This is a genomic window from Salibacterium lacus (assembly GCF_042684865.1).
Taxonomy (GTDB): Bacteria; Bacillota; Bacilli; order Bacillales; family Marinococcaceae; genus Salibacterium; species Salibacterium lacus.
On the sequence record NZ_JBHUML010000003.1, the window covers coordinates 411,181 to 468,851 of the forward strand.

The 57,671-nt window shown below is 47.9% G+C and carries 53 protein-coding genes, 6 tRNA genes and 1 pseudogene (2 of these 60 only partly in view); 20 read left to right on the forward strand and 40 right to left on the reverse strand.

From position 1 onward, the window contains the following. The 4 genes from ACFSUB_RS12455 to ACFSUB_RS12470 form a co-directional block, all read left to right on the forward strand. A protein-coding gene (locus tag ACFSUB_RS12455; protein WP_380713578.1) for a PepSY-associated TM helix domain-containing protein crosses the window boundary here: on the forward strand, positions 1-697 show its 3' portion. It extends 665 nt beyond the left edge of the window; only the last 697 of its 1,362 coding nucleotides appear in the window; the start codon falls outside the window, past its left edge; it ends in the stop codon at positions 695-697. 18 nt (positions 698-715) lie between these two features. After that, positions 716-1,168 carry a hypothetical protein gene (locus ACFSUB_RS12460; RefSeq protein ID WP_380713579.1) on the forward strand — a complete coding sequence of 151 codons (453 nt, stop codon included), beginning with the start codon at positions 716-718 and terminating at the stop codon, positions 1,166-1,168. A gap of 131 nt (positions 1,169-1,299) precedes the next feature. Then, the gene (locus ACFSUB_RS12465; protein ID WP_380713580.1) at positions 1,300-2,838 is read left to right on the forward strand and encodes an AbgT family transporter; all 1,539 of its coding nucleotides are present in this window, start codon (positions 1,300-1,302) and stop codon (positions 2,836-2,838) included. 16 nt (positions 2,839-2,854) lie between these two features. Next, positions 2,855-3,280 carry an OsmC family protein gene (locus ACFSUB_RS12470; RefSeq protein WP_380713660.1) on the forward strand — a complete coding sequence of 142 codons (426 nt, stop codon included), beginning with the start codon at positions 2,855-2,857 and terminating at the stop codon, positions 3,278-3,280. Between the two features lie 56 nt (positions 3,281-3,336). On the opposite strand, the gene ACFSUB_RS12475 is transcribed toward ACFSUB_RS12470, so the two are convergent. From ACFSUB_RS12475 to ACFSUB_RS12510, 8 genes are all read right to left on the reverse strand, one after another. After that, positions 3,337-5,055, reverse strand: a complete 1,719-nt coding sequence (locus tag ACFSUB_RS12475) for an ABC transporter ATP-binding protein (protein WP_380713581.1) — start codon at positions 5,053-5,055, stop codon at positions 3,337-3,339. A gap of 109 nt (positions 5,056-5,164) precedes the next feature. After that, on the reverse strand, positions 5,165-5,998 hold the full coding sequence (locus ACFSUB_RS12480; protein WP_380713582.1) for a YitT family protein: 834 nt from the start codon (positions 5,996-5,998) through the stop codon (positions 5,165-5,167). Positions 5,999-6,206: 208 nt separating this feature from the next. Further along, entirely contained in the window at positions 6,207-7,016 is an 810-nt protein-coding gene (locus ACFSUB_RS12485) for an ABC transporter ATP-binding protein (protein ID WP_380713583.1), read from the reverse strand. Next, positions 7,016-8,047, reverse strand: coding sequence for a FecCD family ABC transporter permease (locus tag ACFSUB_RS12490; RefSeq protein WP_380713584.1), 1,032 nt, complete (start codon positions 8,045-8,047; stop codon positions 7,016-7,018). Before ACFSUB_RS12490 ends, ACFSUB_RS12485 begins: the two co-directional genes overlap by 1 nt. Then, positions 8,044-9,099, reverse strand: a complete 1,056-nt coding sequence (locus tag ACFSUB_RS12495; RefSeq protein ID WP_380713585.1) for a FecCD family ABC transporter permease — start codon at positions 9,097-9,099, stop codon at positions 8,044-8,046. Before ACFSUB_RS12495 ends, ACFSUB_RS12490 begins: the two co-directional genes overlap by 4 nt. Then, the gene (locus ACFSUB_RS12500) at positions 9,074-10,144 is read right to left on the reverse strand and encodes an iron-siderophore ABC transporter substrate-binding protein (protein ID WP_380713586.1); all 1,071 of its coding nucleotides are present in this window, start codon (positions 10,142-10,144) and stop codon (positions 9,074-9,076) included. Before ACFSUB_RS12500 ends, ACFSUB_RS12495 begins: the two co-directional genes overlap by 26 nt. A gap of 561 nt (positions 10,145-10,705) precedes the next feature. Then, positions 10,706-11,755 carry a 2,3-butanediol dehydrogenase gene (locus ACFSUB_RS12505; protein ID WP_380713587.1) on the reverse strand — a complete coding sequence of 350 codons (1,050 nt, stop codon included), beginning with the start codon at positions 11,753-11,755 and terminating at the stop codon, positions 10,706-10,708. Between the two features lie 80 nt (positions 11,756-11,835). Further along, positions 11,836-12,201 (reverse strand): winged helix-turn-helix transcriptional regulator, encoded by a 366-nt coding sequence (locus ACFSUB_RS12510; protein WP_380713588.1) that lies wholly within the window; start codon positions 12,199-12,201, stop codon positions 11,836-11,838. Between the two features lie 137 nt (positions 12,202-12,338). On the opposite strand from ACFSUB_RS12510, the gene ACFSUB_RS12515 reads away from it, so the two are divergent. Further along, a complete protein-coding gene (locus ACFSUB_RS12515; protein WP_380713589.1) occupies positions 12,339-13,511 on the forward strand; it encodes an iron-containing alcohol dehydrogenase in 1,173 nt (390 codons plus the stop codon). 79 nt (positions 13,512-13,590) lie between these two features. On the opposite strand, the gene ACFSUB_RS12520 is transcribed toward ACFSUB_RS12515, so the two are convergent. The 5 genes from ACFSUB_RS12520 to ACFSUB_RS12540 all read right to left on the reverse strand — a co-directional run bounded on the left by ACFSUB_RS12520 (position 13,591) and on the right by ACFSUB_RS12540 (position 17,459). Further along, entirely contained in the window at positions 13,591-14,442 is an 852-nt protein-coding gene (locus tag ACFSUB_RS12520; RefSeq protein WP_380713590.1) for a permease prefix domain 1-containing protein, read from the reverse strand. Beyond that, on the reverse strand, positions 14,432-14,761 hold the full coding sequence (locus ACFSUB_RS12525) for a PadR family transcriptional regulator (RefSeq protein WP_380713591.1): 330 nt from the start codon (positions 14,759-14,761) through the stop codon (positions 14,432-14,434). Before ACFSUB_RS12525 ends, ACFSUB_RS12520 begins: the two co-directional genes overlap by 11 nt. A 148-nt stretch (positions 14,762-14,909) precedes the next feature. Then, entirely contained in the window at positions 14,910-15,392 is a 483-nt protein-coding gene (locus tag ACFSUB_RS12530) for a hypothetical protein (protein WP_380713592.1), read from the reverse strand. Next, a complete protein-coding gene (locus tag ACFSUB_RS12535; RefSeq protein WP_380713593.1) occupies positions 15,389-16,183 on the reverse strand; it encodes a DUF3100 domain-containing protein in 795 nt (264 codons plus the stop codon). Before ACFSUB_RS12535 ends, ACFSUB_RS12530 begins: the two co-directional genes overlap by 4 nt. A gap of 16 nt (positions 16,184-16,199) precedes the next feature. Further along, the gene (locus ACFSUB_RS12540) at positions 16,200-17,459 is read right to left on the reverse strand and encodes a M20/M25/M40 family metallo-hydrolase (protein WP_380713594.1); all 1,260 of its coding nucleotides are present in this window, start codon (positions 17,457-17,459) and stop codon (positions 16,200-16,202) included. Positions 17,460-17,712: 253 nt separating this feature from the next. On the opposite strand from ACFSUB_RS12540, the gene ACFSUB_RS12545 reads away from it, so the two are divergent. Together ACFSUB_RS12545 and ACFSUB_RS12550 are read left to right on the forward strand one after the other, a co-directional pair. Next, on the forward strand, positions 17,713-18,648 hold the full coding sequence (locus tag ACFSUB_RS12545; protein WP_380713595.1) for an S-layer homology domain-containing protein: 936 nt from the start codon (positions 17,713-17,715) through the stop codon (positions 18,646-18,648). Between the two features lie 71 nt (positions 18,649-18,719). Continuing rightward, positions 18,720-19,010 (forward strand): annotated as a pseudogene (locus tag ACFSUB_RS12550) (bacitracin ABC transporter permease); the annotation flags it as partial. 230 nt (positions 19,011-19,240) lie between these two features. Here the strand turns inward: ACFSUB_RS12550 and ACFSUB_RS12555 are convergent. The 4 genes from ACFSUB_RS12555 to ACFSUB_RS12570 form a co-directional block, all read right to left on the reverse strand. Continuing rightward, positions 19,241-19,687, reverse strand: coding sequence for a hypothetical protein (locus tag ACFSUB_RS12555; protein ID WP_380713596.1), 447 nt, complete (start codon positions 19,685-19,687; stop codon positions 19,241-19,243). A gap of 407 nt (positions 19,688-20,094) precedes the next feature. Further along, the gene (locus ACFSUB_RS12560) at positions 20,095-21,156 is read right to left on the reverse strand and encodes a dipeptide epimerase (protein ID WP_380713597.1); all 1,062 of its coding nucleotides are present in this window, start codon (positions 21,154-21,156) and stop codon (positions 20,095-20,097) included. Positions 21,157-21,205: 49 nt separating this feature from the next. Further along, positions 21,206-22,372: a DUF819 family protein gene (locus tag ACFSUB_RS12565; RefSeq protein ID WP_380713598.1), complete on the reverse strand. Its 1,167-nt coding sequence runs from the start codon at positions 22,370-22,372 to the stop codon at positions 21,206-21,208. A gap of 127 nt (positions 22,373-22,499) precedes the next feature. Then, entirely contained in the window at positions 22,500-22,814 is a 315-nt protein-coding gene (locus ACFSUB_RS12570) for a DUF3870 domain-containing protein (RefSeq protein ID WP_380713599.1), read from the reverse strand. Between the two features lie 334 nt (positions 22,815-23,148). Between ACFSUB_RS12570 and ACFSUB_RS12575 the strand changes: the two genes are divergently transcribed. From ACFSUB_RS12575 to ACFSUB_RS12590, 4 genes are all read left to right on the forward strand, one after another. Further along, the gene (locus ACFSUB_RS12575; protein WP_380713600.1) at positions 23,149-23,838 is read left to right on the forward strand and encodes a response regulator transcription factor; all 690 of its coding nucleotides are present in this window, start codon (positions 23,149-23,151) and stop codon (positions 23,836-23,838) included. Beyond that, positions 23,835-24,839 carry a sensor histidine kinase gene (locus ACFSUB_RS12580; protein WP_380713601.1) on the forward strand — a complete coding sequence of 335 codons (1,005 nt, stop codon included), beginning with the start codon at positions 23,835-23,837 and terminating at the stop codon, positions 24,837-24,839. Before ACFSUB_RS12575 ends, ACFSUB_RS12580 begins: the two co-directional genes overlap by 4 nt. A gap of 103 nt (positions 24,840-24,942) precedes the next feature. After that, a complete protein-coding gene (locus ACFSUB_RS12585) occupies positions 24,943-25,707 on the forward strand; it encodes an ABC transporter ATP-binding protein (RefSeq protein WP_380713602.1) in 765 nt (254 codons plus the stop codon). Continuing rightward, positions 25,697-27,646 (forward strand): ABC transporter permease, encoded by a 1,950-nt coding sequence (locus ACFSUB_RS12590; protein ID WP_380713603.1) that lies wholly within the window; start codon positions 25,697-25,699, stop codon positions 27,644-27,646. Before ACFSUB_RS12585 ends, ACFSUB_RS12590 begins: the two co-directional genes overlap by 11 nt. A gap of 138 nt (positions 27,647-27,784) precedes the next feature. On the opposite strand, the gene glmS is transcribed toward ACFSUB_RS12590, so the two are convergent. The 6 genes from glmS to sigW form a co-directional block, all read right to left on the reverse strand. Then, the gene (gene glmS, locus ACFSUB_RS12595) at positions 27,785-29,587 is read right to left on the reverse strand and encodes a glutamine--fructose-6-phosphate transaminase (isomerizing) (protein WP_380713604.1); all 1,803 of its coding nucleotides are present in this window, start codon (positions 29,585-29,587) and stop codon (positions 27,785-27,787) included. A 626-nt stretch (positions 29,588-30,213) separates the two neighbouring features. After that, positions 30,214-31,566 carry a phosphoglucosamine mutase gene (gene glmM / locus ACFSUB_RS12600; RefSeq protein ID WP_380713605.1) on the reverse strand — a complete coding sequence of 451 codons (1,353 nt, stop codon included), beginning with the start codon at positions 31,564-31,566 and terminating at the stop codon, positions 30,214-30,216. A gap of 33 nt (positions 31,567-31,599) precedes the next feature. Further along, complete coding sequence (locus ACFSUB_RS12605; RefSeq protein WP_380713606.1) at positions 31,600-32,871, reverse strand: CdaR family protein; 1,272 nt, start codon at positions 32,869-32,871, stop codon at positions 31,600-31,602. Next, positions 32,864-33,685 (reverse strand): diadenylate cyclase CdaA, encoded by an 822-nt coding sequence (gene cdaA / locus ACFSUB_RS12610; protein ID WP_380713607.1) that lies wholly within the window; start codon positions 33,683-33,685, stop codon positions 32,864-32,866. Before cdaA ends, ACFSUB_RS12605 begins: the two co-directional genes overlap by 8 nt. 222 nt (positions 33,686-33,907) lie before the next feature. Next, positions 33,908-34,543: a zf-HC2 domain-containing protein gene (locus ACFSUB_RS12615; protein ID WP_380713608.1), complete on the reverse strand. Its 636-nt coding sequence runs from the start codon at positions 34,541-34,543 to the stop codon at positions 33,908-33,910. 16 nt (positions 34,544-34,559) lie between these two features. Next, positions 34,560-35,126, reverse strand: a complete 567-nt coding sequence (sigW, locus tag ACFSUB_RS12620; protein ID WP_380713609.1) for an RNA polymerase sigma factor SigW — start codon at positions 35,124-35,126, stop codon at positions 34,560-34,562. Positions 35,127-35,327: 201 nt separating this feature from the next. On the opposite strand from sigW, the gene ACFSUB_RS12625 reads away from it, so the two are divergent. Then, entirely contained in the window at positions 35,328-35,507 is a 180-nt protein-coding gene (locus tag ACFSUB_RS12625; RefSeq protein ID WP_380713610.1) for a Spo0E family sporulation regulatory protein-aspartic acid phosphatase, read from the forward strand. Positions 35,508-35,629: 122 nt separating this feature from the next. Here the strand turns inward: ACFSUB_RS12625 and ACFSUB_RS12630 are convergent. From ACFSUB_RS12630 to ACFSUB_RS12670, 9 genes are all read right to left on the reverse strand, one after another. Next, positions 35,630-35,705, reverse strand: a tRNA-Ala gene (locus ACFSUB_RS12630). Between the two features lie 13 nt (positions 35,706-35,718). Next, positions 35,719-35,792: transfer RNA gene (locus ACFSUB_RS12635), tRNA-Gly, on the reverse strand. Between the two features lie 4 nt (positions 35,793-35,796). Further along, positions 35,797-35,871 (reverse strand) — tRNA-Gly (locus ACFSUB_RS12640). 15 nt (positions 35,872-35,886) lie between these two features. Continuing rightward, positions 35,887-35,962 (reverse strand) — tRNA-Lys (locus ACFSUB_RS12645). Positions 35,963-36,070: 108 nt separating this feature from the next. Further along, positions 36,071-36,155: transfer RNA gene (locus ACFSUB_RS12650), tRNA-Tyr, on the reverse strand. 64 nt (positions 36,156-36,219) lie between these two features. Beyond that, positions 36,220-36,294 (reverse strand) — tRNA-Glu (locus ACFSUB_RS12655). 87 nt (positions 36,295-36,381) lie between these two features. Continuing rightward, positions 36,382-37,593 carry a D-alanine--D-alanine ligase family protein gene (locus ACFSUB_RS12660; RefSeq protein ID WP_380713611.1) on the reverse strand — a complete coding sequence of 404 codons (1,212 nt, stop codon included), beginning with the start codon at positions 37,591-37,593 and terminating at the stop codon, positions 36,382-36,384. A 21-nt stretch (positions 37,594-37,614) separates the two neighbouring features. Next, a complete protein-coding gene (locus ACFSUB_RS12665; RefSeq protein WP_380713613.1) occupies positions 37,615-39,201 on the reverse strand; it encodes a Mur ligase family protein in 1,587 nt (528 codons plus the stop codon). After that, positions 39,201-39,974, reverse strand: coding sequence for an alpha/beta fold hydrolase (locus ACFSUB_RS12670; protein ID WP_090926216.1), 774 nt, complete (start codon positions 39,972-39,974; stop codon positions 39,201-39,203). Before ACFSUB_RS12670 ends, ACFSUB_RS12665 begins: the two co-directional genes overlap by 1 nt. A 269-nt stretch (positions 39,975-40,243) precedes the next feature. On the opposite strand from ACFSUB_RS12670, the gene ACFSUB_RS12675 reads away from it, so the two are divergent. Genes ACFSUB_RS12675 through cydS form a run of 3 tightly spaced genes read left to right on the forward strand, consistent with a single transcriptional unit; the run spans position 40,244 to position 42,731 of the window. Next, a complete protein-coding gene (locus tag ACFSUB_RS12675; RefSeq protein WP_380713614.1) occupies positions 40,244-41,596 on the forward strand; it encodes a cytochrome ubiquinol oxidase subunit I in 1,353 nt (450 codons plus the stop codon). Further along, positions 41,593-42,606, forward strand: coding sequence for a cytochrome d ubiquinol oxidase subunit II (locus ACFSUB_RS12680; protein ID WP_380713615.1), 1,014 nt, complete (start codon positions 41,593-41,595; stop codon positions 42,604-42,606). Before ACFSUB_RS12675 ends, ACFSUB_RS12680 begins: the two co-directional genes overlap by 4 nt. 17 nt (positions 42,607-42,623) lie before the next feature. Next, positions 42,624-42,731 carry a cytochrome bd oxidase small subunit CydS gene (cydS, locus tag ACFSUB_RS12685; protein WP_380713616.1) on the forward strand — a complete coding sequence of 36 codons (108 nt, stop codon included), beginning with the start codon at positions 42,624-42,626 and terminating at the stop codon, positions 42,729-42,731. Positions 42,732-43,040: 309 nt separating this feature from the next. On the opposite strand, the gene ACFSUB_RS12690 is transcribed toward cydS, so the two are convergent. From ACFSUB_RS12690 to ACFSUB_RS12700, 3 genes are read right to left on the reverse strand one after another with little or no spacing between them, the layout of a single operon-like run. Next, entirely contained in the window at positions 43,041-43,880 is an 840-nt protein-coding gene (locus ACFSUB_RS12690; RefSeq protein ID WP_380713617.1) for a M15 family metallopeptidase, read from the reverse strand. Positions 43,881-43,888: 8 nt separating this feature from the next. Then, entirely contained in the window at positions 43,889-45,022 is a 1,134-nt protein-coding gene (locus tag ACFSUB_RS12695; protein ID WP_380713618.1) for an ethanolamine utilization protein EutH, read from the reverse strand. 15 nt (positions 45,023-45,037) lie between these two features. Next, positions 45,038-45,862 (reverse strand): MBL fold metallo-hydrolase, encoded by an 825-nt coding sequence (locus ACFSUB_RS12700; protein ID WP_380713619.1) that lies wholly within the window; start codon positions 45,860-45,862, stop codon positions 45,038-45,040. A 109-nt stretch (positions 45,863-45,971) separates the two neighbouring features. Here ACFSUB_RS12700 and ACFSUB_RS12705 point away from each other — a divergent pair, with 109 nt between their 5' ends. Beyond that, the gene (locus ACFSUB_RS12705) at positions 45,972-46,658 is read left to right on the forward strand and encodes a thermonuclease family protein (RefSeq protein WP_380713620.1); all 687 of its coding nucleotides are present in this window, start codon (positions 45,972-45,974) and stop codon (positions 46,656-46,658) included. Between the two features lie 47 nt (positions 46,659-46,705). On the opposite strand, the gene ACFSUB_RS12710 is transcribed toward ACFSUB_RS12705, so the two are convergent. Further along, entirely contained in the window at positions 46,706-47,131 is a 426-nt protein-coding gene (locus tag ACFSUB_RS12710) for a pyridoxamine 5'-phosphate oxidase family protein (RefSeq protein WP_380713621.1), read from the reverse strand. A 174-nt stretch (positions 47,132-47,305) separates the two neighbouring features. Between ACFSUB_RS12710 and ACFSUB_RS12715 the strand changes: the two genes are divergently transcribed. The 3 genes from ACFSUB_RS12715 (at position 47,306) to ACFSUB_RS12725 (ending at position 50,983) form a co-directional block, all read left to right on the forward strand. Then, on the forward strand, positions 47,306-48,172 hold the full coding sequence (locus ACFSUB_RS12715; protein WP_380713622.1) for a methyl-accepting chemotaxis protein: 867 nt from the start codon (positions 47,306-47,308) through the stop codon (positions 48,170-48,172). 3 nt (positions 48,173-48,175) lie between these two features. Next, positions 48,176-49,639, forward strand: coding sequence for an aldehyde dehydrogenase family protein (locus ACFSUB_RS12720; protein ID WP_380713623.1), 1,464 nt, complete (start codon positions 48,176-48,178; stop codon positions 49,637-49,639). A 315-nt stretch (positions 49,640-49,954) separates the two neighbouring features. Beyond that, positions 49,955-50,983, forward strand: coding sequence for a glycerophosphodiester phosphodiesterase family protein (locus ACFSUB_RS12725; RefSeq protein ID WP_380713624.1), 1,029 nt, complete (start codon positions 49,955-49,957; stop codon positions 50,981-50,983). Positions 50,984-51,052: 69 nt separating this feature from the next. Here ACFSUB_RS12725 and ACFSUB_RS12730 read toward each other — a convergent pair whose 3' ends face one another. From ACFSUB_RS12730 to ACFSUB_RS12740, 3 genes are all read right to left on the reverse strand, one after another. Next, the gene (locus ACFSUB_RS12730) at positions 51,053-51,982 is read right to left on the reverse strand and encodes a nucleoside hydrolase (protein WP_380713625.1); all 930 of its coding nucleotides are present in this window, start codon (positions 51,980-51,982) and stop codon (positions 51,053-51,055) included. Between the two features lie 368 nt (positions 51,983-52,350). Next, positions 52,351-53,379, reverse strand: coding sequence for a zinc-dependent alcohol dehydrogenase family protein (locus tag ACFSUB_RS12735; protein WP_380713626.1), 1,029 nt, complete (start codon positions 53,377-53,379; stop codon positions 52,351-52,353). Between the two features lie 107 nt (positions 53,380-53,486). Further along, positions 53,487-54,347 (reverse strand): DUF6612 family protein, encoded by an 861-nt coding sequence (locus ACFSUB_RS12740; protein WP_380713627.1) that lies wholly within the window; start codon positions 54,345-54,347, stop codon positions 53,487-53,489. 536 nt (positions 54,348-54,883) lie between these two features. Between ACFSUB_RS12740 and ACFSUB_RS12745 the strand changes: the two genes are divergently transcribed. Beyond that, positions 54,884-55,795, forward strand: coding sequence for a hypothetical protein (locus ACFSUB_RS12745; RefSeq protein ID WP_380713628.1), 912 nt, complete (start codon positions 54,884-54,886; stop codon positions 55,793-55,795). 364 nt (positions 55,796-56,159) lie between these two features. Here ACFSUB_RS12745 and ACFSUB_RS12750 read toward each other — a convergent pair whose 3' ends face one another. Beyond that, positions 56,160-57,671: the 3' portion of a 5'-nucleotidase C-terminal domain-containing protein gene (locus tag ACFSUB_RS12750; RefSeq protein WP_380713629.1), read on the reverse strand. It continues 726 nt past the right edge of the window; 1,512 of the gene's 2,238 nt are visible here — the last part of the coding sequence; its start codon lies beyond the right edge, outside the window; its stop codon occupies positions 56,160-56,162.

Here is a 57,671-nt window from a genome sequence, read left to right on the forward strand (position 1 = left end):
GGGAGACGGAGTGCAGCGTATCGCAACAAGCACGGGGATTGGGTATCCTCCTTCCATCTGGGTAGGGGAGGCGCCGGTATCCGATGCTGTCACCACTGACACGGGGGACGTCTCCTGGGCCGCGGAACAGATGCCGGTGCCGGAGTCGTATGCCGGGAATGCGTATGAAAGGATTTCGATTGACCATGTTGTAAATACCGCGGAGCAGACCGGCGTGGTATCCGGATTTAACGTCTATTACCCTTCGTCGGAGACAGGGGTCTTCACGGTTTCGGCCTTCCCCGACCAGGCCCAGAACGAAGTGACGATGCACATCAATCAGTATAACGGCAGTATCCTGGCGGATTACCGGTGGGAGCAGTATCCACTGCCCGCCAAAGTGATGGCAATGGGAATAACGATCCATAAAGGCCTTCAGTTCGGAATCTGGAACCAGTTGTTCGGACTGCTCATCTGCGTCGGCTTAATCGGTATTATCCTGAGCGGAATCCGTCTCTGGTGGACGCGGCGTCCAGCCGGAAAGCTCGGCGCACCTAAAAGTATGAGTGCCTGGAAGTTCCGGGGGTTTGTCTTTTTGGTGATTGGATTTGGTATCGTCTTTCCGCTGTTCGGATTGTCAGTGCTCATTCTATATGCTCTGGATTATCTCATCATCCGCCGAATAAGCCGTCTTCGAACATTCTTTCACATGACCTGAATAAAAGGGGGTAAAATAATGAAGAAAATGTGGATACCTGCTCTACTCCTGCTGCTTGGAGCCTGTTCGTCTCTTGATGTAAACAACCATAATGAATATAACGACCGCAAGCCGGTGAGTGCATTCATTCATACGGACGGCGCACTCGCCGCCGGTGCACTGGAACCGGTTCAGATTCATGTGCTCCAAAACGGTGAGCCGTATAAAATACAGGAGGATATAAAGCTTACGTTGTCCTCGTTTGAAAAAGTGACGATTGAAACAACATCCATGGATCCGCAGGAGGACAGCACGCCGGAAACATTCATCGAATTTCCGGAGGACGGGCTGTACCGCCTTCGTGCCGACATTCCTGTAAAAGAACACAATCTCCAGGTTACAAAGCGCATCGGTGTGGGAAATTTAACTCAAAGAGAACAACAGAAGCTCAACGCGAAGCAACATTCCACCCCTGCCGGCGGTCATCATTAAAATGATCCATTCATTGGTTTGTCTTCTTTTTTTGTAATGTTAAACCTTTTCATGAACTCAGATATTGGACGTTACAATTCATATGTGTATACTAGGGTATATGTTTAAACATAGAAAAAGGGGAGGAACCAATGAGCAGTCCACGCACACCAAGATCCATTAAAATGCTGAACGCTGTTGAAAAAGCAGGGAACAAGCTTCCGCATCCGGTCACCATATTCATCTTGTTTACGTTTGCTGTCATTATTTTATCTCATATTCTTTACATGATGGGGGTTTCTGTATCATTTCAGGGCGTCAATGACGAAACACTGGAAACGGAAATGCTGAACGTTGAGGCGGTCAGCCTGCTTACATCCGACGGCATTGCCCATATGTTCTCCAGTGTCGTCTCGAATTTTACATCCTTTGTCGCACTAGGACCGGTCCTTGTCGCCATGCTTGGTGTCGGTGTCGCTGAAAAAAGCGGCTATATCAGCGCCATTATGACCAATACTGTGACAAAGGCACCGAAGAAATTCGTTACGCCTCTTGTTGTTTTAATGGGTGTTCTTTCCAATGTAGCCGCTTCGGTCGGCTACGTGGTGCTTGTGCCACTTGGAGCCATCATCTTTCTCGGCTTCCGGCGCCACCCGCTTGCCGGGCTTTCCGCCGCTTTCGCCGGTGTATCCGGCGGCTATTCCGCCAACCTGGTGATTGGCACAAACGATCCGCTTTTAGCCGGTATTTCGACAGAGGCCGCCCGGATCATCAACGCCGGTTATGTCGTCAATCCGACCGACAACTGGTTTTTCATGTTCGCTTCCACCTTCCTGATTGTCATTCTCGGTACGCTCATCACGGACAAGCTGGTTGAACCGAAATTAGGAAAGTACGTGCCGGAGCAGGAGACACAGGAAAACATTCAGATCACGCAGATAGAGAAAAAAGGGCTTTTCTGGGCGAATCTGTCTATACTCGCTGTTATGATTGTCATTGCCCTGCTCGTCATCCCGGAAAATGCTCCATTGCGTGGAGAAGGCGGCAGTATTATTACTTCTCCATTCATGAGCAGTATTATTTTTCTTATGATGCTCATCTTTTTGGTACCGGGAACGGTCTATGGTATCGTCACGAAATCGGTGAAAAATGATAAAGATGTTGCCGAGCTCATGACATCGTCTCTTGAAACAATGGCTGGTTTCATCGTGTTGATTTTCTTTGCGGCCCAGTTCGTTGCCTTGTTTAATTACACGAACCTCGGAACTATTCTGGCCGTTAAAGGAGCCGGAATCCTGGAAGCTTTCCAGCTGGACGGCTTGTTTTTACTGGTGCCGTTAATTCTGATTACAACACTGATCAATCTGTTTATCGCTGCTGATTCCGCAAAATGGGCAATCATGGCGCCTGTTTTTGTACCGATGTTTATGAATCTGGGCATTCCGCCGGAAGTAACACAAGTTGCTTACCGTATTGGTGATGCCTCGACCAATATCATTTCACCACTGATGCCGTTCTTCCCGCTCGTTGTCGCATTTGCGCAGCGGTACGGAAAACAAAACGGGGTAGGTACCGTCATCTCACTGATGCTGCCGCATTCCATCGGTATTCTGGTCGTCTGGACGATTTTCTTCATCGTTTGGTATCTTCTCGGCGTTCCAGTGGGCCCCGGCGCTGACTTAACCTATTAAGAAAGGCTGATGAATGATGAAAGTAACAACGACATGGACCGGCGGCAGGGCTTTCGAATCCGCCGGTGATTCCGGTTATCCCGTGTACATGGATGCTACAGAAAATTACGGTGGACTCGGCGAAGGTGCGACACCGACAGAAATGCTGCTGAGTTCCCTGGCAGGATGTATCGGCATAGATATTACGATGATTTTAAGACCGCATCTCGAACATGTTGACCGCATCGAAATGGAAACAGACGGCGTGCGGAAAGAAGAGGCCCCTAAAGGTTTCACAGACATTACCATCACTGTCCATATCGACGGGGATATCGACAAGAAAAAAGTTTGGCGCGCGATCCATCTCGGGGAGGAAAAATACTGCTCCGTCTCTGACTCCCTGCAGGCTTCCGTTTCTTTCAAACTGATTTTGAACGGATCCGAAGCACCGGCAGATGAATAAATAAAAAAGGACTGGATGAAAGAGTTCTCCTCTTTCATCCAGTCCTTTTTTGTTCATTATACGTACACATGCTGGGCACCGTGGAGTTTGGCGTAGTGACCGCCGCGTTCAAGCAGTGCATCATGGGTCCCCTGCTCTTCAATTCCATCCTGTGTCACGACAATGATGTTGTCCGCATGGCGGATGGTAGCGAGCCGGTGGGCGATAATCAGGGTCGTCCGACCTTGAGCCAGCTCATTCAGGGACCGTTGAATGGATTGTTCGGTTTCTGTATCCAGAGCGGACGTCGCTTCGTCCAGAATAAGGATAGGCGGATTCTTCAGAAACATGCGCGCAATCGACAGGCGCTGCTTCTGCCCGCCGGATAATTTCACTCCGCGTTCACCGACAACCGTGTCCAGTCCGTCCGGCAGCTCCTCAACAAACGATTCAAGTTCCGCGCGCCGGGCCGCCTCCCATACTTCCTCATCAGGAGCATCCAGTTTGCCGTAACGGATATTGTCACGCAGGGTTCCGGAAAACATGAACACGTCCTGCTGCACAATGCCGATCTGCTGCCGGAGAGAGGCAAGCTGTACATCCCGGATATCTTCCCCGTCTACCGTGATGGCTCCTTCCTGAATATCATAAAAGCGCGGAAGCAGACTGAGAAGCGTCGTCTTGCCGGCACCGGACGGTCCGACAAACGCTGCCGTCTCCCCTGCCTCAATTGATAAATCAATCCCGTCGACAATCGGGCGGTTATCGTCATAACCAAAACGCACCCCCCTATAGGTAATGTTTCCTTCTACTTCAGGCAATGGTTTGGCACCGGGAGCGTCCACTATATCAGGTTCTGTATCCAGGAGGGCAATGTAGCGTTTAAATCCGGCATATCCTTTCGGATAACTCTCAATGATAGCATTGATTTTTTCAATCGGCTGAAAAAAGATATTGGTGAGCAGAATGAACGCCATAAAATCGCCGATGGACATCTCATTCTGTACGATAAAATAAGCGCCGCACAGGAGAACAAATAATGTCATGATGCGCATCATCATATAACTGAGCGAATTGTTCAACCCCATTATGCGGTACGACCAGAGTTTCGCCTGCTTGAAATTCTGATTATCATGATGAAATAATTTCTGTTCGTGACGCTCATTCGCAAACGCCTGCACGAGACGAATACCGCCCACTGTATCTTCCACCCGGGTATTAAAGTCAGCCATCCGCTTCAGCATGTATTTCATGGCCGCCGCCATGTGACGGTGGCAGTAGACAATCACCGCAATGAGCAATGGTACGATCAAAAAAGTAAGCACCGCCAGTTTGACGTTGATAAATAACATCACTCCGAACGAACCGAATAACGTCATCAGTGCAATAAACACGTCTTCGGGGCCGTGGTGTGCCACTTCTCCTATCTCAAACAGATCATTCGTTAAATGAGAAAGCAGATTGCCGGTTTTATTGTTGTCATAATACGTGTAGGAAAGCCGCTGCATATGATCAAACAGTTCATCACGCATATCGGTTTCTATATTGATACCCAGTCTGTGGCCCCAGTACGTCACAACAAAATGAGCGCCGGTGTTGAATATGTAAAGGAAAAACAATCCAATACATGCCCAAACGATTACAGAAATATCCCCTTGTGGAAGCAGTGTGTCCACCGCCCAGTTCACGACAAGCGGAAAAGCAAGATCCAGCAGAGCAACCAAAATGGCACAGGCAAACGTAATCGTAAACAGTTTCTTGTATGGTCTATAGTAGGCAGCAAAGCGGCGCAGCACGCGGATTCCCCCTTGATTGTTTCATATTTTCATTGAAAATGATTATCAATACAGGAAATAATAATTTAACACATAGAGGAGAAAAAGGCAATGCCGCCCGCCGTGAATATCATTCAGCCGGAACTCCGGAAATGAAGCCGCCGGAAACATCTTTCACATTATGAACAACAATAAAGGCTTGCGGATCCACTTCTTTGATGACCCTCTTTAACTGCAGCAGTTTGTGTGTATGCACAACAATATATAACACCCGGCGCTGCTCCCTCATATATTCGCCTTCTCCGTAAAACACTGTAGCGCTGGAAGCCAGGTCGCGGGTAATCCGCATGGATATCTCTTCGGAACACGTCGAGACGATGTTTATCGCTTTCTTCGAATCAAAACCGCCCAGCACAAAATCCGTAACGACCTTGCCTATATAAAGGGTAATCAACGTATACATCGTGTAAATGGGACCGATAATAAATATCCCGGCAATCACAACCGCAGCATCGAGAGCGAGGGTGGTACCGGTTAAGTCCCAGCCCAGCTGCCGGTTCAGCACGCGGGCAATAATCGATGTACCGCCGACGGAACTTCCTGCCTGATAAATGAAGCCGAACCCGACACCGGTAATAACGCCGGCAAACACCGCCGCCAGCATCGTGTCTTCCATCGGCTGAGCAAAGAATCTTCCTTCGAAAAACCGGATAAACACGGAGAAGAGGATAACATTAAAAACGGTTTTATATACCATATGCCTTGGCAGGTAACGGATACCTATGCTTAAAAGTAGCACAAAAATAATCGGTGTGGAAATACTCGGCGAAATACCAAGGCCATAATAAATAAGGAGGGCGATACCTACAATGCCGCCTTCAGCGATTGAGTTGGGCATGCCAAGCTGTGACACAGCGAGCGCAAACAGCAGCGTTCCTATGATAATGTACATTGTATTTTTCAAAAATAACACCTCTTCCCAAGAAAAATGCATTTCAGAACGTAAAAAAAGAAACCATCCCTTGTTTTAACGATAAGGATGATTTCTTATCTTCTTCCATCATAGCACAGGCAGTCTGCTCTTCCAATCACCTTTGTCCCGTTTCCGAGTCAGCACCCTGGGTTCCGGGAGTGAGGTGAAAGGCCTGATGAACGCCTGATGCATGAACCCACTATGCATCTCCACGAATATGGTGCCGCCCTTTCGGTACGATTAACGGTGAATGCGAAACAGGGTCCTGGATGACCGTGCACTCCAGTCCGAAAATGCTGCTTATCAGTTCCCTTGTAATGACATCGGATGCCTCCCCTTCGGCCACAAGTTCTCCTTGAGACATCGCAAATATATAGTCAGCGTAGCGGGCGGACAAGTTGATGTCATGGAGCACCATAACAATGGTTGTTCCGCGCTTTCGGTTCAAGTCAGTGAGTAAATCCAGTATTTCCACCTGATATGTAATATCCAAAAAGGTCGTAGGTTCATCCAGAAACAAAATATCCGTCTGCTGGGCAAGAGCCATTGCAATCCACACACGCTGTCTCTGCCCTCCGGAAAGCTCGTCAATATCCCGATCGGCAAGCTCTGTAATATTCATAAATTCCATCGCTTCGGCCACCGCTTCATAATCTTTCTTTGTCCAGCCTTTTAAAAGAGATTGGTGTGGAAACCTCCCGCGTCCGACCAAATCCGTGACGGCAATGCCTTCGGGAACAACGGGAGATTGCGGCAGAAGCCCAAGCACCCGCGCCAGCTGTTTGGGAGGAATGTTCGATATGTCTTTTCCATCCAACGTGATTTCTCCCGACGAAGGCTTCATCAATCTCGACATCGCCTTCAAGAGGGTGGACTTCCCGCACGCATTCGCTCCAATAATAACGTTCATTCGATTACTTGGTATCTCTGCTTTTATATCATGGAGAATTGTTTTATGATCATACCCGGCTGTGACATGTTCGGCTTTAAACCTGTGTGTCGGATTCATTATAAACTTCCCTTTCGATTCATACGGATAAGTAGATAAAGTAGAAACGGAGCTCCTAGTACACCGGTGATAATACCAGCCGGGAATCTAACGTCAAAAGCAAACTGACCGATAAGATCGGCTCCCAAAACTAAATTCACGCCGACAAGCCCTGCTGGTAAAGCGTTGGAAGATCCAGATCCGGCTAACCTTTTGGCAATCGGCCCCGATAAAAAGGCAACAAATGAGATAGGACCTGTAACAGAAGCAGCGAGGGCAATCATGCAGACCGAACTCACAATAAGCAGGACTCTGGTTTTATCTGTATTCAGTCCAAGAGAAAAAGCCGATTGTTCCCCAAGTTCCAGGGTACTCAAATGCTTTCCCAGCGCAAGGACAACAGGGGCACAAACTGCTACCGTAAGGAAAAGAGGAAGCAGGGCGTCCATTTGAGCGCCGTTCAGACTTCCGTTCAGCCATTGTAATGCGGTGGGAAGGTCTTCACGCGCCCCCTCCATGAGAAGATAGGAAATCACTGCTGTCAGCATGGCCTGTATCCCTATCCCAACAATAATGAGCCGCCCTACAGCAAAAGAACTTCCTCTGGATAATATGTAAATCAGCGCCGCGGTCCCCAGTCCTGAAATGACAGATGCAATCGAAGCCGTCGTGTCGCTTGTCTGCAAAACAAGAATGCAGAACAGAGCTGCCACACTGGACCCTGAGGTGATTCCTAGTATATCCGGGTTGGCAAGAGGATTACGCAGCATCGTCTGAAAGGTATTACCGGCAATTCCAAAAGCAAAACCGGCAAAAAGTCCAGCAAGCATTCTTGGAAGACGGATGGTAGTTACAGCAAATGACGCTCCGTCAGATGCTTCTCCAGAAAGGGCCCCGATGACTTCCTCCAGCGTGTAAATTGTATTCCCCAGCAAAAGCATGGCACAGCACAGCACAATAGAAAGCAGCCCGAGCAGACTGTTCATAATAATCCATCTGCGCCATCTTTTGCGCCTTCCTGCTGTAATTATAGTCATTGCTTGCTTTTTCATAGAGAACGAACCTTCATTCCAGCAGCTAGTAATATTAACAGTGGAGCACCTGCAAAAGATGTAACAACACCAACCTCAAGTTCTCCGGGACTGCCGATCAGTCTGCCTCCCACGTCAGATATCGTCAATATCACAGCCCCTGCCACAGCAGACAGCGGAATGATAAAACGCAGGTCGGGACCAAGTATAAAACGGATAAGGTGAGCAGATAAGAGCCCGATAAAACCTATAGGTCCTGCCAGCGCCGTTGCCGCTCCACATAAAATGACACCTGCGAAAGCCGCGGTCATTCTCAGCACTCCTGTCCTGACGCCCTGTCCGGAAGCTACTTCATCTCCAAGCGCCAATGCATTGAGAGCCGGGGCTGATAACAATGCGAGCACCAGTCCCAAAACAAGAAAAGGGAGGAAAGCAGCAATAGAACTCCAGCTTCCCGCCCCCACACTTCCTACCTGCCAGAACCTGAATTCATCCATGACAGTGGTACGCGGAATCATAACAGCACTTACCAGAGAAGAAAGGGCGGCGCTTGTAGCCGCACCTGCCAAAACGAGCTTCAACGGCGTAGCGCCGCCGCGGCCCATAGATCCAATTCCATAAACAAAAACCGCCGTCACCATAGCCCCTGCTATCGCAAGCCATATGTACTGTCCGGCCGTGCTGATATTCAAAAACGCGATACCGCAGACCACAAACAGAGAAGCTCCAGTATTGACGCCAAGGATGCTCGGATCGGCGATAGGGTTGCGCGTGACCGCCTGCATCAGTGCTCCCGCAACACCAAGAGCCGCCCCGCAGCAAAAACTGAACACAGTCCGCGGAATTCTTTCACGGACAACTGTCGCCCCGTAAGAGTCCACTTCGGAATGGAACAAACCCGCCATCAACTGGTCCCATTGAACGAACCGTGATCCAAAAGCGAGAGAAGCCAGCACACATAATACAATCAAAAGGAAAGAAGCAGTCAGTACAATCGTCAAATGCTTCGGAACATGTGCGCCCGGCTGTATTTTTTGTTTTAATGTGTTACTCATCGATTTGGCTGATTGCATCTCCGATTAACCCCAGATAGTCGTCGATAGTATAAGAGATGGAAAGCGGAGTCGGCGTCCCGGAAGCTGCCAAGGCTGTTCCGTCGCCGATAAACGCCACAGAACCTCTCTCTATTGCATCTATTCGGCCCAGACGGGGATCGGCTTTCACAGCTTCATACAGGCTTTCATCCCCGTACCCGATAATGATATCGGCGTCATTGAGAACGTCAGCATTCTCCGCACTCAAGCTTAACGAAAAGGAAGACTCATCTTCTATTAAGTTCTTAACACTCTCAGGATACTGCATGCCCAGTTCTTCCGTCAGAAAAGAAACGCGGGTGTCGGCCGGTGTATACAAATGCAGCTCTGACATGTCATCAGCAGAGAAGTTGGCCCAGACCACTTTTTTCCCTTTCATTTCAGGATATTCAGCTGTTTTTTCACTGATCAGTTGTTCTGTATCTTTAATAAGCTGTTCTCCTTCTTCCTCCATTGCCATCCCTTTTGCGTTCATTCTGATCTGTTCACGCCAGGGGGTTGTCCACGGTGATTCCGGATAAGCCACAACCGGAGCAATTTTACTCAGTGTGTCATAGTCTTCTTGTGTGATACCGGAGTATGCCGCCAGAATAACATCCGGATTCGTATCGGAAACCGCCTCAAAGTCAAGACCGTCCGTATCCTGATACACCGTTGGATCGCCGCCGAGTTCTTTAACTTTTTCCTCCGTCCACGGCAGCATCCCTTCTTCATTTGTCACTCCGTAATTCGCCGCAGAAAAACCTGCCGGCATAACACCCATAGCAAGCGCAACATCCTGATTCCCCCACTGGACTGTTGCGACGCGTTCAGGCTTTGATTCAATCACTGTTTCCCCAAAAGCATGCTCAATCACAATCGGTTCTTCCAGCTTCTCTTCCTCTGTGCCGGACGTTTCACTGTTCTGCTCTGAGTCTTCCGCTGCGTCTGAGCCCGACGTCGAGGTTGAAGATTGCCCGGATGAGCAGGCGCCGAGTACAATTAAACATACCAGCGATAAAAAGAACAACCACCATTTCCTCATTATAAAAACCCCTTCTCTTCAAGAAAATATGTAAGCTGTCACGTTCCCCGCTCTTTTCATAGAGCGGATGACGAAATTGATAATCATTATCATTAATTCTATGGCCTCCCAGATGTATTGTCAACCAACGATGAGAAAATCTTTGACAGTCCTCACGAAATAAGGGGTATCCGGTGTCTGCTTTTCCTGTTACAACCTGCATGATCTCAAACTATTTTCATTAGTTTCCTGACTATATACAGATGATGACTGACATTATTATCAGTCCAGATTCCTTTTTATTGTTTGCAGCAGTTGAATAAGCATTGTATGTTCTTCCTCTGTAGGCTTTGTGTGAGCCGGGACTCCATGTTCCGCTTCCGGCACAAAGCTGCCGCAGATCCGTGGACACTACTCCCTGATTAATCGATGATAGTGTCCACAGTCGTTTGAAGGACAGCTGAAAGCACCCTGCTGTAACCTCCGTCAATCGGGGCGTCCTCACACCTTCCACTTCTGCCCCGTGGTAAAAAGAAGGGACTGTATCTAAAGATACAGTCCCTTCTTTTTAATGACCTTTGTTTATGATTCTCCGCTCAGTTCCACCAGAATCTTCACTTCTGATTTATCACCTGCGAGTGCTTCAAATCCTTGTTCCACGATATCGTTTAATGCGATATGGCGGGTTACTGCTTCTTTGACTTCCATCGTGCCTGATGCGATAAGATCGATCGTCTTTTGATAAACCTCGGGCTCATATGCCGCACTTGATGTGATCATAACCCCGGAGCTGGTAAGGTCCATCGGGGTGATTGCAACAGGATGGGTAATCAGCGATACGATGACAACCATTCCTCTCGGTGTTGTGGTGCGGATGGCCTGATTTAATGTCGGTTCCACTCCGGCCACTTCAAATGTTACGTCAAAACCATCAGGAACGATTTCTTTCACCGCTTCCTCCGGTTTCTGCTCTCCGGAGTTGATGACGTGGGTGGCTCCCATTTCTTTTGCTTTTTCAAGTCTCGGTTCGGACAAATCAAGCACAACAATGCTCGACGCACCGAAAGCTTTTGCCGCTGCCACTGTCAGCAGCCCAATCGGTCCCGCACCGTAAATGCCGACAGTCTGCCCTTCCTGAAGCTTCCCTTCTTTTGCAGCCTGCACCGCGACAGCCGACGGTTCCACGAGCGCACCCTGCTCAAGACTTAGATGGTCCGGCAGGCTGTACAGATGTTTTTCATCCAGAACGACATAATCGGCAAAGCCGCCGTCCTGACCAAGACCAACGAAATTGAATCCATCATAAATGTCGTATGCCGGACCTTTGTTTCCATGCGTAACAAGTGGATTAATAACAACCCGGTCGCCGGCGGAAAATCCGGATACGTTCTCTCCCGTTTCTTCCACTACGCCGGAGAATTCATGCCCCATTGTAAGCGGTGCGGTTTCTCCGGTTAACGGGTCCGGATTTTCTTCGGGAATGGTCATAGGCCCGTCCAGGTACTCGTGCAGGTCACTGCCGCATATACCTGTCCACGCCACCCTCACTTTGACATCTTTGCCCCTCGGTGCGGGATCCTCTTTTTCTTCTATACGTATATCTTTTGCGCCGTGCCATACTGCCGCTTTCATGCTAACATCTCCCATTTATCCATCTATGTTGTATGTCCATCTTAGCAGTTATTCAGCCAGACCGCTAAATACACTGCTTCTTAAATGATGGAATAGTGCACATCGTCTTTCTCTTTTCCGACTGTATCCATATACGTGCTTCCCCATTCATACATGGCTTCAAGAATAGGAATTAAGCCGGTGCCATGCTCGGTGAGGGAGTATTCCACTTTCGGCGGAACGACCGGATAGACTTCGCGGTGAATGAGCTCATCTTCTTCGAGTTCCCGCAGCTGTTTGGTCAGTACTTTCTGTGTGATGTTGGGCAGCATCTGCTTCAGCTCTCCGAACCGCTTCGTTCCTTTTTTACCTAAATGCCACAGGATAATCATTTTCCATTTGCCACCGATTAAAGATAATGTCAGTTCTTTTTCGCAGTTGAACTCCTGTACGGAAGCTCTTGTCATTTTTTTCATCCCTCCATCGATGAATTACGCTGGTAGTATCCATGTAGTTACTACGTGACTGAAAAGTGCGTACTACCATCTTACTACCCCAGGCTGTACTATGGAAAACGAAACAACATTTCAAGGAGGTCCCCATTATGAGTCGATTTACAATACCGCGTGATATTTTCTTTGAAGACAATGCTCTGGAAGTGCTGCGTTCCCTGGAAGGAACAAAGGCGGCGCTGATCATTGGAGGAGGTTCCGTGAAACAAAACGGCAGCCTCACTACCATTCAGGAACATCTTGCTGCAGCTGAGATTGAAACAGAAGTACTGGAAGGATATAACACAGAGCCCACCGCTGCGATGGTCAAACAGGGAGCAGAGGAACTGGCGTCTTTCCAGCCTGACTGGATTATCGGCATCGGCGGCGGCTCTGCGATGGATGCCGCCAAAGCGATCTGGCTCTTTTACGAATACCCGGAACTTTCCTTTGAAGATGCCACAAAGCCGTTTGAACTTCCACGGCTCCGCAAAAAGGCAAAGTTTGCCGGCATTCCTACAACAAGCGGAAGCGGTTCGGAAGTATCCAACCTTTCTGTCGTGATGGATGAAAAAACCAATATCAAGTATCCCCTTGCCGATTTCGAACTGACACCCGATATCGCCATTATCGATCCTGCCATGATCGAAAGCCTGCCCGGGCACATTGCAGCATACACCGGCATGGATGCGTTCACCCATACCATTGAAGCGTATGTAGCGAAACCAAGAACTCTGTATACCGACATTCTTTCTCTCGGCGGCGCCGAAGTGATTAAGAATAATCTTTTGGCTTCCTGCCAGGGCAGTCAGGACGCAGCCAAACAAATGCACAGCATTCAGGCGATGGCCGGCATGGCGTTTGCCAACGCGGTACTCGGCAACGTCCACAGCCTGGCCCATAAGAGTGGGCCGACATTCGGCATCCCGCACGGGTACGCCAATGCAATCTACCTGCCATATGTCATTCAATTCAACCGCGCCGTCGTAGAAGACCGGTTCGCTGAAATTGCCCGTCGTCTCCATCTGGAGGGAGCTGACGATGGAGAATTAACCGATGCGCTTGTGGCATATATCTTTCAATTGAACAAAGACCTCGGTCTTGCCACTACCCTGCAGGACTTCGGCGTATCCGAAGAGGACTTCAACAAGCATGTAGACACCATGGCGAAAAATGCCATGGACGATCCGTGCACCGGCACTAATCCGCGTGAAACGACCGAAACGCAGATGAAAGAACTCTACAAAGCCGCTTTCTACGGCCAGGAAGCGCTCGTTAAAGCATAAAAAAGAATGCTGCACTGTGATATGCCAAAAGAGCTTGGGGGACAACCCCAAGCTCTTTTTTTATCATTGGACAGCATTTTTATTCGAGTAAACTTATGACGAACGGAAAGGTGAATATCATGGAAGCCAAAACAGCAACGGTCAGAATTAAGCTTGAGTATACCAACTTAGGGCGTTTAGGGAGCAGTTTAATCTGGCTCTTATATAGAATCGCCCACACCCCCATCGGAATGAGCACGCTCAAAAGTATGACGGGAGAGCCTCCAAAGATCATGGCAGCAAATGCAACCGATAATGCTGCGATACCTCCACAAAGAGCGAGAGTTATGTTGACAATATGGATGACACGCCGCGCGGTTATAAGCTCTTTATGCTGTTCATACGTTAATACGGTTCGGTAAATGAGGTACATATTTAACACAACCACTATCAGCCAGGCCGGGCGCCAGAGGCTGTAAAACTCTATGGACATAGAGTGGACATAAAGTAAAAGTAATACATTCAGCACAAGAGCCAGCGCCACCCATAATTTCCGGTTTACAGCAAACACACGGTTCAACGCAAAAAACAGCACAGCTGAATGACCGATTGTTCCTATAAGCATTTCTGTTAGAGCCGCCTGTTCCTGAATAAGTACCGCAATGTACGTTCCAAACGTGAACATAAAACTAAGCACCGCAAGTGTCAGCAGCAGTTCCCGCCGGAACGGAAACATCGCCTGCTGCAGGCCATCTCCGATACGCGCTTCCTTCCCGAACATGCTTATTGCCACCTCCTCCGCTTCGTCTTCCGTTTTTCCGGCTTCGATCTCTTCATCCCGCCGCATCAGAACATGCGATAACAATTCCTCATACAGATCATCACGCTCCGCGTGGCTGCAGTCGGTCTGATTGGCAATCCGCTTCACATAAGTCTCCAGTTTACGTGTCATACGCTCTTCCCGCCTTATCCAGCAGATCATGAAGCGACGCCCAGTCTCTGCGTTTGCGTTCGAGTTCGGCTCCGCCTTCTTCGGTGATGACGTAATATTTTTTGCGTCGTTCTCCTTCCGGCGCGCTCCAGTACGATGTCACCCAGCCTTTCTTCTCCATCCGCTTCAGGGCCGGATACAGCGTTCCTTCACTCATGTTGTACGCCTCATCACTCAGGCTCTTCAGCTTCTTCGTCATCTCATAACCGTACAGATCCCGGTCCGCCACCAACGACAGTAGAATCAAATCAATGTTGCCTTTCATCATCTCTTTATCCATAACCTATTCTTTCCTTTCAATGGAATGCCCTTACAGTATAAAAGTTTATACATCGTGTTACAAGGGTTAAGGATAAAAAAGCACGGCGTTTCATAATGAAATGCACCGCGCGTTTTTTGCTGGTATTTCTACGTAAAAAGTAAATCCATCAGCCGGCCAGCGTCAGCCCGAATTGAGCGATCAGCGCGCTGACAACATAGGTGCCGATGAAGACGAATACGGCAACGAGGCCGATTTTCCATGACGATTTCCGCAGATCCGCGAGCCGGTCCACAACGGATATTCCGGCAAACGTCAGAATCGGTGTCGTAATGGACAAGAAGTCCACCGCTTGAATCGCTGTGACGAAAAAGTCAAAGATTAAACACATCACAAGCGACGTAATCGACACCCACCCCAGAATAGGAAAGTTTCTCAAAAACGAGACATCTATTTTTTTCATAATCTGTGAAATGCCGATGCCCATCATGGAGAAAAGATAGAGACTGAACAGACCTGCTATCGTTAACCAGGTCACCGGCGTGCTTTCAGGATTTTTGACCAGTTTGATTTCCTGGGTAAATAATATGAGAGCAATACTGAGAAGCAGTACGAGCGCGTATTTGACGTATTGATTCAGACCTGCCGTCATGTCCGGTCACTCCTAACCAAGAATTTATACATGAACTGCTGCAGCGGCGCAGCCAGAAAGATCATCGTGAATGTTCCGAGAAAGCTGGTTAAGAGCTGACTGGCAGCCGCGTAAGATGTTATCGTGCTTTCCATCTCCGGAAGCCGCGCCACCAGGGTGGAGGAGGCACCGGTCATCATACTGCTCGAGCCGACACCCGACGCCATCGCAAGCGCCTCCGGACGAAAGCCGAGATCCAGCAGCACAGGCGCAATGATACTGAAAAACAAGGCTCCGAATATCGTCCCGATGATATACAAAGAGAGAACGCCGCGTCCTTCGTCGGACTCCAGTGTGTACTTTTCGGAAATGTAGGCAAGCTCCCCTTCACGTCCGATACCAAGCGTTGCGCCGATAGCTTCGCGGCGGAGACCGATAAGTACGGCAATCGGCAGTCCGATCAGAACCGTTCCCAGGTTGCCGATTTCCTGAATGATAAACACCCAGCCGACCTGCAGAATTTCCCCCATCTGCGGTGCGACATCCGCTCCGTACCTCGCCATCAGCGGGAGCATAATGAAAATTAAGTATTTACTCGCAAAATCCACATTTTGTTTACTGTAAATCCTTTTTATCCATCCGCCGCGGAACACTTTCATTCCCAGCACCATCGTCATGACAATGGCAAAAACAAGCGGCAGCAGACTGATGGTAATTGAGCCTAAAGAGATGCTCTGAATACCGATTAACTCTGCGATGGTGATAATGATTACTGCGAAAAAAAGCAGCAGCACAAAGTTTGTTTTGTTCATTTCCAGTTCCCCCTGCTTATTCTGTAATGGAAGCTATAACGTCTAAATAATCCTCATAACTTCTGCGGTACACATTCTCTCTTTCTATGTTTCCATTCATCTCTTCCAACACTTCCGTCAAAAACTGCGGAAAGACCTGATAAATGAATACCGGGTCAATATCGATAAAGTCATCACCGTGGATCGTGCCGGTAAAGCCGCTGTATCCAATCTGAATGCACGGCATCATGTAAGATAAATCACCGATATCTCCTGCTGCACTGATCGGGTTATCACTCATCAACCGGGGGATCTGTTCATTTTTATCAAACGCCGCTTTTACAAACGTTGATAAATAGCGGTCCTGCTTAAACGGCAGATATCCCATCTGCGTTTCAATGTCCACATCTCCCATCAGTGCGTGACTGGAGCCTTCCGCTGCCCGATCCAGACGCTCCGCCGCTTCTGTCATATAATCCAGAGACTGCGTGCGCAGATCCGTACCGACAGTCATCCGATTCGGAACCACATTTGTCGACATATCCGCATCCATTACAATCGGATTGATGCGCACCATCTCTTTTTCATTCAGCTGCTGCCGGGACAATCCGACCGCTGTATTAAACAGCGTAGAGATATTATAGGCATTCACCGAGGAGAAAGGATCCAGACCGGCATGAGAGGCTTTGCCTTTAAAGTGATATTTCTTATATAGAAAGCCGGCCAGGTCACTGTTCACTTCCACCGTCCGCTGCTCGAACTCTCCGCCGATCGCGTGCACACACATGCTGATATCAATGTCATCAAACACGCCCAGTTTTACGGCTTCCGGTTTCCCGCCGTAATGAGTAATGGTACCTTCGCGGCGGAGGTCTTCCCGGTACGCCAGATCCAGATACTCCTCCGCCGGCACAAAAATGAAGGAAAGCTTATAATCAAAAGCCTCGTACCTTCCACTTTCAAAAAGCTGCTGGTACAACGCAAGTGCAATTGCCACCTGCGTATAATGCCCGCAGTTATGAGCCGCCCCGTTTTCCGGTCCGGCCCGGAAATGCGACGGAGCATATACCGCATCAAGTTCTGCGATAAACGCGATGTGCAGCGGCTTCTCTCCGCTTCCGAGCGTGGTCCGGAAACCGGTCGTGCTGAAATGCTGCACCTCGATATCCGGATTCACCTGTGTTAAATAGTCAAGTACCAGTTCTTTCGTGTTCGTTTCCTTATAACCCAGTTCCGGGTTCGCATAAATCTGATCTGCAATCTGTTTAATGGACTCGTATGAACGCGAAAAATCCAAACCATTCACCTCAAATAAATAGAAAATTATCATAACCAATACTACTAGTTATAACACTTTTCGAGATATTCCATCAATATTTTTAACGAACTTTTTATACAAATAATATTTAAAATGTTCGTCTTTTATGTAAAAAATATAGCTGATCCGCGCCATTTTAACTATTTTGACCAAATAATAATCGAATATTTTGTACATCCTCCGTTTGTCATACAATGATAATAGAATAAAAAGATGGGAGAAGGATGGTTACATGACACGAATATGTCATAAAGGGAAACTTACTGCAGGGGTGGTGTGCTTGGTTATGTTGTCCGGTTTGATAACAGAGCACGCTGCATCAGAAGAAGAAGACGTCTTTTCAGATGTAGCAGGAGGATACTGGGCAGAGCCGGAGATCGAGGATATGGCGGAACGCGGGTATGTCAGCGGGTATCCGGACGGCACCTTTAAACCGGAACGGGATATAAACCGCGGGCAGGCGGCAGCTATGCTTGTTTCAGCGTTGGATCTTCCCGTGAATCAGAACGCAGCATCTTCGTTTCAGGACCTCGGACCGGACAGCTATTTCACTCCTTACTCCGAAGCGGTTCATGAGGCCGGTATCATGACAGGTCGGAAGAATAATACGGAATTTGCTCCGTCCATGAAACTAACCAGAGAGCAGATGGCATCACTTTTGACGGCAGCTTATGACCTGATTCCATTTGAGGATAAAAACGTGGAAGTACAAGATCTCGAGCAGGCCCACGACAGTCATAGAGAGAATATTGCCACTCTCGATCAATATTTTATTACGCGGACGGAAAACGGCATCTTCCGCCCGAAGGAACATGTCAGCCGCGCGCAGTTTACTGTATTTATGGAACGGGCCATCACGGCGGATACATCGCTTTGGAGACGAGTAACAGAAATGGAGTTAGTAGATGAAAATACAGTGGATGTGCACTTAAACAAACGAATCGAAGCTTCTGAGATAGAAGCAGCTGATTTTTCACTAACTCCCCGTAATGTCGACACAAATCCTCCAGGAACCGTTCCTGAAGAACCGGAGATTCATGATATCGAAGTGTCTCACAACACGGAAAATCCAGCAGAGTGGACCACCGTTCGTCTAACTACATCCACCCTCGACCTTACATTCGATTATTCTCTCGGGATTCATAACAGAAGGGCTTACATGCCCTAAACCAGCTTTCCATTGATATAAAATTGCAGGCAGGGCTGTGAGCAAAACTTGCGTACAGTCCTTTTATGTATGATGAGCTTAGCTCCCATTCCGGATCTGTCATGAATATAAGCTTCCTCGGTCCGGCCTTTCTCATAACTTCAGGCTGCATCCTTTATTTCAAGCAGATGTACAACTTCGGGATCCCGTTACTTATTGGGCTTGCACACAGTTATTTTGCCGTCCAATCCGGTTCGTTTTTATTTGGAACCGGGATCTGGACACCGATGCTCCTTGTTATAGGACTATAAACGCTCCTGTACTCGATCTTTGTCCTTCTTTCCATGCTTTATACTAAGAAAACCAGTAAAAAAGCGCTCTGACAGGCGCCTTCGGTAAAGATTTAAAAGTAATAGTAAATTCTGTCTTTAAAAAACGCGGGAGGAATGGAATACTCCAACTCCTCTCGTAAATTGGTAAATTGAAAAAAGCTGCTTATTTAGGGAGGGGTTGTACATTTTGATGTGCATTGAGGTACTTTAGCGGAGGGCCGGTGAAGTAAATAGAGGAGTAAGATGATGTAAAAAAGACACAACGGCGCTGCCGGTTCTTTTTAGCGGGAGTTCTTCAGTTTATACAATTCCAGTTCGGCTTCGCTGAGTTTGTGGGTCTGAAACGAAATCCGGTCTTTCACATCAGAAAGTTCCGTTGTTACTTCTGTGCGGAATTCAGAAAGCTGCGCTGTTTGATTATATATCAATTCCTGTCTGCTTTCCATACGGGTCACTGTTGTCTGCAGCGAATCAACCTGCTTCTCCAGACCGCCAACCTGATCTGTCGTGGCCAAGGCTTTCTGCGACTCTTTCGTTGCCAGTCCTTCCAGCATGTCCTTTGTTGCAACGTCTTCCAACATCTCTTTGGTTGCCAGGGATTTCGTTTCTTCTTTAATGAGGTGCTGTACTTCATCCCGTGTCACCATATTCGTCTCTACCTGCTGCAGACGTTGTTCCATGCTTTGAACAGTGCCGAGAATCTGATGCAGGACATCGTTATTATTCATTTTTAACCCTCCCTTCCTTTATTAAAAGTATACCACACTCTCCACCTGCAGAGCGCGGGAACTTCTCCCTAAAACTTCAGTATTCTATCTGTGATACAAGGACAGAAACACCAACCGTGTGGTAACAGGTACTGGAATAAAAATCCCGATGGCTGAAACAAACCATCGGGAAATGACGGTCCTGGTCCATATACCGCCTTGCTCCGGAGAGTTCTATTCCATAAGCAGAATCCTCCAGGTCCTTAATCATTTCTACCGTGCTGCCCGAGTTCAGAGAATGGATCATGCTTTCGTCCATTGTTCTTTTGCTCACACTTGTGGAAAACAGCATACTTTCTGTGACAACAGCGAGTCAAACAAAAATCAGCGGCTTAGCATAGTTTTTCAACAACAGCTGCCTCCAAGAGTTAATCTAATCCAAGTCCCGGCCTATTTGACAGCTCAGCGGTGTTTCCCTGCCACTTCATCCCTCCTTGTACATCTTGATCCTGCAGCCAGAGTGCGGCATCAAGATCATATTTTGTAATATTACTGTGGGCATAAGCGAGGTGGGCGGCTGCTGTAACAGATAGGTGGGATTCCATCATGCTGCCAATCATACATTCGACGCCTGCACTTTGGGCCACATCAGCTATCTGCCTGGCCCGGCGCAATCCCCCGCTTTTCATCAGTTTAATATTAAGCAGGTCCACGGCTTCCTCTTTTATCAATCGAAACGCATCTGCTGGCGAAAAAACACTTTCATCCGCCATGATCGGAGTATTCACTCGTTCCCGGATATATTTCAAACCGGCTATGTCCTGGGCAGCGACCGGCTGTTCCACTAATTCAAGATTTGTTTTTTCCTCGAGAATGCGGATAATGTTAACAGCCTGTTTGCTGTTCCACCCCTGATTAGCGTCCAGACGAAGCTTCACGCTGTCCCCTACCGTTTCGCTGATAGTGGTGATACGCTGAATGTCTCGTTCTTCCTCCTTGCCGACTTTTATTTTTAACACATCAAAGCCCTGTTCCTTGGATTGTATTGCGCTGTCCTGCATCTTTTCGAGATCATCGATACCGACAGTCATATCTGTAACAGGGAATAAGGCGCCCCCTCCAAGGTACTGATGAAGGGGCAGCCCGAACATTTTACAATAGGCGTCATGCAGTGCGATATCAACTGCAGCTTTGGCACTTGTATTCGCCACGCAGCACCCCTGCACAGCGGCTAGAATGTCTTCCAGCTGTTCAATATCCCGGCCGAGGACCGCTTGTTTGATCGGTCCCTCCATGGCTGTTTCGATGCTTTCCAGTGATTCTCCGGTGATCTGCCATGTGGAGGAAGCGGATCCAAAGCCGCTATCCTCATTTTCAAGCTGAATGGTTATATCCACCACTTCAATGGAAGTGATACTTCTAAGAGCTGTTTTAAAAGGTTTGCCCAAAGGGAGTGTTGTTTTTTGTGTCCATAATTCAGTAATTTTCACGACGTCTGACTCCTTTTATCTGATATCAACCGCACGGTATAAGAGTTTTTTACAAAAAGGACAGTAACTGTGCGGCGAGCAGGCCGAAATAAGTTCCAAAGAAGGAACCCGCCAGTGCCATTACGACCCCGATGGGAATGAGCGCGCGGTGGTAGGCGCCGGCGAGCAGAGGTGCGGAAGCCATTCCGCCGATATTGGCCAGGCTTGAGACACCAAGTGTAAATAGATCCAGCTTAAACACTTTCGCCGCCAAAGCCATGATAAGGGCATGGACGGCCAAAATGATAAAACCGGAAAGAATATAAACAGGCGCCTGCCAAAAATCAGAGAAATCCGCCCTGGAAGCAATAAGCGCTATCACCACGTAAAGAAAGACATTGGCTATATCCATGGAACCGGGAATTTTGGAGACTCTCGTCATGGCAAGCAGCACCCCTGCGATAGAAACAATAAATATCGTCCATGTGAGCGGGCTGATAATATCTCCGTAGGATGGGAGCATACCGCCAATACTCGTAGCAAGGGCAGAACCAAATATTCCTATAGCAATTAATCCTATTAAGTGAACGAAGCTTGTTTTTTCATTCTTTTTTTGTTCTTCTTCTTCGATCAGCTCTTTGCTTACTTCATCAAGGTGGGAAGTGTTCGCTTTTGCCCAGCGGTTAAAAATGGCCGCAAACGGAACAAGCCAGAACATAATCATCACCCAGCTGGAATAATTAATGGTATCCATCACCAGCGCATAACCAAAGATATTTTCCGGTATGTCAAGGATCCCCTGAATGATAGCCATATTAGCGGAGCCGCCGGTCCAGCTCCCCGCCAATGCGCCGAGTGCCTGCCACGTATCTGTGACATAAAGACCCTTAAAGATGAGATACGTCACCACAAAACCCAGAATAATGCTGAATACCGCAGTAAAGTATCCAATCAGCATTTTGGGGCCTAATCTAATGAGCTTGCGTAAATCACAGTTTAATAACATCAAAAGAATCAAAGCAGGTAAAATCGCATCCCTTACGGTACCGTAGGTATTATCAACGGCTTCACTGTCCCCCAGCACGCCGATAGTTTTTAAAAAGGCACCGCCAAAATAAATAAGGATAATACCAGGCACGTACTTGAAGAACTTGCTGTCCGAGGTTTTTTCTATGTAAGCAATAAGCCCGGCCAGTCCAATCATGATCCCTAAATACAAAAAGCCATCCTGAATCATGGAAAAACTCCTTTCTTTTTAAAAAGTGTAATAATATAAGAAAAACCCAGCCAATAGGAAAATGAAATTCCTATCAGCTGGGTTTTATCTACGTATAATAGATAAAGCAGCGTGATGAAAGTTATTATTATTCAAGGGCCTGTTCATATTTTTTCCGGGCATTCTTGAAAGCAACAATAATCGCTTTCTGAGAAGATCCAAGATAACGATTCATCACCATATTGGATACAGTGTCAGTGTCCCGGATATTCTGACCGGTGAACAGAGATTGTACAAAATTTTTGGTCAGCCCTAAAACCGAAGTACAGTCCGCATCTAAAATAGTACCATCGCTTTGATCAATGACGAAGCTGACAAAAAAAGTTTCGTACTGCTTCATAATAGGATTGTTCTCTGGAGATTTTGCCTCTCCCACAACATAAACTGTATTCTTATCATACATTGACCAGCGCTCCCACAAAGTCAGTCAGTCTCCATAAGGGATTTTATCCGGAAAAGATAAAGTCACGTAACGAAATGATCTGCTTTTGGAGATTTTTCTAAATATTATCACATAAAATATTTATGCTCAATAGTAGATTATCAGTTTTTCTGATACTTTCAACGATGCCGGAGATTCGAATGTGCAGATGCTTGTTTAAGGTTTGTTACCATTTTCAAATGACCCTTTCAGACAAAGAGCGAAGGACCGCGAATAAGAATTTCTCTTTTGAAAAGTAATCTTTTCCCATATTTGCTATACTCGAAAAAGAGAGTGTACGAAAGAGGTGGTTGCGATGTTCAAAATACTCCTGATCGAAGACGATCAAAGCTTATTTAACGAAATGAAGGACCGTCTCGGCCAGTGGTCGCACGACGTTTACGGGATTTCTGATTTCAGCAGGGTCATGAATGAATATTCGGAGATCGAACCAGAGCTTGTCATCATTGATATTCAACTGCCAAAGTTCGATGGGTTTCACTGGTGCCGGATGATTCGTGAACATTCCAATGTGCCGATTATTTTCTTATCGTCCCGGGACCACCCGACGGATATGGTGATGTCTATGAACCTTGGGGCGGATGATTTTGTCCAAAAACCTTTCCATTTTGATGTGCTGATCGCAAAGATTCAGGCCATTCTCCGCCGTGTCTACAATTATAATACCGAGCAACCGGAACTAAAGATGTGGGCAGGCGCAACTATCGAACAAGAGCGGAACCGCGTAACCAATGAACGGGGCACAGTGGAACTGACGAAAAATGAGATGTTTATTTTAAAACAGCTGGTAGAAAAGAAAAGTAAAATCGTGACCCGTGAGGAGCTGATTAACCGTTTATGGGATGACCAGCGCTTTATCAGCGACAATACACTCACAGTGAACATTAACCGTTTAAGGAAAAAACTGGACGAAATTGGACTCGGCCACTTGATCGAAACGAAGGTGGGTCAAGGGTACGCAGCGGTTGAAGGAGAGTCCCCATGATTAGAACTTTCCTAGTCGAACGGATCAGCTGGATCGGACTGCTTGTCCTGCTGCAGGGCCTGGCTCTTTTGCTGACGTATCTCGACCCGGCCATCCCTATGACAGCGGTGCTCTATTATGTATTTTTGTCTTCCTTTATATGCAGCGTCTTTCTTATAGTTCGTTACCAACAAGAAACCAGGTTTTACCATAAACTGAAGAACAGGGACAGTGATTTTGACCTGACGAGCGTCCCGGAGGCAAACCGGCCTTTTGAGGCCATTGTGGAAGAGGCCATGACAGAACAGATTGAAAGACTGAAGCAAGAGGGCTCGGAAAACCAAATGCTTCTTGAACAGGAAAAGGACGAGATGCTGTCGTGGATTCATGAGGTCAAAACCCCTATGACGGCAATCCACCTCATCATGGACCGCATGGAGGATCAAAAATTGAAAGCCCAGCTCACTTACGAGTGGCTGCGCATTCATCTTTTGCTCGACCAACAGCTGCACCAAAAACGCATGCCTTTTATAGAAAATGACTTATACCTGGAACAAACGGACCTCGAATCGCTCGTTTTTACAGAAATCAAAACTTTGCAATCCTGGTGCGTGCAAAAAGGTTTAGGCTTTGATGTAGATCTGAATGTAACTTCCGTCCTTAGTGACGCGAAATGGCTTGCCTTTATGATCCGTCAACTTTTGACGAACTCCGTAAAATACAGCGAGAATGCGGAAATCTACATACGAAGTTTTGAGAAAGACAGGCAGATTATTTTCGAAATCGAAGATGAAGGACAAGGGATTGATGAGAAAGACATACCGCGTATTTTCAATAAAGGCTTCACCTCCACCACTCAGCATCAAGATCATGCCGCAACAGGAATGGGATTGTATTTAACAAAAAAAATCGCCCGGTCCCTCCATATTCATATCGACGTTCAATCCATACGAAACGAGGGAACGACGTTTACATTAAGCTTCCCAAAAAAGAATGAATTTGAAGCCATCAGGGGCATGTGACAAGAATGTCACATGCCTCCCTTCATTTGTTAGATAAATCGAAGGAAGGATACCCCTTTCTCCTTTTATAATAGAATCAGCTAATCAAGGAGGTCAGATAAACATGACGACCATTTTAGAAGCAAATAATGTACGTAAGAGTTACGGGAATAAAATGACGAAAAATGAGGTGTTGGGAAGTATCGACCTTTCCATTGAAAGAGGGGATTTCGTCAGCATCATGGGGGCATCGGGATCAGGGAAGACCACACTTTTGAATGTTCTCTCTTCCATCGATAAAGTAAGTCATGGCCACATTCACATTGAGAACCAGGAAATCACGGGTAAAAAAGAAAAAAAGCTGGCTGAATTCAGAAAACGTCATTTAGGATTCATTTTTCAAGAGTATAACCTCCTGGACTCACTGACTGTAAAAGAAAACATCTTACTCCCTTTATCCATTACGAAAGCACCGAAAAAAGAAGCAAATGAGCGTTTTCTAACAGTAGCAAAAGATCTCGGAATCGAAGACATTCAAAACAAATATCCGAATGAAATTTCCGGAGGTCAGAAGCAGCGAACCTCTGCGGCCCGCGCCTTCATCCATGAGCCGAGCATTATCTTCGCTGATGAACCGACAGGGGCGCTTGATTCGAAATCCGCATCTGACCTGTTAAACAAACTGAGCGATTTAAATGAAAAACGGGAATCGACCGTCGTGATGGTTACCCACGATCCTGTCGCGGCAAGCTATTGCAACAGAGTTATTTTCATAAAAGACGGGCAGATTTACACGGAGATTAATAAAGGGAGTCAGTCGAGACAGAGTCTTCTGAAGGATATCATGAAAACGCAGGGCGTGTTAGGCGGGGTTCACTATGAGCATTAATCAACTGATTTTCCGCAACTTAAAAAAGAATCTGAAAAACTATTATTTGTACGTATTTGCTTTAGTTTTCAGCGCCGGCCTTTATTTTGCTTTTGTGACGCTGCAGTATACCCCAAGTATGGCGGACGCTCAAGGGGGAGTGAGAGGAACAGCTGCGGTGCGTGCCGCCTCCGTGCTGCTTGTCGCCATTGTAGCGGTTTTCCTTTGGTATGCCAACACACTGTTCATTAAAAGACGGAGTCAGGAAATTGGTTTATTTCAATTGGTCGGCATGACAAAAGGCCGGATCTTTCGGATTTTAAGTGCAGAAAATTTAATAATTTATTTTGGTTCATTAGTTATCGGAATAGTCGTCGGCTTTTCTATATCAAAACTGATCCTGCTCATCTTTTTCAAAGTGACAGGACTCGATGATGCGGTTGCGACCTTGTATTTTTCAAGTGAAGCTCTCCTTCAGACACTTCTTGTCTTCGGCGGCATTTATCTTTTGATTATGGTAACGAACTACCTGTTCATTAAAAGACAAACCATTTTGGCTCTCTTCCAAACTACTTCAAAATCAGAAGAAAAAGTGAAGAATTTGTCTATCTGGGAAAAGGTTATGGGTATACTCGGTATCATTCTGATCGGAAGCGGGTACTACGTCTCTTCCATTCTCTTCAGCGGGAATCTGGGAACGATGAACAGTCTATTCTTTGCTATGATTTTTATCCTGGCTTCTGTCATCATTGGTACCTACTTCATGTATAAAGGGTCCGTCAGTACTATTTCGAATGTAATCAGAAAAAAGAAAGATGGCTACTTGAATATCAATGACGTGCTTTCTCTCTCCTCTATTATGTTCCGGATGAAATCGAATGCTTTTCTGCTGACAATCATTACAACAGTGTCTGCTTTAGCTATTGGTCTCTTATCGTTGAGCTACATTGCCTACTACTCAGCGGAAAAGCAGGCAGAGTCTTATTCGCCGGATGACTTTTCCTTTACAAATGAAGAGGACGCGGAGACCTTCACCCAGGCCTTGGAAAATGCCGGTATCAATTTTAGGACAGTCCAAATTCCTGTCATCCAGGTGAACGTCAATATGGAGGATATTATGACCGCTGATATGGAAGGAATGAACTTCACTCCTTCTGATACGACTCTCTCGGTGATCAGTGAGACCGCTGTAGATAGAGTGGACATAGATGAAGGAGGGACCATGCTGTCTGGTTACAGTAACGCAATACAAAATTTCATTACTTTTAAAGAGGAAGGCGACCTGATCGTAAATAGCGGAGAACAGCCCGTCACGCTTGAATACCTTGGCCTCCATGAAAATGCTGTTGTTTCAAACTACTTTACAGGCGGCGGTTTCCCGGCAGCTGTTGTCGATGATGCATTATTCAACACGATTCAAGAGGAGAAAGATCCTGCTTTGAATAACGAGATTTCCAATCTCTACACAGGAATCGAACTCGACAGCCAAAGTCAAATCCAGGCGGCCAATGACATTTACCTGGAACAAGGCTCCGGAGAAGGGGAAAGTAACTCTCAATACCAGTCAGCGATGAACCAAAAACAAAACATGGGGACTATCATGTTTATCGTAGGCTTCCTTGGCCTGGCCTTTCTCATAACTTCAGGCTGCATCCTTTATTTCAAGCAGATGGATGAAAGTGAAGAAGAACAGCCGAACTATACGATTCTGAGAAAACTCGGATTTACGGAGCGCGATCTACTTCGAGGCATTCAGGGCAAACAGATGTACAACTTCGGGATCCCGTTACTTATTGGGCTTGCCCATAGTTATTTTGCCGTCAAATCTGGATGGTTTTTATTTGGAACCGAGATTTGGACACCAATGCTGATTGTTATGGGATTGTATACGCTCCTGTACTCGATCTTTTGCCTTCTTTCCGTGCTTTATTCTAAGAAAATCATTAAAGAAGCGCTTTGATAAACGTATTGATTGGAGCGTAAGAGGTACAAAAAGAACGAAACCAGAGGAACAGCTCTGGTTTCGTTCTTTTCTTTTCTGCTTTAGCTGAGATTTTCACTGTGGTGCTCCGGAATTTTTTGATTTGTTTCTACTAATCTATTCGACTGTCACACTTTTTGCGAGATTTCTCGGTTTATCGACGTCGCAGCCTCTGTGCAGGGCAGCGTAGTAGGAAATGAGCTGCAACGGCACGACGGATACGAGCGGGCTGAGCAGTTCGTTGATGTTTGGCAGCACGATGGTGTCGCCTTCTTCTTTTGTTGCTTCAGTGCTGATGATGCAGGCGTTGGCGCCGCGGGCGATCACTTCCTGGATGTTACCGCGGATGTTGGCGTTTACGTGCTGCTGGGTGGTGACGCCGACAACCGGTGTGCCGTCTTCAATCAGGGCGATGGTTCCGTGTTTCAGTTCACCGCCGGCAAAGCCCTCCGCCTGAATATAGGAGATTTCCTTCAGCTTCAGGGCTCCTTCCTGCACGACATGGTAATCCATGGCGCGCCCGATGAAAAAGCAGTTCCGGGTACCGGACATATAGTCACGGGCCACCTGTTCCATACGGTCTTTCTGATCGCACAGTGTTTCCATCGCATTCGCAATCAGACCAAGCTCGCTGATGGCGTTAAAATCTGAATTGATACCTTGCGCACGGGCGCCGTCCATCGCGAGGATGGAGAAGACCGCCATCTGGGCGGTATAAGCTTTTGTCGAAGCTACGGCAATCTCTGGACCGGCATACGTGTGCAGGGTGAAATCCGACTCCCGTGTGAGGGTGGAGCCCGGCACGTTTGTAATGGTCAGGGACCGGCAGCCTTTTTCTTTCACATTGACGAGAACGCCGCGGCAGTCCGCGGTCTCTCCGCTTTGTGAAATAAAGATAAAGAGCGGGTTTTCCGACAACAGTGGTTCATTGTATAAGAACTCACTGGCAATATGAACTTCGGTCGGTTTTTCTGCGACTTTTTCCATCAGCTCTTTTCCGGCAAGACCGGCATGATAGCTGGTACCAGCCGCAATCACGTAGAGACGGTCCGCATCGTTAAGGGCGGCACGGATATCCTGATCGAGTTTGATGTCGCCGTCTTTGTCCTGGTATTTCTGAATAATATTCCGGATAACAAACGGCTGTTCATCAATCTCTTTCAGCATGAAATGGCTGTACGTCCCTTTTTCCGTGTCACTTTCGTCGATATCGGTGGTGAAGGTGCCGCGGTCCACATCGGTGCCATCGAGTTTCTTCACCTGGATGCTGTTCTGTTTCACGATGACAATCTCCTGATCCATGATCTCCATGAATTCTTTCGTCACATGGAGCATAGCCATCGCGTCAGATGCTACAACACTCGATTTTTCCCCCACTCCGACGAGAAGAGGACTTTTGTTTTTACCGACATAAATGGTTTCGTTATCTTCATTATCAATCAAGGCAATAGCATAAGAGCCGTGCAGAAGCGAGAGCGCCTGACGGAACGCTTCGTCAACCGTTTCTCCTCTGCCGGTAAATGATTCGATAAGCTGCACAATGATTTCTGTGTCGGTCTCACTGGCCATCTCGACATCACTCAGATACTTGCGTTTGAGCTGCTGATAGTTTTCAATGACACCATTGTGCACAAGCGTGAAACGACCGCTCAGGCTCTGATGGGGATGGGCATTGTCACGGCTCGGTGCACCATGGGTCGCCCAGCGGGTGTGACCGATGCCTGTCGTGCCTTTCCCCTCGCTGCCGACTGTTTCTTCCAGAGCGGCAATCCGTCCCTTTTCTTTATGCAGTTCCACGCCGTCATCATTTACAAGGGCTATCCCTGCGGAGTCGTAACCGCGGTATTCAAGCTTCTGCAGTCCCTTAATAAGAATATCTCTTGCCTGATCATTTCCGATATATCCTACGATTCCACACATACTGTCATGACCTCCTGATCACGGGGCCATAGTATGCACGGGGCACACCCGGCCCCGCTCTTTATTGTTTTTTAGGTTAGGCCGTCATCATCCAGGCTGTTGGGTACAGAGTCGCCTCTGTGGTTTAAACCGGGATTTTCGGTTGTGACAGGCAACCGGGAGGCATCCGCCGATCCATCGATGAACCTCCTCCTCGTCAACTGTTCCGCTTCTCCGGCCGGGAACAGTCCGGGCGCTTGTATTATGAAGTTGTGCCGTCCTCCTTTTCTTTTCGCTTAAAATCCGGGTAGAACTAACATCGTGCCGATTCTTTTTTGAATGCAGTGATTCTGCCTCTAAACATTTAACCCCTTATTCCGTGCTTTTTATGTTCATTTCAGGAGTGGGAGAACATCTATTTTGAGAAGCGCTGCTCTTCATCAAAAATAGCTTTTTTCCGAACAGCGGATTGGATGCCTCCCACCCTGTATGACGGCATCATAGAAAAGAAACAAAGCGGCAAATGTCTTTTCCGGCAAACGGCATAACACTCAGAATCCCTTTCCCTTTTCTGCCGCATGTAAAAACCTGTTTCTCTGCCAGTATATGCTGCAGATAGCGGGAAAGTGCGGGAGGATACAGCTTTTTTAAGCTTCTTCCTCCCGTCCCATGTACTGCTTGACTACATCGGCAACCTGCTGCACGTACTTGTCACACAGTTCCTTTGTCTCGGCTTCGGCCATGACGCGGACCAGCGATTCCGTTCCGGAAGGCCGCACAAGGATGCGGCCGTTTCCATCCATTTCATTTTCCACCCGGTCTATGGCTTCACTTACATGCGGGTTGGTATGGATGTTCTCTTTGTTGACCACGGCTACGTTCACGAGCGTCTGCGGAAACTTCTCCATTTCGCCGGCCAGTTCTGAAAGCGGCTTGCCGGATGCTTTCATAATATCAACCAGCTGCAGCGCAGTCAGCATCCCATCGCCGGTCGTGACATGGTCAAGAAAGATGATATGACCGGACTGCTCGCCGCCAAGGCTGTAGCCGCCTTCTCTCATTGCTTCCATGACATAACGATCGCCGACAGACGTCTTTTTCGTTTGAATGCCGATATCCTCAAGAGCCTTATACAGCCCCAGATTACTCATCACCGTCGTTACAACCGTGTTATCCGCGAGCGTCAACTCTTGTTTTAAGTACTTTGCGCAGATATACATAATTTTGTCGCCATCAACGATCTGACCTTTCTCATCCACCGCAATCAAACGGTCTGCATCGCCGTCAAAAGCGAGACCGACATCCGCACCTTTTTCTTTCACAAAGGAGACGAGTGTTTCAGGGTTCGTGGAACCAACATCCACATTGATATTCAAGCCGTTTGGATTGTTGCCGATGGTGGATATCTCCGCGTCCAGATCTGCAAACAAATGCGGACCGAGGGAAGAAGCGGATCCGTTGGCACAGTCAAGAGCGACATGGATACCGGAAAAGTCCTCATTGACAGTCTGCTTTAGAAACTGCAGATATTTCTGGCCGCCTTCAAAATAATCATTTACTACTCCAAGGTCTTCAGCAGTAGGGCGGGGCAGTTCACCGCCTGATTCCAACAACTCCTCAATATCCTGTTCCTGTGCTTCTGTGAGCTTGAACCCATCCGGGCCGAAAAACTTAATCCCGTTATCTTCCACGGGGTTGTGAGAGGCGGAAATCATGATGCCTGTATGGGCACTGACCGCTTTTGTTAAATAAGCAACACCAGGTGTGGAAATCACCCCGAGCCGCATGACTTCCACGCCGACAGAAAGAAGTCCCGCAACAAGAGCTCCTTCAAGCATCTCACCGGAAACCCGGGTATCCCGGCCGATCAAAGCTTTTGGATGTTCCGCTTCTTTCGTTAAATAATAACCGCCGCTGCGGCCAAGACGAAACGCAAGCTCCGGGGTGAGTTCCGTATTTGCAATACCTCGGACACCATCCGTGCCAAATATCTTACTCATTGCATGATCTCTCCTTCATTTCCGTCTCTTCTCTTAGTTGTCTGCATTTGTGTCCTGATTGTTCTGAGACGATTCTTCCGACCATTCCAGTGTGATCTCTTCAACTCCCGGCTCTATCTGTACGTTAGGCGGACCTGACGGCTGAACAGAGATAACAGAAGGGCTTGATCCTCCTTCGCGGTTCTCCCAGTCAGCGGTGAGTGTCAGATCGCTCTCACTCAGACCATCCAGAACAGAGGCCGCTCCGTATACGGTAACGTCGGAAGTGAGCTCGTCCGGCTGCGTTACCGTATATGAATACGAATCAGGCATATTCTCGATGGTAATAGGTACATTTTCCAGCGTACGTTCTTCTTCTTCTCCAACTTCCACTTCAACAGCAATGTTCTGCGGCTCCACCTGCTTCACGCTTTCCGGTGCCTCCAGAGGAATCTCCAGTGTTCCGCTTTCCTGAACCCGGCTTAAGTCAAGCACTGCTTCCAGTGTATTGATTTCTCCAATGACATCAGGAGGTCCGGATACAGAGACCCGCGTCGGTTCCATATTCAGAGAAACGATGCTGACATTATCAGGAAGGTCCCCCTCTCTGGAAAGGCTTATGGGAACTTCAGCTTCCGGGCTCTCCACCGGCACAGACACATTCACCATTTCCGGCGCCGTTGTCACATCCAGTTCATTGCCCTGCTCATCGTATACTGTTACCTGTGATTCATTTTCCAGCTTTTCCGATGCTCCGGCAGCGTCCACCGAAACAGCTACTCTGTCTATATTTTCATGTACGTCCTGCGGGGCCTGAATATTCACTTCCCCGGGAGATACTTCTGCTTTGCCGAGAGAATATCCTTCTTCTACTTCTGTTTCGTTATTGATATCCAGTTCCACGGGGTAAGAAACCGTCTCTTGTTCCTGCAGTTCTATGGCAGCTACGCGTGGTGTGATGGATACTTCCAGGTCAGCAGGAAAATTCCGCTGCTGCAGTCTGACGTTATGAGTACCCGCCCCACTATCCTCTAAATCAGCATACACTTCATAAGAGGGTCTCGACAATTGGAAAAGCATGATCGATGTCTGGGGGCCTGTCAGCTCTACACTCACCGTTTGCGGTGCATCGGTCACTTCATACTCTTCTTCATTATAGTATACTTCCACCTCAACATCCCGCACGGTGTAGGAGCCCTCCTCATCGTCCGGCAGTACACTGGGAGTGTTGCTGACATTATCCATATTCACCATCGCATACAACATCCCGGCCAGAAGAAGGGAAATGAACCGCACAAACCATTTGTTGTTAAACAGTTTATCCATGCTTTTTCCCTCCCCACTGCCACAAACTGGAGGTGTTCTTCACGTCCGCAATTAATTCTCTCTCCAGCATGGCACGAAGCGTTTCTTCATCAAGATCTCTGTGCAGATCTCCGTTTTTGGTTACTGAAATGCCGCCGGTTTCTTCTGAGACAGCGATAGTGAGACAATCGGTCACCTCACTGATGCCAAGCGCCGCGCGGTGCCTTGTGCCAAGTTCTTTGGAAATGAACGGGTTCTCCGACAGCGGCAGATAACAGGCTGCTGCTGATATTTCATTTCGTCTCATAATGACAGCCCCGTCATGAAGCGGAGTGTTTGGAATAAAGGTATTAATTAATAATTCCGACGTTACCGAAGCATTCATCGGAATGCCTGTTTCCACATAATCGTTCATCCCTGTTTCTTTTTCTATAGAAATCAAAGCACCGATACGGCGTTTTGCCATGTATTTCACAGATTTCATAATCGCTTCCACGGTTTTTAGATCGTTTTCTTCCTCCGGTGTTGCTGTTCTTCCGAAAATGCGTCCACGACCCAGCTGCTCCAGCGCCCGGCGCAATTCAGGCTGAAAGATAATGATAATAGCCAGCAGTCCGTATGTAACAGCCTGACCCATGATCCACTGCAGTGTACGAAGCCCGAAAAAACTGCTCAAAAACCATACTGCGAGAATGACAGTAATTCCCTTCAGCAGCTGAACAGCCCTGGTCCCGCGGATTACAGTGATTAATTTATATACTACGTAAGCCACAAGCGCAATATCCACAACCGCCCGCAGCAGACCTAGAAACTGAAAGTCTCCTCCTGTAAACATCTCGCTTCCTCCAATTAAGTCTGGCCAGAAAAAGAAAACAACGCTCTCATTATATCATATTTTCTGCTTCTGTTTGATAATGAACACAGACTTGTTTTCATTATTTTTTATTCTGTTATGGGATGTTCCCTTTATAATAAAAAAGGGCATCCGGTACGTTAGTCGCCGGAATACCCGTCTTGTTTCACGTATAAGTGTGTAAAAATGTGAAAAGAAATAAATCTAGTCTTTGCTTTCCCCGCCGGACGGGAAGACATCTCCTGCTATTTGTTTCGTGTGGTACCAGATCCATTCCAGCACCTGGTCCACTTCTTCTATATCTCCTGCCACGTCACCGGCCGATGCGAGATACTTCTCTCCGTTGATCACGGTCAGGCTTCCTGTGATTTCTCCTTCTACTTCAACTTTGGCATTGCGAACCATCAGGTCTCCTTCCACCGTCTCTCCTTCGGGAATGGTGACCGTGCCGGCGTCTTCGTCGATCATTACGTTCCGGCTTCCCTGAACGGAAATATCCCCCCCGGCCTGTTCGTTCCATACCGAAAAGAGACTCGAGACCATCAATACGATAAACAGCGACGCTGCCACAAAGAACGGGTGCTGTCTTGACCATTTTTTCCACGTCACCCGTTTTTTCTGGTTCGGAAGACTGTTCATCACACTTTCTGTAAATCCGTCCGGAGCCGATATATGGGAGGAACTCTGCACAAGCATCACTGCTTTTTTCAACTCGCGGCAGCGGGCCGCGCAGTCTTCACACGTCTCCATATGTTCAAACAGCTCTGAACGTTCTTCCTGGTTGATGCCTGCATCCAGGTATTTATCCAGCAGAATTTCATATCGGTTTTCGCAGCTCATAGTCATTCCTCCCTCCTCACGCATGGCCCAGCCTCTTGCGCAAGGCTTCCCGGCCGCGGTGAATATGAGTTTTCACCGTGTTTTCCGGCAGATCGAGCACATCGCTGATTTCTGTGATGGACAAATCTTCTATGTAACGCAGTATAACAGCAGCCCTGTATTTTTCCGGAAGAAGGGCTATTTCCTGCTGCACCCATTCCTGCAGCTCCAGCGTAACCACTTGGTCTTCCGGCAGATTCTGTGAAGCGGCCAGTTGCGAATAGCCGGTTAATCCATCCGTTCCCTGAATCTCAGCATCCAGAGAATAATCAGGTTTTTTCTTCCGAATCCGGTCAATGCACAGGTTCGTCGTGATACGAAACAGCCAAGTCGAGAACTTCCGGGTTTCATCATAGCTCTCCATATTGGCATATGCCCGTAAAAACGCCTCTTGAGCCATATCCTGTGCCTCATATCCATTCCCGGTCATCCGGTAGGCAATCTGGTACACCTTATCTTTATATAAGTCTACCAGTTCAGCAAAAGCATCCTGATCTCCTTCTTTTTTTATCTCTTTTATCAGTCGTTTCACTACCGCATCCATGTTCTCGACCTCCACCCATTTTCTCAGGGTATCTTCCTTTACGTATCACAGCGTTTTTCGTTTCAGACGATACGATTGTATCACGTTTTAGAAGGAAAGGTATAAAAATGACATTTTTGTGAAAAGATATGTTTCCTTGTTTTCAATACAATGGAAATAAGCGATAATATACAGGATACTCTGAAATGAGGGGTGACCATCTTGTCAGAACAACTGCTTTTGCGGGAGATTGAAATAAAAAGAGAGAAATTGAACAGACAGGCCTGTAGACAGTCCTTTTTTTCAGAGGAAGTGATCCGCCTCAGCAAAGAACTCGACCACCTGTTGAACATGTATAACGGATTCTATCATGACAATCAGCCTGCTGCTCCCGCCAACTAATTTATCGTTTGCCCTCTTCTCCGCCAAGTCTCTGTTAGGCGGATTTTTTTGTGGTTTTCAAAACTTTTATACCTTAAAAAAGCTCAGCCGCAGGAGCTGAGCTTTTGGTTTGCTCGATTAAATGGTGGAGCCTAGCGGGATCGAACCGCTGACCTCCTGCGTGCAAAGCAGGCGCTCTCCCGGCTGAGCTAAGGCCCCGTATGTATTATAATGGAGCGGGTGATGGGAATCGAACCCACGACATCAGCTTGGAAGGCTGAGGTTTTACCACTAAACTACACCCGCATCATGGAGCGGAAGACGGGATTCGAACCCGCGACCCCCACCTTGGCAAGGTGGTGTTCTACCACTGAACTACTTCCGCATAGATAGGTGAAAATGGTGAGCCATGGAGGATTCGAACCTCCGACCCTCTGATTAAAAGTCAGATGCTCTGCCAACTGAGCTAATGGCTCTTCTTACTCAATTATCTCCGCACACGGCAGGCATTTTACTGCTGTATGTAAAAACAACTGATTATCATTGTACTCCATTGTATCCGAAAAAACAACGGTTTAAACAAATGGTGGAGGGGGACGGATTCGAACCGCCGAACCCGAAGGAGCGGATTTACAGTCCGCCGCGTTTGGCCAACTTCGCTACCCCTCCGTCTTCAAAAGACACTTTCCTATTATACCAAAAAAGTGCGTAATGTCAATAAAAAAATGGAGAATGGTGACCCGTACGGGATTCGAACCCGTGTTACCGCCGTGAAAGGGCGGTGTCTTAACCACTTGACCAACGGGCCGTTTCTCCAGCAGAAGCAAAGCCTTGTCTGCTGACACAGGATATTATATCTTAAACGCTGCAGTTGTTGCAACACCTTTTTTAAGAATCAGGAGGAACTTTTTGTTCCGCTTTTGCTTCCTTTTCCTCCCCCTGCCTGCTGCATGGAAAATAGATTGGAATCAATAGAAAACACAAGTTTGTCCCGCTCTCTTTTTCGCTTCAAAGCGAGCTGAATAAGCTGATCCGTTAATGTTGTGTAATCTTTACCTGCCGGTTCCCACAAGTAATAAGACAGTGATCCGGGTATGGTGTTGATCTCATTGACATAAACGCGGCCCGCATTCTGATCAATAAGAAAATCAATACGCGATACACCGCTGCAACCAAGAATCTGGAATGTATCCTTGGCAAGTTCCTGGACTTCCTTTGCCCTGTTTTCTTCAAGTTCAGCAGGAATGATACGATCCGTGCTTTCCATTCCTTTCGCACCGTCTCCATCTTTTCCGTTTCCACCCTGGTATTTATCTTCATAACTCAGGATGTCTTCGGACTTCAGCACTTCTTCAATGACGGAGGCTTCCACTTCTTCATAATCTCCGAGCACAGAGCAGTTCACTTCTTTCATATCTTCAACCATCGTTTCAACAAGGAGCTTCGAGGAAAATTCCATGGCTTCTTCCACCGACTCCTCCAGTTCCTGTTGGTTTTCGGCTTTATTGATCCCCACGCTCGATCCGAGATTGGCCGGCTTCACAATGACCGGAAAACCAAGTTTTTCACGTATCATTTTGGTCATTTCCCGGCTGTTTTCCACCCAGTAGCTGCTGTAAAACCAGACATAATCGAGAACCGGAACACCAGAATCCCGCAGAATCTGTTTCATTACTACTTTATCCATGCCACCCGCCGAAGACAGCACATCGCATCCTACATAAGGAAGGTGAAGCAGTTCAAAGTACCCCTGCATCACTCCATCCTCTCCAAATGTGCCGTGGAGAATCGGGAAAGCAAGGTCTATCTCTGTAATAATTTTCTTCCCAAAACGAGGAACCGGGTCTTTCTGAAGGAGGACGCTTTCGTCTTCTGAAGTCGTGAGTGTGACTTTCTGTGCATTCTCCAGCAGATTGTCCAGGTCTTTATAGTTTTCTATATCCAGCAGCTGCTCACCGGTGTAAAAGGAGCGGTCTTTACTGATGTACACAGGGACCGCTTCGTATTTCGAATCGTCCATCGCCTGCACAGCCTGCAGAGCGGTAATAACGGATACTTCATGCTCCACCGACACACCGCCGAAAAATACCCCTACCCTTGTTTTCATGTACAGCTCTCCTTCATCTGATTACTCGTTAAATGTATCCGGGAGATCATTTTCCAGCAGAACCACTGACTTCTGAAGCGCCTGCTCGTTCATTTTCTGAAGGGCGTCCTGCAGGTTCTCCGCTACATAATATTGATTTTTTGGATATCCTTTGTCTGCAAGTCCCTGCTGCATCGGTTCCGTTTGTTTCTTCCCGACTAATATGACAAAGTCACAGACATCTGCAGCATATTCGGCAAACCTCTTGTTCAGTTCATACTCTTTTTCTCCCAGCTCTATCATTCCGGGTGTGACAAGCATCTTATATTCCGGCATCTGTCCCAGCACTTCAAGCGCCATTCTCGATCCGACCGGATTCGAGTTGAAACTGTCGTCTACAATCGTAATATTGCCGGATGATTTTTTCAGTTCCAGACGGTGTTCCACCGGCGCGACCTGCTTGACGGAACGGGCAATCTTTTCAAAAGAAATGCCTTTTTCCGATGCCATCGCTATCGCGGCAAGAATATTGTAGATGTTATGACGACCGAGCAGTTTCGTCTGAATCTTTACCGACGTTCCATCGTATTTATAAACGGTGAACTCCGACCCTTTGGAAGAATAGGAAATATCAGCAGCCCGGTAATGAAGATCCACTGAATCAATCCCGTAATACATCGTCCGGCACTGATTACGCTGCTGGTAAGACATGATATTCTGATCATCTTTATTCAGAAAAGCCGTCCCCTCATGCGGGAGTGTCTCAATTAATTCAAATTTTGTCTTCTTGATATTATCAAGTGTCTTGAATGTCTCCAGATGCTGCTCCCCGATTGCGGTCAGTATTCCGTATTTCTGATGAACCAGTTCACTTATGTCCTGAATATCATATTCCTGTTTTGCTCCCATTTCCGCAATGAAGATATTGTGATAGGGTTTCAGCATCGTCCGGATGGTCTTGGTAACTCCCATTTTCGTGTTATAACTCTCGGGAGTCATCAATACATTAAATTCAGACGACAGGACGGTTTCGAGAATGTGTTTCGTACTTGTCTTTCCGTAACTTCCCGTCACGCCAATCACTTCAAGGTTATTCATCTGTTTAATTATCTTCTCCGCGTCATGGTAGTAATACTGGCTGATCTGTTTTTCCACCGGCCAGTTGATAACATTGGCAGCAAGGGTATAAAAATACGTGAGAACGGAGGAACCTGCCATAAGCAGCAGAAACCATCCAATACTGCTTTCAAGCCCTGTGCCGAAAATAATGCCCAGCAGAGCCGTCACCGCAAATAATACCCCGGTTGTAACAAGAAGCCTCTTCACTCTGGAAGTAAAGACCAGCTTCTTCTTTTCTTGTTCTTCCGCCGTGAAATAGGCCAAAAGCGCAAAAATAAGCGTTCCCACGGTTAACGCTGCCGTTTCGTTTCCAAAAATCAATGGAAGAAAGGAAAGAAACGGAAGAAAGCTCTGTGCCGGAAAAGCTTTGGACGTGTGTGAAATCACCCAGTTCCAGTATCGTTCTGTCCGATAGGCATTTAACTGCAGCATATGAGTGCTGGTTTTCACGATTCGGGCCGTGTGCCAGCCCCAGGCTGCCAGGAATAATAGTATAAGTATGCCTGTCATTACTTCCTCTCCCCTTTATCTTTTTGAAGGAAAGAATCGATTACCAACAAAAACTGCTGCCGCTTATCAAGATACGAATAATGACCCGCATTTTCCAGAACGACAAGACCCGCATCCGGAATCATGTCTTCCATCAAACGGGCATCTGCGACGGGAGTCGCCTCATCATGCTCCCCCCATACAAGCAGTGTCGGCACCTGTATGTCGGGAAGATGATGGCGGAGGTCCTCATTCACCACTTTAACAAACGTCTGCTGCATCGTTCCGGAAACATTTTTATAATCTGTGGAACCGAGCTTTCCTTTTACTTTTGTGAGAATCGTTTCTTTATACCGGTTGAGCACCGGCAGGTTCAGTATATTTTTAAATGCTTTATACGTATAGACTTTAACATAATACTGCCATTTGCGTTTCGGCTTAATTCCGGCACTGTCCACAAGAATCACTTTATGTACCGGACTGCCGGCAGCGTATTTGATCGATACCCTGCCGCCGAAGGAATGACCCACGAGAATCGGCTGGTCGATATGCATCGTTTCAAGAAAGGTCCCGAGCATTTTGGTATAGGCTGCGACGTCCCAGGGTTCCGGCGGTTCTTCACTTTCTCCAAAACCAGGGAAATCAAGGGACCATACTCTGAAATGTTTCTCCAGGGATTGATGAACCGGAGCAAAAGCTTTCCGCTCCGCCCCCCACCCGTGAAGAAGCACCACATCCGCTCCTTCTCCGGAGACGTGGTAGCCCACCTTCACTCCGTCTATATCTATGTTCACAGCTATAACGCCCCTATTCTTCGCTGACTTATATCTATATTGTATATATAATCACCTGCTACGCTGTTTATGTTCTTTTCCATAAAACACATAGCCGCCACTATATCTTATCATATCTAAAACAAAACGAGAATCGTATCTTTCATTCGGTTTTTCACTTGCAGCCCTTTCTCTCCAAGCAAACTTGTAATGTTATTCACAGAATAAAAATCTTTATATTATTTTTGCACAGGGCAGGATATAACTAAGCAGAAAGAGGAGGGTTTGGTATGTTTCTGGAATATGACGCGGCCGTATTCAGCCGGATGCTGACCGGCCTGACACTCGGATTTCATATCATCTTCGCTACGATTGGTGTCGGCGTGCCGTTGATGATTGCCTTTGCCGAGTGGATGGGGCTGCGCAAACATGATGAACATTACCGGCTTCTCGCCCGGAGGTGGGCCCGCGGGTTTGTTGTCACGGTGGCGGTGGGTGTGGTGACCGGCACTTCCATCGGGTTGCAGCTGAACCTGCTCTGGCCGAATTTTATGCAGCTCGCCGGACAGACGATTTCCCTCCCCCTTTTCATGGAAGTATTTGCTTTCTTTTTCGAGGCAATTTTTCTTGGTATATATCTTTACACGTGGGACCGGTTTAAAAACAGAACCCGCCATTTCCTTCTCATGATACCGATTGTCATCGGGGCTTCGTTTTCCGCTTTCTTTATCACCTCGGTCAACTCTTTCATGAATGCGCCTCGGGGTTTCGAGCTGACAAACGGTGTGATTACCAATATACACCCACTTGCTGCGATGTTCAATCCGGCGGCTCCGACCAAAACCGCCCACGTGCTTGTCACCTGCTACCTCACATCCGCTTTTGTGCTCGGCATGATCGGCGCCGTCAAAATGCTCAAAGGCGACCGGCATGTGTATCACAAAAAAGCATTGCAGCTGACGATGACAGCCGCGTTTGTTTTCTCTATCGGTACGGTAGGTATCGGTGATCTATCGGGAAAATACCTGGCCGAGTACCAGCCTGAAAAACTGGCTGCCGGCGAATGGCATTTTGAAACGCAGACAGAAGCTCCACTTGTCGTAGGGGGAGTGCTGAAGGAAGGTAATAACGTTCAGTATGCGCTTGAAGTTCCCTATGCTCTCAGCATTCTGGCGCACGGCACGCCGTCGGCGGAAGTGACTGGTCTGGAGGAATTTGCACAGGAAGACCGGCCGCCGCTCATTGTGCATTACTTTTTTGACAGCATGGTAGCAATCGGGATGTATCTTGTTTTTATCCCCCTGCTGTACCTGGTGTTCAGGTGGAAAAAACCGGCCTGGCTGCATCATAAGGTTCTGCTTTGGGGTGTTGCCGCCGGCGGACCGTTGTCCATTCTTGCGACAGAGTTGGGATGGGTGTATGCGGAAGTAGGCCGCCAGCCGTGGATTCTGCATGACATCATGCGGACACCGGATGGCGCGACGACCTCCGAACATGTCGATGCCATGCTGTATCTGTTTATCGGACTTTACGCTGTCCTCGGGATTTCAAGCGCCGTTGTTCTGCGAAAAATGTTCAAGAACAATCCCGTTGCTCATGAACTCGAGAGCCGCGGCATTGACAGACGGGGAGGGTCGTCATGACTTACGAAATACTCGGCATCACCGTATTGTGGCTGTTCCTTTACGGTTACCTGATTGTCGGCTCTATCGATTTCGGAGCCGGATTCTTTCACTTTTACAACAAACTCTCCCGTAAGAATTACCAGGTGAACAAACTGATCCAGCGCTATCTGTCCCCTGTGTGGGAAGTGACGAATGTGTTCCTTGTTTTCTTCTTTGTCGGGATTGTCGGTTTCTTCCCCGACACCGCGTATTATTACGGAACGGCGCTTCTTGTTCCGGGAAGCATCTCTATTGTCCTGATCGCCATACGCGGCTCCTATTACGCTTTCAATACGTATGGCTCCAAAGACAGCCGGGTATACTCGTTTCTCTACGGGATAAGCGGACTGTTGATCCCTGCTTCATTCACGATCGTGCTTACGATTTCAGAAGGAGGTTATCTGGATGTGTCGGAAGGCAGTGTAACGCTGCTGCTCCGCGAATTGCTGACTAGTACGTATTCCTGGAGCGTGGTAGTGCTGGCCGTGGTGAGTGTTCTTTATATTTCGGCCGCGTTTTTGACGTACTACTCGTATCAGGCGGGGGATAGAGCGTCCCATCAGATATTCCGCCGCTACACATTGTTCTGGGCGGGGCCGGCCATTCTTGCCAGTCTGCTGATCTTCTATACGATCAGCCGGCACAATCCTGAACATTTCCAAAGCATGCTGGATATAAGCTGGATGTTCATGTTGTCCTTCCTGTTTTTCCTGGGGGCTGTCATGCTGATTTACCGTGAACGCCGTCTCGGACTGGCCTTCGTACTGGTGATGCTCCAATTTTTCAGTGCGTGGTTCGGCTACGGAGCCTCCCACCTTCCGTACCTGTTGTATCCGCACCTCACTATCTACGACGGGTTCGTGAACGAAACGATGGCAGCGGCACTGATTGCCGCTTTTATTGCAGGACTGCTGCTGTTGATCCCGTCCCTCGTTCTGTTAATGAGGCTGTTTTTGTTTGATGCTGATTATGTCCGCGGGAATCGATAGGAAAGGAGCGGTGTGCTATGGAGTTTTTCCTGCTTATGATCGCGCCCCATCTTGTTCTCGCTGCTTGTGTGCTGGTCGTTTTTTTATGGGGCGGACGGCGGAGCGATTATTTTCACAACGATTGAGGAGGAAGTGGACCTTGTTGGGTTGGTGACGTTTGAGCGGTCCCACCCGGGGCCATCGTAGTTATAAACGGTTCATGGTTACGTTTACGAACATCGGACCCGCACAAACGCAACTATGGTTCATTCATGATTACGTTTGTGAAACTTCGAAACAGCAAAAGCGCATCATAAATGGTTCTATGTAACGTTTTCCGCCATTTCCCGGTCCTAAACGTAAGGATGACCGGGCGCCGGACCTCAAGAGCACCGACATACCGGTACATGTATCAATAAACAAGAAAAGCACCACTGCAGGGCAGCGGTGTTTTTTTATTCGGCAGTACCGTAATATTCTTCGAGCGTCTGATTTGTATCATGAAGGGTGGCTGCAAGCTCTTTTCCAACGTAGCGGAGGTGCCATGGTTCGTACTGATAACCGGTAATATCGGTTTTATCTTCCGGGTAGCGGATGACAAAGCCGTATTCATGGGCGTGCTCTTTCAGCCACTGCCCTTCCGGCGTCTCTCCGAAGTCATTGGTCAATGCGAAATCCGCCGACTGGGAGCTGACATCCATGGCAAGACCGCTCTGATGCTCACTTTCTCCCGCTTGAGCGCTGTACTGGTTGGCTGCTTCCATCCCGTCTTCTTCTGCGTTAGCGGCAAAAATGGATTCCTGGCGGTCATAGGAGCGGTACCCTGAAACAGCAAATAAATGAAGTCCTTCCTCCTCCGCTCCGCTGAACAGCGATTCCAGGGCTTTGGCTGCCGGTTCACGCACCTGTTTTTTCGGTACATCTTCTTCATACGGGAACCGCACATCCGGAACGGTCAGATCTTCCGGCACATAATCCGACGGTAAATGGTACTGCCGGTTCACAAGAGCATCCAGTGCCGCAGGATCCTGCAGCACCCCGTCTTCATTCACAGACGGAGGGGTCGTCTGCTCCTGTTCTTCAGTCTCTGGGTCTTTTGTTTCCGGCTGTTCCTCCTCTGCCTCAAAAACAGGCTCGGATTCTTTTTCCGTTTCTGTCTCTTGTTCGGCCTGGTCTTCCTGGGGAGATGCATCCCCGCTGCTGGTCTGCTCTTCTCCCTCGGGCTGTCCGGAAGCCGAACATCCGCCGAGGGCAAGCAGAACCGCAGCACCGAAACTGATGAGCGTTTTATTCATGGGGAATCCTATCCTTTATGTTGAAATTCCTTCTTATCATACCACGATGGAGCCGTGTCAGAAATGGAGGTTCTGGATTTTTGAATCATTGCGTAAGCAACCCCCATGGCGCTTAAGCCTCCTGCCAGTTTCCCTACAAGAAGCGGTATAATCATCGCCTCATCCACAGCAGCAGTGTAACCGAGGTGACCACCGAGAAGAAATGCTCCGCTCACCGCGAAAGCATAATTCATCAATTTTCCATCCTCGTCCATATCCCTGCTGAGCGTAAACATTGGAATGATATGCGCCAACGAAGCACACCAGCCGGACCAGGCCGCCGGGCTCATAATAAATTGTTTCCCCCGTCCCTTTCCGGAAATCAACTTCTGGAAAAAATGAACCAGCGGAAAGGCTCCTGCCAGCGTAAACGCAAGCGTCCCAACGGTCAGTATGCCTTCCCGGGACGGGGCCATACCATCAATAATAGTCCAGCCGGTAAGCGACTGCAGCACAACGACAACCGTAGCCAGTGTTGTTACCACCGTCACCAGCCTCCCGAAAATCCGAAACCCTTGCACCATCGCTTCCATTTTCCACCATAATCCAAGTAGAATCAAACCGGATACGAGAAAAATGGGCACCAGGTTCAACACCATCTGCTGTATGGAAAACCCTGCTGCCGCTCCCCCGGCGAGCATACCGACTGGAATAGTTGTAATGCCGGCCAGTATTCCTTTCGCAAACAGGGCGTGATCTTCTTTTTTCAGGATACTCAAAGCAACAGGCACCGTAAAGGTCAGCGTTGCTCCCAGCATACTGCCAAGAAGAATACCGGCAAACCGGGCGGATTCTTCCGTTCCCGCCAGTTCTCCGGCCAAGGCCCATCCTCCCATGTCCAGTGCCAGGATCGTGGTGGCAAACATCGACGGGTCCGCTCCCAGCCATTGGTAAACCGGTGCGACCACAGGCCGGAGAAGGTCAGCCAATACAGGGGCAAGCGAAATCATTCCCACAATCACAACAGCGACCGGTCCCATCGCGGCAAAACCCCGGTCAAAGGCTTGCCCGTAACCAAACCGGCTGCCAAATGCTTTATCCACCCCGCCGACTATCACAAAAACCGCCAGGATCCAAATCACAATATCCTGAAGTACTCCCAAGGTATTTCCTACTCTCTATGCTCTATATTCCTTCTGTATCTGAGCTTTGTTGTTTTCATGTTCTTCTCTAAGATAACGCGAAAACCGGTAGCTGTCCACGAACGCTTCCAGCACATCCAATCGTTTCTGCTGCCTGATTTCGTCCCGGAGTGTTTCGATATACCAGCGCGAATCTCCGATACGGTCTCTCATTTCATCACGGTCTGTCGTGCACTTGCCGTGACCGGGAATAAGCAGCTTGATCTTTTTGTCATCCACCACTTCTTCCAGTTTATCCACCGTGCGTTCGTAGGCTTCGCTGTCATGATGAATAAAAGGAAACTCGACATCACTTACATAGTCTCCGGCAATCAAAACCCCCGGTTCATGCACCACAGCAAACACCCCGTCGACCTGATGCCCCGGTGCAAGATAAAAAGATACTGACGTATCACCATTTTTTATCGTCTGTTCATCATGATCAATGATAATATCAATTTGGGGATACTCCACGGGATAAGGGCGCTCAATATAATAATAGTCTTCAAAATCCTGCGCTTCCTGCACCATCTTCTTCTTGTTGGTTCTATCCACAAATCCCCGCGAAGCAATGGTAACTGCTTCCGGAAATGCCTTCCACCCATGAATATGGTCAAAATCAGAATGCGTAAAAAGCAGGTATTTATGCTGTCCGGCATCGTTTTTTGCAACGTGCTGCCGTATGGTCTCGATTTCACCGGGGAGCCAGGTTGGATCCACGATAAGAATCATATCTTTTGTAACAGCGACAGTGGACGTCGTTTGATAAAGCTCACTTTGAAATACCGTAACGTATTGATTTTTGTATTGCACCGGCATCATGCCACCTCTTTCGTTCTATAAAAATCACGTGTACCTGATAGAATCAGGTGTTTCCCAGCATATACCCGTTTTACCACAACGATAAAAGCGTAAAAAGGAGCCTGCCTGAATGAAATATTATATATACCTGTTTATTATTATCCTGATGAGTGCATGCGGCACTGCATCTTATGAAGAAGGAGAAAAAATAAAGGCGGAAGTGACGGAGGTCGTAGACGGAGATACAGTTACCGTAGAAATGGCAGATGGCAAAGAAGAAACGATCCGCCTGCTCTTGATCGATACACCTGAAACAGTGCACCCGGAGGAACCTGTTCAACCGTACGGACCGGAAGCCAGCGGCTATGCCAAGGATCTGCTTCCGGAAGGAAAAGAGGTTACCGTGGAAATAGACACGACCATCCGTGATGATTATGACCGTTTCCTTGCTTACCTCTGGGCTGACGGGGAGATGGTCAATAAACAAATGGTAGAAAAAGGGCTGGCCCGCGTGGCTTATATTATTGAACCAAACACCCGCTACGTGGAGCAGCTGCAGGAGGTCGAAGAAGAAGCCCGTTCCGAGGAGAAAGGGATATGGGAAAAGGAAGGCTACGCAGGGGAAGAAGGGTTTCACCCTGAAGCTGTCCAGGAAACAGAATGCGAAGATCCGAAGATTAAAGGGAATCACAGTTCAAGCGGGGATTATATTTATCATACACCCGGGAGCCGTCATTATGAACAGACCAAAGCTGAGGAAATGTTCTGCAGCACGGAAGCGGCCGAAGAAGCCGGTTTTCGCGCAGTGAAGCAGTAAATAAATAAGCTGGCTGAACATCCCGTTTCAGCCGGCTTATCCTCTCACTATTTTAGATTTAGTTCCTGCGGCGGCTCCCCTGCTTTATTCATGAGCCTCATTCCTTCAGGCTGTATTTCAAGCATGATGAATTCGGGGTCGTCGATTCCGTCAAACCAGTGGTTCATGCTCTCATGCCAGAATTGCTGCTTGACCGTTTTATCTTCCCGGATAACGGCTTTTCCCGATACCTCCACATAAAGATCATCAAGTCCTTCTCCTTCATATCCAAGCAGAATGTGTACGTATGGATTCTTGTCAATTTCTTCAGCCTTATGGGTATCTCTGCTCGTCGGCGTATAAAGGGTGATGTCGTCATGATAAAACGTCATGTACCTCGAATGCGGACGCTCCTGCTCTACCGTCGCCAGCACCCCTGTTTTGTATTCATCAATAATGTGCAGAATTTTATTTTTGAGTTCATTTTGTTCCATGAAAAGGACCTCCTTTTTTTCTGCTCTTATAAAATAGGATTCCCCTGCGAAACACCGTATAAACCTTGTCGATTTTTTTACATCGATAAGATGTCACAGTATTTCACTTACATTTAATGAAAAAGATGCCGATATAATCATTGCTATTTCAAAAGGAAGCAAGGAGGAAATAATATGAGTGCACAAACCAGCACCGGGACAGACATAAGTATTCTGGATGCCTTTATAAAAGTGTCCCCATTTTTAAACCAGCTATCCCAGGAGGATGTAACCGTCGGCATATACAATACAGAAGAACTGGTACTAAACATCCCCGGAAAAACGTTCAAACTTCCCGTCAAAGTAGGAGATCCCCTGCAGGAAGGCGACATCATCGCAAAAGCGATTTTCGAAAATAAACCCCAAAGCATGATCGTTCCAAAAGAGGTATTCGGTGTTTCCGTAGCGGCCAATGCCATCCCGCTCCGTGATGAGAACCAAAACGTCATCGGCGGCGTGGGCCTTGGAACCAGCATCGAAAAAAACCAGCTGCTTGCCGACGTCAGCCATGGTCTGACAGATATGTTTGAAAACATGAGCGCCTCGATTGAAGAGATTACTTCATCGATTGATGAACTATCCAGCAATTTGAATCAGACGACTGAAGCCTTTGAAGAAATGGGCGCCGGAGTCGGCAGGATTGAATCATTTTCCGAACAAGTAACAAACATTTCCGAAAAAAGTCATATTCTAGGACTTAATGCCTCCATTGAGGCGGCAAGAGCAGGGGAATACGGGAAAGGGTTCTCCGTAGTTTCAAAAGAAGTCCAGAACATGGGCAGCCAGACAAAACAATTTGCGGCCGACATCCGGAAAACAACGAACGAATTAAATGACAAAATTGCATCGCTCCAGCACATGGTGAAAAACGTAAATGAACAATCGACGGAACAGGCCAAAGCAATGGACGATATGTCAGAAACGGTGCAGCGTGTGTACCATGAAGTGCAGAAATTAAACGAGATGGCATCCAGCCATACTGATGAAGGAAAGGGAGACTAACCGATGACATATACATTTGAAGACTTAAATACACAGGCACTCGGCGGAACCTGGCGTGATGGGAACGGCAGCCGCAGGATGGAGAACTACAACCCCTACTCCGGGCAGTTACTCGGAGCAGCCGCATCCGCTTCCCCCGACGACCTTCATGCCGCCTATGAAAGTGCCGATCAGGTACAGAAAGAGTGGAATGAACTCAACCCTTACAAACGAAGAGACATGCTGCTGGAGCTGGCGGCAGTTCTTGAAAAAAGAGAGAGTGAAATCACCGAGTTAATCATAGATGAGTTAGGCGGCACCCGCTTAAAAGCAGGATTCGAGATTGGTCTCGTCAAAGACATGATTAAAGAAGCGGCTACCTATCCGCTGCGGATGAACGGGCAGATCCTCCCCTCCCCGGTGGATGGAAAAGAAAACCGCGTATACCAGATGCCTGTCGGCGTGGTCGGGGTGATCAGCCCATTTAATTTCCCATTCTTTCTATCTATGAAGTCCGTGGTAACAGCTGTCGGAGCAGGAAACGGCGTGGTCATCAAACCACACGAAGACACTCCGGTAACCGGCGGGACGATGATTGTTCAGCTGTTTGAAGAAGCCGGATTTCCTAAAGGACTGGTGAACGCCGTTCTGCTCGACATCGGTGAGGTTGGTGACTTATTTGTCTCCCACCCTTTAAACAAAGTGATCTCTTTTACAGGGTCAACAGCTGTTGGAAAGAAAATCGGAGAACTCGCCGGCCGGTACCTGAAAAAAGCCTCGCTTGAATTAGGAGGAAACAGCGCTCTTGTTGTTCTCGATGACGCTGATGTTGATTATGCTGTCAGTGCTGCTGTGTTCAGCCGTTTCACCCATCAGGGGCAGATCTGCATGTCCGCCAACCGGATTCTCGTTCATGAATCCATCAAGGAAACCTTTCTGGAAAAGTACAAAGAAACCGTCGCTTCTCTGAAAGTCGGGGATCCCCGTGAAGAGGACACCATCATCGGGCCGCTTATTAACAAAAAACAGGCAGACACCTTGATGAAAATCATTGAGGAGGGCATCGAAGAAGGAGCTGTCCCGCTCCTGAAAGGCGAAGCCGATGGCAGCCTTGTCTCCCCGACCATCCTGACAGAAGTCACTCCGGATATGAAGGCAGCCCGGGAAGAATTGTTCGGACCGGCTGTCAGTGTACTTACCTTCCGGACCGATGAAGAAGCACTCGCTATTGCTAACGCCTCCGACTACGGTCTGAGCGGGGCCATTCATACCGAAGACATCGAACGGGGTGCAGAACTGGCAAAACGGATGGAAACAGGTATGATTCATATCAATGACGGTACGATTAATGACGAGCCGATTGTCGCATTCGGCGGAGAAAAAATGTCCGGTATCGGCCGGTTGAACGGAGATGAAAGCCTCGATGCTTTCACCACGAAAAAATGGATTTCCGTCCAGCACACGAAACGAACGTTTCCTTACTCCTGACCAGCAGTACTTTTTAAACAAACGTTTGATGAATGCCAGCCGCTCTACTTCATCCCAAACATCTGGTTATCTCTACCGTGCCGATTCTGCCTTTTCATACCTCCGCTTTGTCTCTGGACAAAGCGGAGGTATGAATTTTTTTCGTGAATGAAAGATATCAAATGATAAACCTCGATATTTGAAGATATAACCTGTTCATTAAAAATGAAAGAACCAGGTCTTTATTCCTTCTGCTTTACTTATGTTAAATAATTATTTAAAGTTTTAATTATTAAAAATATATTTAATAATTAATCGCAGGGGGGAAGATCCAACATGGTATCAAAGTGGAGAAGAATGACCGTTTACCTTTTATTTATACTTTTTATAGCAGCTTGTAGTAATGAAAAAGCCGGTACTTCTGAAGGTTCCGGAGAAAATGAAACAAAAACGAGTGCTGAAAGCAGCTCAGAAGATCCCGAAAGCTCTGCTTCCGAAGTGTTAGATCCCTCAGCTGTTCAGGATCAGGAAATCATGAACATTGCACACCGGGGAGCAAGCGGCAGTGCACCGGAAGCCACAACCTTCGCCTTTGATCAGGCGGCTGAGGTGGAGAATGCATGGCTGGAAATGGATGTCCAGAAAACGAAGGACGGGAGACTTGTCGTTATTCATGACGAGGATGTCAAACGTACAACCAACGGCGAAGGCGAGGTTGGAGAATTCACTCTGAAAGAACTCCAAAATCTCGATGCCGGGTCCTGGTTTAATGAAGAAAACCCGAATAAGGCGGATGAATCTTATGAAAATGCTTCTGTTATGACACTGAAAGAGGTATTTGAACGCTATGGCACCGAAGAAAACTATTACATAGAAACCAAATCACCGGAGTTAAACAATGATATGGAGGAACCACTGGTTGAGTTAGTGGAAGAGTATGATTTGATTGAAAATAACAGTATTATCATCCAATCGTTTAATCAGGACAGCTTGAAGACCATTCATGAATTAAATCAAGATATTCCTCTGATCCAGCTGCTGTGGTGGGAAGTCGATGAAGAAACCGGCAAACGTAAGGAGTGGCTCGACATCACACCGGCTCCTGAAGACATGACAGCGGAAGACTACGAAGAGATACGAAGTTATGCTGCGGGGATCGGTCCGCATCTGACGTTTGAAGATACAGAAGTAATTGATGAAGAGTTCGTCCAGAAAACATTGGATCATAATCTTTTATTCCATGTTTATACAATCAATAGCGAAGACAATATGGAACGTCTGATAGATTGGGGTGTTACAGGTATATTTACAAATTATCCTGAACAACTGCAGCGTGTCATAGAAGAAACAGAGAATGATTCATAACATCTATTTCATTTGTCACCAAGGGAGGCCCCGGCTTTCCGGAGGTCCCCTTTTTCCATTCACAAGTAATCAAGGCAGACGCTCCAGTGCCTTTTTCAGCATACTCCAAAATACATCATTGTTCAGGTCACGGGCCACGTGGACATTCGGTGCTTTCCCTGTCGTCTGGAGCGAATCAATAACCGTCATGCCCATCGTATAGGTGCCGCTCGTTTCGACGTTAACCGGCAGGTGCTCCGTGGAGAAGACATTCTCATTGATACTGAAGGCCGCGGCACACGCATCATGAAGAGGCGCTGCAAAAAAGCCGAAGAGACTACGGTATGTACCAGCGAAATAATCCAGAAGCTCCGCTGTGAACGCGGCGGCTTTCGTCCCTGCTCCGCGCAGAAATTCTTTCTCCTCGTCCCCGGCCAACGCCTGATGGGTAAGATCCAGACCTGCCATCGTGACCGGCAGACCACTTTCAAAAACAATGCGGGCCGCTTCCGGATCGGCATATATATTGAATTCCGCCGCCGGTGTCCAATTCCCGTACGATCCTCCTCCCATCAACACGATATCTTTTATATTCTTTTTGACCCCGGGATACCGTTTCAACAGCCAGGCGATATTGGTGAGAGGTCCTGTCGGAACAAGGGTAATGGGTTCCTCTGCGTGAAGGAGAAGCTCTGCCGTAAGATCCACCCCGTGCTGCCCTTCCACTATTTTTTCAGGTTCCGGAAGCTCTGGACCTTCCAGTCCGGTCTCCCCGTGGATATGGGGCGCTGTAACCGCGGTTCGTACAAGAGGTTCACCAGCTCCCTCCGCCACAGGAACGTTTCGAAGACCCGCCATCTCCGCAACAATCAAAGCATTTTTCGTCGTATGTTCGATCCGTGCATTCCCGGACACCGTAGTAATCGCTTGAATATCAACTTCCGGGGACCCGGCCGCGAGAAAAATCGCTATCGCGTCATCATGACCAGGATCACAATCCATAATAATCGGTTTTGGCATAACTATATTCCTTTCCTTATGTGACTGACGTTCCCCCTCATTGTAACACGGGCAGAACGTTCACAAAGCTTGGTACAAAGGCATGGGAAAGAACACTATCCAGCCGGGGGACGCCGGTAGTGTCCAGCGGACAGGGGGCCATGGACACTATGCCGCTGCTACGGACGATTAGTGGTTCCGGACTGCTGCCGGGAACCACTGTTTCTCTGTTTCAATTACGATAGTGTCCATACAACAGCATTTTGTGGACACGAACCGCTTTCCTCAGGCTGCTGACAGGCATCGGCGTAGAGCCTTTTTCTATAAAATACTCCCGACTATCCTTATAAGATAACCGGGAGTATTGGTTAGTTGAAACGCTGCACATGTTATTCGTGGGAGATGGCAATTTTACCGAAGAATTTCTGGCTGTCCAGGTATTTGTAGGCCTCGCCTGTCTGTTCCATAGGGAACGCGCTGTCGACAATTGGCTGCATCTTCTTGTCCGCGATGACCTGATTCATATTTTCAAAATCCTGACGGCTTCCGACCCCGATCGTCCGGGTGGACGCTGAACCGAAGAGATCGTAGTAATCAATCTTGTCCCCGGTGCGGCTGAGCACCCCGATAAGAGATAACTCATCTCCGGGAGCTACTGCTTTCAACGACTGCTGGATGGTGGCGGGACCGACAACTTCCACGACGCGGTTTACACCGACACCTCCGGTCAGCTCCTTGGCTTTTTCTCCCCAGTTCGGTGTTTCATTATAATTAATAACCTCATCCGCGCCGAGCTCTTTCAGTTTCTTTGCTTTTTCGTTGCTCGACGTGGTGGAGATAACGTTGATTCCCAGTTCTTTTGCGAGCTGCAACGCATAAACGGATACGCCGCCGGTTCCAAGCGTGAGAACGGTATCGCCGGCCATCAACGGGCTCGGACCGTGGAGGGCGTTCCAAGCTGTCACACCGGCACACGGCAGCGTGGCCGCCTGCTCAAACGTTAAGTGATCGGGCACTTCGACGAGAAGCTCCGGATTAATCACTTTATACTCCGTCAGCCAGCCGTCGCTGTGGGAGCCGTAAGGTTCGGTATATGTCGGACGGCGGCGTCCGCCGAACCATTCTTTCATGAAGTTACCGGCAACCCGGTCTCCGACCTGAAAACGCCGCACACCTTCGCCGACTTCCACGACTTCACCCGCGCCGTCGGATAGAGGAATAAGATTGGGCTTCATGCCGCCCGGATACTCGGTTTTCAACATCGCAAGATCCCGGAAATTCAGAGAGGAAGCTTTGACTTTCACGACGACTTCCCCGCGCTGGGCAGATGGGACGCTTTCTTCAACCGTATAGAGATTATCCACGGTTCCTTCTTTCTCCAGGCGAATCGAACGCATCGTTCCTTGTTGTTCAGCCATGTTCAGGACCTCCTTTTATTTCCAATCATTGTTCTGTCTTTTATGATAAACAACAGCAGCCCGGAACGTCCAACCATCTGCCTGGGCGGCCCCCTTTCAATGAGCAGCTATTGCCCGGTATTGGGCTGCATCATATCTTCTTCCATCTCCCCGGCATTCTCCACTGCTTCAGACGGGACGTCAACGGACTCCGTCTCGTTAAAGCCGGACATCACCGCACTGGTTGTCTGACTCATTTCCATTGACGATCCTCCCTCCTCGATGCTCAGATCCATACTCATTTCCATCTCTTCCTGATAAAAGGTCTCTTTATCGATATACATAGTATATTGAAAAGACTCGATATCCATGGCATTCATGATGGTCTCCAATTGATCTTCCATTTGCGGATCCGACTCCATCATTGCAAATTCCGTTCCGATTTCAAGAAGTTTATCTCCGGATCCCTCAATGTGAAGCACATATTGACCCTCCTCTTCCTCCATTGTCATGTTTTCGGTTACTTCCCGAAGCATGTCAAGCTGGGCTTCCGGTGACATTTCAATGTCCTCCAGATTTTCAATGCCAAGAGAGGATGCATCTGTTTTCATCCACGTATTCTGCATCGGAACTTCCATGTATATAGTCCCGTCCTCCGCCAGATACTGTTCCATCACCATATCCTCCCCGGTGGAAGGGTTGGTGGTGGTCATCTCCTGCGCGAAGGAGAGCGGATCCTGAACGATATCCATTGAAATAGAAGTATCCACCGGCGTCGTTTGTTCTCCCATCTTCATTTCCTGCTGCATATCCATATCGATCGAATAACTATTCACATCGCTCATTGCTTCCACCGACTGCGTCAACACGTCTTCGGCATTATCGACAGAGGCATCCGTCTGACTGCTTTGCTGCTCTCCTTCTTCACTGCAGGCTCCCAGCATAAATACGCAGGATACCCCAAAAACCAAAGCTGTTCTTTTTTTCATGGAAATCTCCTCCCCGGGTCAAATCGTCAATAAAGAAAAGATATCATAGTTTCTTGTATCTTCCAATGCTTTGCGAAAATAACTCAGAAGGAAAAGAGATATACCAGGATTCTGTCATTTCAAAAAAGCGGCTGGGGGGGTTTTCTGACTCGAGGACGGGATGACCGAGAGGATGTTACTTATCTTCAAGGACCGCACTGCTTCACGATGATGACACCGAACCAAAATGTCCTTACGGTTTATCCTAAATACAGTCACAGTGCGTTGGCTTAATGTGCCGTCTCTGCGTTCATAAATGACCTGAACCGGCGCTTTTGTTTCTGCCGCTCTCGTTAGAATGCTGTCCATGTTGATGCCTCCTCCACTCTTTTCTATATCATAAACGAACACCTGTTTCATTTCAAGTTAAAAAGGAACAAAAGTTCGTTTTTCTATTAAGAACTTTCTTCCCTTGACTCTTTTTTTACATGAGTGATCATGGTAAAATTTTCAATATATAAAGTCGTGTTTCAACTCTTAATACGGGAGTGAGTGCATTGGATGAACGAATAGAACCTCTCATCAAATATACAAAAACAACGCTCGGCCTGGGGCAGTATCATCTGCTGACAAGTGACATCCGGCGGTCGGCCACTATTTTTAATGAAACGATGTACGAATTAAGTATGGAGTGGCTCTCGCCTCACGTGAAAGAGCGGGACGAAGATGGACTCAACCCGAATGGAACGGCAGTTGTTGGTATAAACATACATACCCAACGATTCCACAGTATTATTTTCACTGGTGGAACGTCCTATGCGGATGGATACAGATTTAAAAAGGCAGGCACACGGGACATCATCAAGTGGCTGGAGCAGGAAACCGGACTGGAACATGGCAGGCAGTTTCAGCTCACGAAAGAAGAAGGAAAGGAGTACAGGTTCGAGGAATGTATTGATGGGACAAACGTTTCTCCTTCCGGCTGGATAGACATTCGTCTGGACGAACAGGGAAATCTTACTTTCTTCTCCATAGACGGCTCGTTTCCCGCGGAAGACTTGATACAGAAGGAACCTTTTTCCTTAACATGGGAGGACGTCGAACCGTTTGCCCGGGAGCAGGTGCAGCTCACAGCGTTTCCTTCGTCAACAGAAGAGAAAATGGTTCCCGTCTATGCGGCGGAAGAGGTTTATGTCACAAACGACGGGCAATCTATAATTTCTTTTGAGCCTTTTGCGGAGAGAAGGTCTTATACGCAGATAAACCAACGGCTGGAATGGCAGACAGCCATAGAGGGTTCCTTTGAAGGAAAAGCCATTTCTCTGCAGGAAAAAGTAAGCGCGGAGCAGGCCTTCCTCCGTGAAGAACATCCGGACACATTTCCCATTACTGATGAGGAACAACAGCGGGCCATTCAAGCTGTTATGACCCTGATGCGCGAGGGGATGATGTGTGAAAACCGTTTGTAAACAGTACGTATGAAGGTTGAGTGAGTCGAATTCTTAATAATGGGTAAGAATGGATAGGAATACTGCCGTTTCAAACGACAGGGACATCACGACACCTGAAAACTAAAACACGATACCGGTGAACAAAAACACCTGGATGGTCAAAAATCATGAGACGCCTGCGGGAAAAGCAAGGGCTGAAGATTCACCGACAGCGTTCTTCCGTCGGTTAGCTGAAGTCTTGCCCGCGGCAAACGAATGTATTTTTGAACCATCCCACCCTTTATGCAAAAACCCTTTCCAATAAGCATTTACCGGGTTTTTATACGAATAACACAGAAAAGCCGACTGCCCATTTGGCTGCAGCCGGCTTTCTTTTTGTTATTTAATTATTGTTTACATCCACGATGCGTTCTTCGATTTCAGGATCGACAGTGCCGAGTTCCGCGACATAATCGCGGAGGTTGCCCCAGTCGCTCAGCCCGAGATCGGTCACGCCTCCTTCATCGTAGATGTCGGCAAAGACCTCATACCCGTCCCCGCCTTTTGCGGTGAAGGCATTGGTAGCAATGACATACTGCTCGTCATCTTTGACCGGTGTATAGCTTCCGTTCTCTTCCATCTCCACCGACTGCACCCGGTTTCCGGCTTCGTTGGAGCTGTCGTACGTATATCTCATTCCGCTCACGTGCAAAAATCCTCCGTTTTCTTCAGGAACCTGGCTGACACTGTGTTCCAGTGCTTCTTTCAGTTCCGCTCCTGTGATTTCCATCGTGGCGAGCGTGTTTCCAAACGGCAGCACGGATATGATTTCTCCGTTGGTAATCGGCCCTTGATCAATAGATGTCCGGATGCCGCCGCCGTTTTGAAGCGCAGCTGTCGTCTCTTCATTGTATTCTTTGGCTTTAGCAAGCATACCGTCTGTGATGAGATTACCCAGTTTCGTTTCACTGTTTCTCACACTGGTGTCATCCCCATTTTCCAGACGCGGGTTCGGGAGGGGGTCTGCAGCGATCCCGCCGCTTTCTTCATTCTGCACTTCTTCGATTTGAGAAGCGTATGGTGCAAGGGCGTCTGCTGCTTCTGCATTTTCCTCCTGCTCACCGATTTCAATCAATTCCCCTTGGTGTTCCGTGACAACACCCCGGTCGTTGAATCCGACCTGGAGCGTTCCGAGAAATTCACCGTATTGAGAGGCCTGCACGATAACAGTAGGCTCACCGCTGTTTCCTTCCACGACATCCGGCTCCGACAGCTCCGTGTGCGTGTGGCTGCCAACGATAACGTCAATGCCGTCCACCTGCTCAGCAAGCTGCAGATCGTTATCGTATTCCGGATTGTCATCGTAGCCGATGTGGGTCAACGCTACAACTTTGTTGATGCCCGCTTCTTCAAACTGGTCGACGGCTTCCTGCGATGATTCAATATAGTCTTCAAATGACACATCGGCAGGGCTTGAAATGTCTGCTGTTTCAGACGTCGTCAGACCGAACACACCAACTTTTTCCCCGTTCACTTCTTTCACGATGCTGTTGTAGATTTCGCCGTCTTCAGGCTGCTCTGTCATCTCATCGTGAAAAAGACCGCTCAGGTTATCATCCTGGGAAAAGTCCAGGTTGGAGCTGACAAACGGAAATTCAGCGTTGCTGACGAATTCCGCCAGCGCCTGGTGGCCTTCCGCACTGGATCCAAGATCAAACTCATGATTTCCAAATGTCATCATGTCATAGTTCATGAGATTCATGAGTTCCAGACCGGCCTGCCCCTGAAATTCATTAAAGTACAGTGTACCGGAGAACATATCGCCCGCATTCATCAGTAAGGAATCAGGATGTTCCGCCCGGAAATTTTCCACAGCGGCTGCCAACTGCGGCATCGTCTCCAGATGGGCGTGAAT

Coding starts and splice junctions, on each gene's coding strand:
- ACFSUB_RS12460 (WP_380713579.1), top strand. CDS start 716: ATGAAGAAAATGTGGATACCTGCTCTACTCCTGCTGCTTGGAGCCTGT.
- ACFSUB_RS12465 (WP_380713580.1), top strand. CDS start 1,300: ATGAGCAGTCCACGCACACCAAGATCCATTAAAATGCTGAACGCTGTT.
- ACFSUB_RS12470 (WP_380713660.1), top strand. CDS start 2,855: ATGAAAGTAACAACGACATGGACCGGCGGCAGGGCTTTCGAATCCGCC.
- ACFSUB_RS12485 (WP_380713583.1), bottom strand. CDS start 7,016: ATGAATCCGACACACAGGTTTAAAGCCGAACATGTCACAGCCGGGTAT.
- ACFSUB_RS12490 (WP_380713584.1), bottom strand. CDS start 8,047: ATGAAAAAGCAAGCAATGACTATAATTACAGCAGGAAGGCGCAAAAGA.
- ACFSUB_RS12495 (WP_380713585.1), bottom strand. CDS start 9,099: ATGCAATCAGCCAAATCGATGAGTAACACATTAAAACAAAAAATACAG.
- ACFSUB_RS12500 (WP_380713586.1), bottom strand. CDS start 10,144: ATGAGGAAATGGTGGTTGTTCTTTTTATCGCTGGTATGTTTAATTGTA.
- ACFSUB_RS12505 (WP_380713587.1), bottom strand. CDS start 11,755: ATGAAAGCGGCAGTATGGCACGGCGCAAAAGATATACGTATAGAAGAA.
- ACFSUB_RS12510 (WP_380713588.1), bottom strand. CDS start 12,201: ATGACAAGAGCTTCCGTACAGGAGTTCAACTGCGAAAAAGAACTGACA.
- ACFSUB_RS12515 (WP_380713589.1), top strand. CDS start 12,339: ATGAGTCGATTTACAATACCGCGTGATATTTTCTTTGAAGACAATGCT.
- ACFSUB_RS12520 (WP_380713590.1), bottom strand. CDS start 14,442: ATGACACGTAAACTGGAGACTTATGTGAAGCGGATTGCCAATCAGACC.
- ACFSUB_RS12525 (WP_380713591.1), bottom strand. CDS start 14,761: ATGGATAAAGAGATGATGAAAGGCAACATTGATTTGATTCTACTGTCG.
- ACFSUB_RS12530 (WP_380713592.1), bottom strand. CDS start 15,392: ATGACGGCAGGTCTGAATCAATACGTCAAATACGCGCTCGTACTGCTT.
- ACFSUB_RS12535 (WP_380713593.1), bottom strand. CDS start 16,183: ATGAACAAAACAAACTTTGTGCTGCTGCTTTTTTTCGCAGTAATCATT.
- ACFSUB_RS12545 (WP_380713595.1), top strand. CDS start 17,713: ATGACACGAATATGTCATAAAGGGAAACTTACTGCAGGGGTGGTGTGC.
- ACFSUB_RS12555 (WP_380713596.1), bottom strand. CDS start 19,687: ATGAATAATAACGATGTCCTGCATCAGATTCTCGGCACTGTTCAAAGC.
- ACFSUB_RS12565 (WP_380713598.1), bottom strand. CDS start 22,372: ATGATTCAGGATGGCTTTTTGTATTTAGGGATCATGATTGGACTGGCC.
- ACFSUB_RS12570 (WP_380713599.1), bottom strand. CDS start 22,814: ATGTATGATAAGAATACAGTTTATGTTGTGGGAGAGGCAAAATCTCCA.
- ACFSUB_RS12575 (WP_380713600.1), top strand. CDS start 23,149: ATGTTCAAAATACTCCTGATCGAAGACGATCAAAGCTTATTTAACGAA.
- ACFSUB_RS12580 (WP_380713601.1), top strand. CDS start 23,835: ATGATTAGAACTTTCCTAGTCGAACGGATCAGCTGGATCGGACTGCTT.
- ACFSUB_RS12585 (WP_380713602.1), top strand. CDS start 24,943: ATGACGACCATTTTAGAAGCAAATAATGTACGTAAGAGTTACGGGAAT.
- ACFSUB_RS12590 (WP_380713603.1), top strand. CDS start 25,697: ATGAGCATTAATCAACTGATTTTCCGCAACTTAAAAAAGAATCTGAAA.
- glmS (WP_380713604.1), bottom strand. CDS start 29,587: ATGTGTGGAATCGTAGGATATATCGGAAATGATCAGGCAAGAGATATT.
- glmM (WP_380713605.1), bottom strand. CDS start 31,566: ATGAGTAAGATATTTGGCACGGATGGTGTCCGAGGTATTGCAAATACG.
- ACFSUB_RS12605 (WP_380713606.1), bottom strand. CDS start 32,871: ATGGATAAACTGTTTAACAACAAATGGTTTGTGCGGTTCATTTCCCTT.
- cdaA (WP_380713607.1), bottom strand. CDS start 33,685: ATGTTTACAGGAGGAGACTTTCAGTTTCTAGGTCTGCTGCGGGCGGTT.
- ACFSUB_RS12615 (WP_380713608.1), bottom strand. CDS start 34,543: ATGAGCTGCGAAAACCGATATGAAATTCTGCTGGATAAATACCTGGAT.
- sigW (WP_380713609.1), bottom strand. CDS start 35,126: ATGGATGCGGTAGTGAAACGACTGATAAAAGAGATAAAAAAAGAAGGA.
- ACFSUB_RS12660 (WP_380713611.1), bottom strand. CDS start 37,593: ATGAAAACAAGGGTAGGGGTATTTTTCGGCGGTGTGTCGGTGGAGCAT.
- ACFSUB_RS12665 (WP_380713613.1), bottom strand. CDS start 39,201: ATGACAGGCATACTTATACTATTATTCCTGGCAGCCTGGGGCTGGCAC.
- ACFSUB_RS12675 (WP_380713614.1), top strand. CDS start 40,244: ATGTTTCTGGAATATGACGCGGCCGTATTCAGCCGGATGCTGACCGGC.
- ACFSUB_RS12680 (WP_380713615.1), top strand. CDS start 41,593: ATGACTTACGAAATACTCGGCATCACCGTATTGTGGCTGTTCCTTTAC.
- cydS (WP_380713616.1), top strand. CDS start 42,624: ATGGAGTTTTTCCTGCTTATGATCGCGCCCCATCTTGTTCTCGCTGCT.
- ACFSUB_RS12690 (WP_380713617.1), bottom strand. CDS start 43,880: ATGAATAAAACGCTCATCAGTTTCGGTGCTGCGGTTCTGCTTGCCCTC.
- ACFSUB_RS12700 (WP_380713619.1), bottom strand. CDS start 45,862: ATGATGCCGGTGCAATACAAAAATCAATACGTTACGGTATTTCAAAGT.
- ACFSUB_RS12705 (WP_380713620.1), top strand. CDS start 45,972: ATGAAATATTATATATACCTGTTTATTATTATCCTGATGAGTGCATGC.
- ACFSUB_RS12710 (WP_380713621.1), bottom strand. CDS start 47,131: ATGGAACAAAATGAACTCAAAAATAAAATTCTGCACATTATTGATGAA.
- ACFSUB_RS12715 (WP_380713622.1), top strand. CDS start 47,306: ATGAGTGCACAAACCAGCACCGGGACAGACATAAGTATTCTGGATGCC.
- ACFSUB_RS12720 (WP_380713623.1), top strand. CDS start 48,176: ATGACATATACATTTGAAGACTTAAATACACAGGCACTCGGCGGAACC.
- ACFSUB_RS12725 (WP_380713624.1), top strand. CDS start 49,955: ATGGTATCAAAGTGGAGAAGAATGACCGTTTACCTTTTATTTATACTT.
- ACFSUB_RS12730 (WP_380713625.1), bottom strand. CDS start 51,982: ATGCCAAAACCGATTATTATGGATTGTGATCCTGGTCATGATGACGCG.
- ACFSUB_RS12735 (WP_380713626.1), bottom strand. CDS start 53,379: ATGGCTGAACAACAAGGAACGATGCGTTCGATTCGCCTGGAGAAAGAA.
- ACFSUB_RS12740 (WP_380713627.1), bottom strand. CDS start 54,347: ATGAAAAAAAGAACAGCTTTGGTTTTTGGGGTATCCTGCGTATTTATG.